This window comes from Rhizobium aethiopicum, from assembly GCF_014197535.1.
Classification (GTDB): domain Bacteria; phylum Pseudomonadota; class Alphaproteobacteria; order Rhizobiales; family Rhizobiaceae; genus Rhizobium; species Rhizobium aethiopicum_A.
On the sequence record NZ_JACIFV010000003.1, the window covers coordinates 1 to 57,671 of the forward strand.

Annotated in this window: 52 protein-coding genes, 1 rRNA gene and 1 pseudogene (1 of these 54 running past the window's edge); 29 read left to right on the plus strand and 25 right to left on the minus strand. The window is 61.6% G+C overall.

Annotation, left to right across the window (positions count from 1 at the left end; all coding sequences use genetic code 11):
* Positions 1–78: ribosomal RNA gene (locus tag GGD53_RS05515) — 16S ribosomal RNA — on the minus strand; the annotation flags it as partial.
* Between the two features lie 645 nt (positions 79–723).
* Here GGD53_RS05515 and GGD53_RS05525 point away from each other — a divergent pair.
* The 4 genes from GGD53_RS05525 to GGD53_RS05540 all read left to right on the plus strand — a co-directional run bounded on the left by GGD53_RS05525 (position 724) and on the right by GGD53_RS05540 (position 6,129).
* Positions 724–1,671, plus strand: coding sequence for an ornithine cyclodeaminase family protein (locus GGD53_RS05525; RefSeq protein ID WP_184454348.1), 948 nt, complete (start codon positions 724–726; stop codon positions 1,669–1,671).
* Positions 1,668–4,133, plus strand: coding sequence for an ATP-dependent helicase HrpB (gene hrpB / locus GGD53_RS05530; RefSeq protein WP_184454350.1), 2,466 nt, complete (start codon positions 1,668–1,670; stop codon positions 4,131–4,133). Before GGD53_RS05525 ends, hrpB begins: the two co-directional genes overlap by 4 nt.
* A 21-nt stretch (positions 4,134–4,154) precedes the next feature.
* Positions 4,155–5,483 carry an ActS/PrrB/RegB family redox-sensitive histidine kinase gene (locus GGD53_RS05535; protein WP_184454352.1) on the plus strand — a complete coding sequence of 443 codons (1,329 nt, stop codon included), beginning with the start codon at positions 4,155–4,157 and terminating at the stop codon, positions 5,481–5,483.
* A gap of 67 nt (positions 5,484–5,550) precedes the next feature.
* Positions 5,551–6,129, plus strand: a complete 579-nt coding sequence (locus GGD53_RS05540; RefSeq protein WP_085857700.1) for an ActR/PrrA/RegA family redox response regulator transcription factor — start codon at positions 5,551–5,553, stop codon at positions 6,127–6,129.
* Positions 6,130–6,141: 12 nt separating this feature from the next.
* On the opposite strand, the gene GGD53_RS05545 is transcribed toward GGD53_RS05540, so the two are convergent.
* Entirely contained in the window at positions 6,142–6,636 is a 495-nt protein-coding gene (locus GGD53_RS05545) for an MmcB family DNA repair protein (protein WP_011423458.1), read from the minus strand.
* Between the two features lie 179 nt (positions 6,637–6,815).
* Here GGD53_RS05545 and GGD53_RS05550 point away from each other — a divergent pair, with 179 nt between their 5' ends.
* Positions 6,816–7,499: a L,D-transpeptidase gene (locus tag GGD53_RS05550; protein ID WP_011423457.1), complete on the plus strand. Its 684-nt coding sequence runs from the start codon at positions 6,816–6,818 to the stop codon at positions 7,497–7,499.
* 69 nt (positions 7,500–7,568) lie between these two features.
* Here the strand turns inward: GGD53_RS05550 and GGD53_RS05555 are convergent, their stop codons facing one another.
* From GGD53_RS05555 to hslV, 5 genes are all read right to left on the minus strand, one after another.
* Positions 7,569–9,740, minus strand: coding sequence for a malate synthase G (locus GGD53_RS05555; RefSeq protein WP_184454354.1), 2,172 nt, complete (start codon positions 9,738–9,740; stop codon positions 7,569–7,571).
* Between the two features lie 85 nt (positions 9,741–9,825).
* On the minus strand, positions 9,826–11,238 hold the full coding sequence (locus GGD53_RS05560; RefSeq protein WP_184454356.1) for a cytochrome P450: 1,413 nt from the start codon (positions 11,236–11,238) through the stop codon (positions 9,826–9,828).
* Positions 11,239–11,286: 48 nt separating this feature from the next.
* The gene (locus GGD53_RS05565) at positions 11,287–12,234 is read right to left on the minus strand and encodes a DUF1402 family protein (RefSeq protein ID WP_184454358.1); all 948 of its coding nucleotides are present in this window, start codon (positions 12,232–12,234) and stop codon (positions 11,287–11,289) included.
* A gap of 188 nt (positions 12,235–12,422) precedes the next feature.
* Complete coding sequence (gene hslU / locus GGD53_RS05570) at positions 12,423–13,730, minus strand: ATP-dependent protease ATPase subunit HslU (RefSeq protein ID WP_184454360.1); 1,308 nt, start codon at positions 13,728–13,730, stop codon at positions 12,423–12,425.
* A 102-nt stretch (positions 13,731–13,832) separates the two neighbouring features.
* Entirely contained in the window at positions 13,833–14,360 is a 528-nt protein-coding gene (hslV, locus tag GGD53_RS05575) for an ATP-dependent protease subunit HslV (RefSeq protein WP_184454362.1), read from the minus strand.
* Between the two features lie 177 nt (positions 14,361–14,537).
* Here hslV and hisB point away from each other — a divergent pair, with 177 nt between their 5' ends.
* Genes hisB through coaA form a run of 9 tightly spaced genes read left to right on the plus strand, consistent with a single transcriptional unit; the run spans position 14,538 to position 19,968 of the window.
* Positions 14,538–15,146 carry an imidazoleglycerol-phosphate dehydratase HisB gene (gene hisB / locus GGD53_RS05580; RefSeq protein ID WP_184454364.1) on the plus strand — a complete coding sequence of 203 codons (609 nt, stop codon included), beginning with the start codon at positions 14,538–14,540 and terminating at the stop codon, positions 15,144–15,146.
* A gap of 21 nt (positions 15,147–15,167) precedes the next feature.
* On the plus strand, positions 15,168–15,653 hold the full coding sequence (locus GGD53_RS05585; RefSeq protein WP_184454366.1) for a DUF2628 domain-containing protein: 486 nt from the start codon (positions 15,168–15,170) through the stop codon (positions 15,651–15,653).
* Between the two features lie 2 nt (positions 15,654–15,655).
* The gene (gene hisH / locus GGD53_RS05590) at positions 15,656–16,306 is read left to right on the plus strand and encodes an imidazole glycerol phosphate synthase subunit HisH (RefSeq protein WP_184454368.1); all 651 of its coding nucleotides are present in this window, start codon (positions 15,656–15,658) and stop codon (positions 16,304–16,306) included.
* A 52-nt stretch (positions 16,307–16,358) separates the two neighbouring features.
* Entirely contained in the window at positions 16,359–16,541 is a 183-nt protein-coding gene (locus GGD53_RS32230) for a hypothetical protein (protein ID WP_184454370.1), read from the plus strand.
* Positions 16,538–17,095 carry a hypothetical protein gene (locus GGD53_RS05600; protein WP_184454372.1) on the plus strand — a complete coding sequence of 186 codons (558 nt, stop codon included), beginning with the start codon at positions 16,538–16,540 and terminating at the stop codon, positions 17,093–17,095. The genes GGD53_RS32230 and GGD53_RS05600 overlap by 4 nt, the downstream gene beginning before the upstream one ends.
* 6 nt (positions 17,096–17,101) lie before the next feature.
* On the plus strand, positions 17,102–17,848 hold the full coding sequence (hisA, locus tag GGD53_RS05605; RefSeq protein WP_184454374.1) for a 1-(5-phosphoribosyl)-5-[(5-phosphoribosylamino)methylideneamino]imidazole-4-carboxamide isomerase: 747 nt from the start codon (positions 17,102–17,104) through the stop codon (positions 17,846–17,848).
* The gene (hisF, locus tag GGD53_RS05610; RefSeq protein ID WP_184454375.1) at positions 17,848–18,636 is read left to right on the plus strand and encodes an imidazole glycerol phosphate synthase subunit HisF; all 789 of its coding nucleotides are present in this window, start codon (positions 17,848–17,850) and stop codon (positions 18,634–18,636) included. The genes hisA and hisF overlap by 1 nt, the downstream gene beginning before the upstream one ends.
* A gap of 16 nt (positions 18,637–18,652) precedes the next feature.
* The gene (locus GGD53_RS05615) at positions 18,653–18,976 is read left to right on the plus strand and encodes a phosphoribosyl-ATP diphosphatase (RefSeq protein ID WP_128403852.1); all 324 of its coding nucleotides are present in this window, start codon (positions 18,653–18,655) and stop codon (positions 18,974–18,976) included.
* Positions 18,973–19,968 carry a type I pantothenate kinase gene (gene coaA, locus GGD53_RS05620; RefSeq protein WP_184454378.1) on the plus strand — a complete coding sequence of 332 codons (996 nt, stop codon included), beginning with the start codon at positions 18,973–18,975 and terminating at the stop codon, positions 19,966–19,968. Before GGD53_RS05615 ends, coaA begins: the two co-directional genes overlap by 4 nt.
* A gap of 14 nt (positions 19,969–19,982) precedes the next feature.
* Here the strand turns inward: coaA and GGD53_RS05625 are convergent, their stop codons facing one another.
* The 3 genes from GGD53_RS05625 to GGD53_RS05635 all read right to left on the minus strand — a co-directional run bounded on the left by GGD53_RS05625 (position 19,983) and on the right by GGD53_RS05635 (position 22,829).
* Positions 19,983–20,594 (minus strand): alpha-ketoglutarate-dependent dioxygenase AlkB family protein, encoded by a 612-nt coding sequence (locus GGD53_RS05625; protein ID WP_184454380.1) that lies wholly within the window; start codon positions 20,592–20,594, stop codon positions 19,983–19,985.
* Between the two features lies 1 nt (position 20,595).
* Complete coding sequence (gene arfB / locus GGD53_RS05630; protein WP_183705804.1) at positions 20,596–21,033, minus strand: alternative ribosome rescue aminoacyl-tRNA hydrolase ArfB; 438 nt, start codon at positions 21,031–21,033, stop codon at positions 20,596–20,598.
* A 185-nt stretch (positions 21,034–21,218) separates the two neighbouring features.
* Entirely contained in the window at positions 21,219–22,829 is a 1,611-nt protein-coding gene (locus GGD53_RS05635; protein WP_184454382.1) for a phosphoenolpyruvate carboxykinase, read from the minus strand.
* Positions 22,830–23,167: 338 nt separating this feature from the next.
* On the opposite strand from GGD53_RS05635, the gene GGD53_RS05640 reads away from it, so the two are divergent.
* The 12 genes from GGD53_RS05640 (at position 23,168) to trxA (ending at position 40,779) form a co-directional block, all read left to right on the plus strand.
* Positions 23,168–23,905, plus strand: a complete 738-nt coding sequence (locus GGD53_RS05640) for a response regulator transcription factor (protein WP_210303091.1) — start codon at positions 23,168–23,170, stop codon at positions 23,903–23,905.
* 76 nt (positions 23,906–23,981) lie between these two features.
* Positions 23,982–25,772 (plus strand): sensor histidine kinase, encoded by a 1,791-nt coding sequence (locus GGD53_RS05645; protein WP_184454386.1) that lies wholly within the window; start codon positions 23,982–23,984, stop codon positions 25,770–25,772.
* Positions 25,769–26,218 (plus strand): HPr kinase/phosphorylase, encoded by a 450-nt coding sequence (locus tag GGD53_RS05650; RefSeq protein WP_184454388.1) that lies wholly within the window; start codon positions 25,769–25,771, stop codon positions 26,216–26,218. Before GGD53_RS05645 ends, GGD53_RS05650 begins: the two co-directional genes overlap by 4 nt.
* Positions 26,219–26,368: 150 nt before the next feature.
* Complete coding sequence (locus tag GGD53_RS05655; protein WP_184454390.1) at positions 26,369–26,770, plus strand: PTS sugar transporter subunit IIA; 402 nt, start codon at positions 26,369–26,371, stop codon at positions 26,768–26,770.
* Positions 26,771–26,779: 9 nt separating this feature from the next.
* Positions 26,780–27,055: an HPr family phosphocarrier protein gene (locus tag GGD53_RS05660; RefSeq protein ID WP_011423436.1), complete on the plus strand. Its 276-nt coding sequence runs from the start codon at positions 26,780–26,782 to the stop codon at positions 27,053–27,055.
* Positions 27,056–27,199: 144 nt separating this feature from the next.
* Positions 27,200–28,600 (plus strand): adenosylhomocysteinase, encoded by a 1,401-nt coding sequence (gene ahcY / locus GGD53_RS05665; RefSeq protein WP_184454391.1) that lies wholly within the window; start codon positions 27,200–27,202, stop codon positions 28,598–28,600.
* A 204-nt stretch (positions 28,601–28,804) separates the two neighbouring features.
* The gene (locus tag GGD53_RS05670) at positions 28,805–31,387 is read left to right on the plus strand and encodes a PAS domain-containing sensor histidine kinase (protein WP_184454393.1); all 2,583 of its coding nucleotides are present in this window, start codon (positions 28,805–28,807) and stop codon (positions 31,385–31,387) included.
* Positions 31,384–32,895 (plus strand): tRNA (adenosine(37)-N6)-threonylcarbamoyltransferase complex ATPase subunit type 1 TsaE, encoded by a 1,512-nt coding sequence (tsaE, locus tag GGD53_RS05675; RefSeq protein WP_184454396.1) that lies wholly within the window; start codon positions 31,384–31,386, stop codon positions 32,893–32,895. Before GGD53_RS05670 ends, tsaE begins: the two co-directional genes overlap by 4 nt.
* Positions 32,896–32,908: 13 nt before the next feature.
* On the plus strand, positions 32,909–33,640 hold the full coding sequence (locus GGD53_RS05680) for a nucleotidyltransferase family protein (protein ID WP_184454399.1): 732 nt from the start codon (positions 32,909–32,911) through the stop codon (positions 33,638–33,640).
* A 4-nt stretch (positions 33,641–33,644) separates the two neighbouring features.
* Positions 33,645–36,839, plus strand: coding sequence for a double-strand break repair protein AddB (gene addB, locus GGD53_RS05685; protein WP_184454401.1), 3,195 nt, complete (start codon positions 33,645–33,647; stop codon positions 36,837–36,839).
* On the plus strand, positions 36,832–40,383 hold the full coding sequence (gene addA / locus GGD53_RS05690; protein ID WP_184454403.1) for a double-strand break repair helicase AddA: 3,552 nt from the start codon (positions 36,832–36,834) through the stop codon (positions 40,381–40,383). The genes addB and addA overlap by 8 nt, the downstream gene beginning before the upstream one ends.
* A gap of 75 nt (positions 40,384–40,458) precedes the next feature.
* Positions 40,459–40,779, plus strand: coding sequence for a thioredoxin (trxA, locus tag GGD53_RS05695; RefSeq protein ID WP_064800143.1), 321 nt, complete (start codon positions 40,459–40,461; stop codon positions 40,777–40,779).
* A 60-nt stretch (positions 40,780–40,839) separates the two neighbouring features.
* On the opposite strand, the gene GGD53_RS05700 is transcribed toward trxA, so the two are convergent.
* From GGD53_RS05700 to GGD53_RS05745, 10 genes and pseudogenes are all read right to left on the minus strand, one after another.
* Complete coding sequence (locus GGD53_RS05700; protein WP_184454405.1) at positions 40,840–42,192, minus strand: bifunctional folylpolyglutamate synthase/dihydrofolate synthase; 1,353 nt, start codon at positions 42,190–42,192, stop codon at positions 40,840–40,842.
* Positions 42,193–42,219: 27 nt separating this feature from the next.
* Positions 42,220–43,125, minus strand: coding sequence for an acetyl-CoA carboxylase, carboxyltransferase subunit beta (gene accD / locus GGD53_RS05705; protein WP_184454407.1), 906 nt, complete (start codon positions 43,123–43,125; stop codon positions 42,220–42,222).
* A gap of 39 nt (positions 43,126–43,164) precedes the next feature.
* Positions 43,165–44,004 (minus strand): tryptophan synthase subunit alpha, encoded by an 840-nt coding sequence (trpA, locus tag GGD53_RS05710; protein WP_184454409.1) that lies wholly within the window; start codon positions 44,002–44,004, stop codon positions 43,165–43,167.
* A 3-nt stretch (positions 44,005–44,007) separates the two neighbouring features.
* Positions 44,008–45,228: a tryptophan synthase subunit beta gene (trpB, locus tag GGD53_RS05715; protein ID WP_184454411.1), complete on the minus strand. Its 1,221-nt coding sequence runs from the start codon at positions 45,226–45,228 to the stop codon at positions 44,008–44,010.
* Positions 45,229–45,230: 2 nt separating this feature from the next.
* Positions 45,231–45,899, minus strand: a complete 669-nt coding sequence (locus tag GGD53_RS05720) for a phosphoribosylanthranilate isomerase (protein WP_184454413.1) — start codon at positions 45,897–45,899, stop codon at positions 45,231–45,233.
* A gap of 75 nt (positions 45,900–45,974) precedes the next feature.
* Positions 45,975–46,733: a M48 family metallopeptidase gene (locus tag GGD53_RS05725; RefSeq protein ID WP_184454415.1), complete on the minus strand. Its 759-nt coding sequence runs from the start codon at positions 46,731–46,733 to the stop codon at positions 45,975–45,977.
* Between the two features lie 170 nt (positions 46,734–46,903).
* Positions 46,904–47,338 (minus strand): DUF2852 domain-containing protein, encoded by a 435-nt coding sequence (locus GGD53_RS05730; RefSeq protein ID WP_064800136.1) that lies wholly within the window; start codon positions 47,336–47,338, stop codon positions 46,904–46,906.
* Between the two features lie 144 nt (positions 47,339–47,482).
* A complete protein-coding gene (locus tag GGD53_RS05735) occupies positions 47,483–48,760 on the minus strand; it encodes a polyhydroxyalkanoate depolymerase (RefSeq protein WP_184454417.1) in 1,278 nt (425 codons plus the stop codon).
* 204 nt (positions 48,761–48,964) lie between these two features.
* On the minus strand, positions 48,965–49,807 hold the full coding sequence (locus GGD53_RS05740) for a fumarylacetoacetate hydrolase family protein (RefSeq protein ID WP_184454419.1): 843 nt from the start codon (positions 49,805–49,807) through the stop codon (positions 48,965–48,967).
* A 95-nt stretch (positions 49,808–49,902) separates the two neighbouring features.
* Positions 49,903–50,821, minus strand: a pseudogene (locus tag GGD53_RS05745) (glutathione S-transferase family protein).
* Between the two features lie 278 nt (positions 50,822–51,099).
* Between GGD53_RS05745 and GGD53_RS05750 the strand changes: the two are divergent.
* Positions 51,100–51,384 carry a DUF2218 domain-containing protein gene (locus GGD53_RS05750; protein WP_184454421.1) on the plus strand — a complete coding sequence of 95 codons (285 nt, stop codon included), beginning with the start codon at positions 51,100–51,102 and terminating at the stop codon, positions 51,382–51,384.
* A 36-nt stretch (positions 51,385–51,420) separates the two neighbouring features.
* Positions 51,421–52,020 (plus strand): nitroreductase family protein, encoded by a 600-nt coding sequence (locus tag GGD53_RS05755; RefSeq protein WP_184454423.1) that lies wholly within the window; start codon positions 51,421–51,423, stop codon positions 52,018–52,020.
* Between the two features lie 65 nt (positions 52,021–52,085).
* Here GGD53_RS05755 and gyrB read toward each other — a convergent pair whose 3' ends face one another.
* From gyrB to GGD53_RS05780, 5 genes are all read right to left on the minus strand, one after another.
* A complete protein-coding gene (gene gyrB, locus GGD53_RS05760; protein ID WP_184454425.1) occupies positions 52,086–54,521 on the minus strand; it encodes a DNA topoisomerase (ATP-hydrolyzing) subunit B in 2,436 nt (811 codons plus the stop codon).
* Between the two features lie 135 nt (positions 54,522–54,656).
* The gene (locus GGD53_RS05765) at positions 54,657–55,034 is read right to left on the minus strand and encodes a helix-turn-helix domain-containing protein (protein WP_184454427.1); all 378 of its coding nucleotides are present in this window, start codon (positions 55,032–55,034) and stop codon (positions 54,657–54,659) included.
* Entirely contained in the window at positions 55,031–55,600 is a 570-nt protein-coding gene (locus GGD53_RS05770; protein WP_184454429.1) for a Smr/MutS family protein, read from the minus strand. Before GGD53_RS05770 ends, GGD53_RS05765 begins: the two co-directional genes overlap by 4 nt.
* Positions 55,600–56,721: a murein transglycosylase A gene (gene mltA / locus GGD53_RS05775; RefSeq protein ID WP_184454431.1), complete on the minus strand. Its 1,122-nt coding sequence runs from the start codon at positions 56,719–56,721 to the stop codon at positions 55,600–55,602. Before mltA ends, GGD53_RS05770 begins: the two co-directional genes overlap by 1 nt.
* Positions 56,714–57,418 (minus strand): Tim44/TimA family putative adaptor protein, encoded by a 705-nt coding sequence (locus GGD53_RS05780; RefSeq protein WP_184454433.1) that lies wholly within the window; start codon positions 57,416–57,418, stop codon positions 56,714–56,716. Before GGD53_RS05780 ends, mltA begins: the two co-directional genes overlap by 8 nt.
* Before the next feature lie 132 nt (positions 57,419–57,550).
* On the opposite strand from GGD53_RS05780, the gene GGD53_RS05785 reads away from it, so the two are divergent.
* Positions 57,551–57,671, plus strand: the 5' end (the start) of a protein-coding gene (locus GGD53_RS05785) for an FxsA family protein (RefSeq protein ID WP_348647399.1). The gene runs 386 nt beyond the window's last position; only the first 121 of its 507 coding nucleotides appear in the window; the start codon lies at positions 57,551–57,553; its stop codon lies off the right edge, out of view.

The window sequence follows — 57,671 nt, forward strand, 5'->3', positions numbered from 1 at the left end:
CCTTGCGGGGCGCTCGACTTGCATGTGTTAAGCCTGCCGCCAGCGTTCGTTCTGAGCCAGGATCAAACTCTCATGTTGAGAATTCAATCATTGGCTTTACGTCACGTTCTGAATCGACGAGAACTTCACACCTGTCTTCCAGGAGAAAAGGTCGAAACCCCATCTCCGAAAACCAGTGTAACTTCTCTTGATAAACGTGACCGCCAAAGTCTCTTTCAAAGGATCCAATCTCTCAGATCCCGCAAGCTCCGCCGCCCACGTTTCTCTTTCTTCTCATCTTCAATTGTCAAAGAACCGACGACACCAGCCGTCACCAAAACCCGCTCCAAACCTAAGCCCGAAGCAACAAACCAGCAATCGCCAATCCGCTTGAGTTTCTTAAGAGCGAGAGACTTCGTCGCCAGCAGCGCCGCCGCCCTCGTTCAGTGAGTGGGCTTATAGATCCTTCCCCTTTTCTAAGTCAACACACCAAGCCAAAGTTTTTTGACATTTTTGTAACGGGTTGATTCAAAAAGGGTTTTTGGCTTGCCGTCCGAAACCGCGCAAATTTACTGCCCGATCTGGCAGTTCCGGAGATTCGTTTTCGCCGAATCTCGATAAATCGCTTCGACGGCGAGGCCATGACCTATATGGGAAGCCGTGAGATGGAATTCCAGGGCGCTTGCCTCTCACGCACGCCACTCGCTAGTTTGCCGGGGAGAAAATGATCCGGCGGAGTGAAAAATGCTTGTCCTTAACGAAGAACAGACGCGCGCGGCCCTGCCCTGGCCTGAGCTGATCGAAGCGATCGCCGCCATGTTTGCGAGCGAATGCGTGATGCCGGTGCGTCATCACCACGAGATGGATGTGCCCGGTGAAGAGAGCGCGACGCTGCTTCTGATGCCGGCCTGGGATCCCGGGCGTTATGCCGGGGTGAAGGTGGTTTCGGTCTTTCCCGGCAATGCGCAGCGAAGCCTGCCAGCAATTTCAGGGACCTATCTTCTTTCCTCAGGCGCGACCGGCGAAATGCTGGCCGTGATCGACGGCGCCGAATTGACGGCGCGGCGGACAGCGGCGGCATCGGCGCTCGCCGCCCGTTATCTCGCGCGCCCGAATGCGGAGGAAATGCTCGTCTGCGGAACCGGGCGGCTGTCACTCAACCTGATGCTCGCCCACGGCACGTTCCGGCCCATCCAGAGATACAGGATCTGGGGACGCAACGCGCAAGCGGCGGAGAAGATCGCGGCGGAAGCGCGAGCGCTGGGCCTCGATGCTAGAGCCGTCGCCGACAGGGAAGCGGCGGCGCGGACGGCCGACATCATTTCCTGCGCCACGCTTTCCAGCGAACCGTTGATATCAGGGGTATGGCTGAAGCCCGGCGCGCATCTCGACCTCGTCGGCGCGTTCAAGCCGAGCATGCGCGAAAGTGACGACGAAGCCATTCGCCGCGCTTCGGTGCATGTCGATACCCGCGCCGGCGCCACCAGCGAGGCCGGCGACATCGTTCAGCCGCTGACAAGCGGCGTGCTCGACTTGAACGACATCCAATCGGAGCTTGCGGAACTCGTCAGCGGCGCCCATGGAGGGCGTAGCCATGACGAGGAAATCACGCTGTTCAAGTCGGTCGGCGCAGCACTCGAGGATCTCGCCGGCGCCATCCTTGCCTATGAGACGGTGGCGGGCCGCAAGTGACGATCAGTGCATCATTGCCGGAGCTTCCGGTTTCCCATGTCCTGCCCGCCGTCGCGGCGGCACTGGCCGAGCAGAGACGCGCCGTTCTTTCCGCTCCGCCCGGGGCCGGCAAGACGACGCTGGTGCCGCTCTACCTGCTCAACCAGGCCTGGCGCGGCGACGGCAAGATCATCCTGCTCGAACCGCGGCGGCTGGCGGCGCGAGCCGCAGCCAGCCGGATGGCGTCGCTCATCGGCGAACAGGTGGGCGAGACGATCGGCTACCGCATGCGCCTCGACAGCAGGATATCGGCGGCGACCCGGGTCGAAGTGGTGACCGAAGGGGTTTTCGCCCGGATGATCCTCGACGATCCGGAATTGACCGGCGTCTCGACCGTGCTTTTCGACGAATTCCATGAGCGGTCGCTCGATGCCGATTTCGGGCTGGCGCTGGCGCTCGACGTGCAGTCGGCGCTGCGCGAGGATCTGCGCATCCTGGTGATGTCGGCGACGCTCGACGTGGAGCGTGTGGCCGGCCTGCTCGACCATCCCCCTGTCATCGAGAGCCTGGGTCGCAGCTTTCCGATCGACATCCGCTATCAGGACCGGCCCGGCGGCGAGCGCATCGAGGACGCCGTCACGCGGGCGATTATCGAGGCACATGCCGACGAGGAAGGCTCTATCCTCGCCTTCCTGCCCGGCCAGGCGGAAATCACGCGCACCGCAGAGCGCCTGCAGGGGCGATTCGGGCCTGAAACTTTGATTGCCCCTCTCTACGGCAATCTCAGCCAGAAGGAGCAGGATGCGGCGATCCGGCCAGCGCCGAAGGGGACGCGCAAGATCGTCCTTGCCACCTCGATCGCCGAAACCTCGATCACCATCGACGGCGTCCGAATCGTCATCGACGGCGGATTGCAGCGGCTGCCGGTCTTCGAGGCGTCGACCGGGATTACGCGGCTCGAGACGGTGCGGGTGTCGCGGGCCTCCGCCGATCAGCGGGCCGGCCGCGCGGGACGAACGGAGCCTGGCATCGCCATCCGGCTTTGGCACCAAGGGCAGACGGCGGCGCTGCCGGCTTTCACCCCGCCGCAGATCCTCTCCAGCGATCTCTCCGGTCTGGTGCTCGATCTTGCGCATTGGGGCGTCCAGAATCCCGCTTCCCTTGCCTTCGTCGATCAGCCGCCGGAAACGACGCTTAAGGAAGCGCGGGCGCTGCTCGGCCAGCTGGGAGCGCTCGACAAGGACGGCGCGTTGACCGTCCGCGGCAGGACGATGCGCGATCTCGCTCTGCCGCCGCGGCTTGCCGCCATGGTCGTTTCATCAGGCGAATCGGGCCACGCCCGGGAGGCGGCGATGATTGCCGTGCTCCTGACCGAACAGGGGCTTGGCGGACCGAGCATCGACATTGAGGACCGGCTGCGGCGATTCAAGGCCGAACGCGGTGACAGAGCCGACGCCTCGCGGCGGCTGGCTGGACGACTGGCCGCGGGTCTCGAGACCGTCACAACAGCCGCACCCGTATTGGCGGGTCAGCTGCTGCTGCACGCATTCCCAGATCGGATCGCGCTTCAGCGCGGCGGGCGCGGGCGATTCGTCATGGCGAACGGGCGGGGAGCTGAACTGCCGGAAACCGAGAGGCTCGCCGGCAGCCAGATGCTCGTCATCGCCGATCTCACCGGGCGCGCGGCGCAGGGGCGGATTCTGGCGGCGGCCGAAGTAACGCGTGCGGATATCGAAGCCGAACTGCCTGGCGAGATCAGAACCGATGACCAGATATTCTTCGACCGGCAAAGCCGGCAGGTGCGGGCGCGGCGGGCAACTCGGCTTGGCGCAATCGTCTTCGAAGAGACGCCCCTGCCGCGTCCTTCCGGAGCCGCCGTCACTCAGGCGCTGATGGAGGGCGTGCGCGAATTGGGGCTTGATCAGCTCGCCTTCTCGAAGGAGGCCATGCAGCTTCGCGAACGGATCGGTTTTCTTCATCGGACGATCGGTGATCCCTGGCCCGATGTCAGCGACGATGCTCTGCTTTCTCGGCTGGAGGATTGGTTCGCTCCCTTCCAGGAGGACGCCCGTAGCCTTTCTGAGGTTTCTGCGGCAGGGCTTTCGAACGGCCTGATGTCGCTGGTGCCGCACGAGCTGCAGCGCGATCTTAGCCGGCTTGCCCCGACGCATTTCGAGGCGCCGACCGGTCAAAGACACCCTATCCAATATGAGGGCGAGGAGCCGGTCCTGACGATCCGCGTGCAGGAGCTGTTCGGGCTCAAGCAGCATCCGGCGGTCGCCGGAGGCCGCCTGCCACTGCTCCTGGCGCTGACGTCGCCGGCGCACCGGCCGATCCAGACGACGCGCGACCTGCCCGGCTTCTGGGCGGGTTCATGGAAGGATGTACGCGCCGAGATGCGCGGACGCTATCCCCGCCACCCCTGGCCGGAGCGGCCGGAAGAGGCGTCGCCGACGACACGGGCAAAACCACGTGGTACATGAGAGCCATCAAGGAGCCCCGGCATGATCGACAAGCCCGGCGTAATCGACAAGACCGAAAGCCATACGCTGGAAGACCGGCACAGCAGCCGCAGGCTGCGGCTGCAGACGCTGGTGCGGCTGCGCTGGCTTGCCGTCGGCGGCCAGGCGCTGACGGTGTTCATCGTGGCCTTCTGGCTGAAATTTCCCTTGCCGCTGATCGCCAGCTCTTTGCTGATTGCCGCGCTTGCCTGGGTGAATTTCTACCTGACGATCCGCTATCCGCCGACGCACCGGCTGGAACCGCCGGCCGCCTTCGCTTTGCTCGGCTTCGACCTTCTGCAGCTCTGCGCGCTGCTCTTCATCACCGGCGGCCTTGCCAATCCCTTCGCCGCACTCGTCTGCGTGCCCGTCATCATCTCTTTCGCCTCACAGCCGATCCGCTACAGCACGGCGCTGATCGGCTTTGCGATGGTCTGCATTACCGTGCTTGCCTTTTCGCCTTTCCCGCTCCCCTGGTTCGACGGGGTCGAGATCAATGTCCATAACGTCATGCAGTTCGGCGTCTGGTGCTCGATCGCGTCGACCATGGCCTTTGCCGCCTTCTATGCCTATCGCGTCTCGATGGAAGCAAGCCAGCTTGCCGATGCGCTGGCGGCGACGGAACTGGTGCTGCAGCGGGAAAAGCATCTTTCGCAGCTTGACGGTCTGGCTGCGGCCGCCGCTCATGAACTCGGCACGCCGCTTGCCACGATCAGCGTCGTCGCCAAGGAAATGGAGCGCGAGCTCAAGGACGATGATCGCTTTCGCGAGGATGTCATGCTGCTGCGAAGCCAGAGCGAACGCTGCCGCGACATTCTGCGGCGGCTGACGACGCTCTCCTCCGAAGGCGAGGCGCATATGCGCCGGCTGCCGCTTTCCTCGATGATCGAAGAGGTCGTCGCGCCGCACCGGGAATTCGGTATCACGCTCGAGCTCATCGAAAAAAGCCCGCGCAAGAGCGAGCCGGTCGTCGACCGCAATGCCGGCATCATGTACGGGCTCGGAAACCTCATCGAAAATGCCGTCGATTATGCCAGAGAGAAAGTGACCATCACCGTCGAACACGATCACGATAAAGTGCTGATCGTCATCGAAGACGACGGCAATGGTTATTCGCCTGACATACTGACGCGAATCGGCGAGCCCTATGTGACCAAGCGGCAGAAGGAAGATACGGCCGGCGGCCTCGGGCTCGGACTTTTCATCGCCAAGACGCTGCTGGAGCGCTCGGGCGCATCGCTGATTTTCGAGAACCGCGAGCCGGAAAGAGCCGGCGCGCGCATCCGCATCGAATGGCCGCGAATGCTGATCGACGCAAATTCGACAAAATGAGTTTGTGGGCATAAGTAGAAGAAAAACGGTTGACCGACATCAGGCCCAACCGCCGGGACCCGAGACGATGACAGAACAGAATCATGGAAATTTCGCCGCATCGGATGAAGACCATATCGGGCCCGACGCCAGCCTGCTGATCGTCGACGATGACGGGCCGTTTCTGCGCCGTCTCGCACGGGCAATGGAGACGCGCGGCTTTGAGGTGGAGACGGCCGAATCAGTGGCGGAGGGCGTTGCGAAATCGAAGGGCAGGCCGCCGAAATATGCTGTGGTCGATCTTCGCCTCGGCGACGGCAACGGGCTCGACGTCATCGAAGCGATCCGCCAGCGGCGCGACGACACGCGGATCATCGTGCTGACCGGCTACGGCAATATCGCAACGGCGGTGACGGCGGTAAAACTCGGAGCCGTCGATTATCTGGCCAAGCCTGCGGATGCCGACGACGTCTTTTCGGCGCTGACACAACGGCCGGGTGAAAAGGCCGAACTTCCGGAAAATCCGATGTCGGCCGATCGGGTGCGCTGGGAACACATCCAGCGGGTCTATGAAATGTGCGAGCGCAATGTTTCGGAAACGGCACGCCGGCTCAACATGCATCGGCGAACGCTGCAGCGCATCCTTGCCAAACGCGCGCCGAAATAGACGAAACCTTCGTCAGACATCATCCACGGTGAACGGTTTTCCGTTCGCCCATTCGGCCATCATCAGCCTTTGCGCGGCGGCGCGCGAGAAACTGAGCGTGACGGATTTGCGCGTGGCCGGCGCCATGCGGTGTTCCGGCGCCTCGCGAATCATGTGGGCGCCATAGCCATCCGAGAGGAAGAGCCCGCATTCTTCGGGAAAGATGTCGAGCGGCACACCTTCGTGAGTCGCGAAGAACAGACGATCGCAGTGCAGCCTGTATTCCGGCCACTTACGATCTACCCGGAAATCCTCGATCGATGTCTTGATTTCGATAATCCAGACTTCGCCCTTTTCCGAAAGCGTGATCAGATCGGCGCGGCGGCCGCTGGCGAGCGGCAGTTCCGGCAGCACGGCATGGCGCATTTCATGCAGTAATATCTGCGTTCCGCGCCGCACCATCATGGCCCTGTCCGATTGCCGGCCATCGATTAACGGGTTGTTATTGTAAACGCTCAAAATCGTCATGGATAACCGTCGCAGAGCCGGGTGTGTTGTTGCAAAAAAACCATGCGCTTTTAATTTGCGCAGCAGACGAATTCGTCGCGCCACAGTAGCCTTGCAAAGCGCAAGTTAATCGAAAATAAACCATAATCAACGATGGTCGAAAGACTGTTCTCCTCGCCCAAAAACTTCAAGAGTTATCTATGCGCATCCGCAATGCATTCCCTGTATTTGGCCTGCTGACGACGCTCGCACTGGCCGGCTGCTCCACCAATTCCGAAAGCGCATCCGTCGACGACAAGGGAGCAGGCCCGACGGTACAGACAGCTCAAATCTTCAACGACGCCTATGGCGTGACGAAGGATGCCGGATACTCCCTGCCGGCGATCCCGATCGACAGGGTCAAGCCGCAGTTCCGCCGCCAGGTCGTCAGCTACCAGACCACCGAGCGTCCAGGCACCATCATCGTCAATACGCGCGAGCGCTTCCTCTATTATATCCTGCCAAACGGCAAGGCGATGCGCTACGGCATCGGCGTCGGCAAGCAGGGCTTCGCATGGGCCGGTACCGCCTACGTCGCCTGGAAACAGGAATGGCCGACCTGGCACCCGCCGAAGGAAATGGCTGAACGCCGCCCCGACGTCGCCAAATACGTCGAGGAGGGCATGGGCCCAGGCCTCAGCAATCCGCTCGGCGCGCGCGCCATGTATCTCTTCAACGACGACGGCAAGGACACCCTGTTCCGCCTGCACGGCACGCCGGAATGGGCTTCGATCGGCACCGCCGCTTCCTCGGGCTGCATTCGCCTGATGAACCAGGACGTCATCGACCTCTACAGCCGCGTCCGTCCCGGCAAGGGGACCTCCAAGGTCATCGTCATCCAGTAAGGTAGATACCGAATTCGGTATAAAAAAGGCCGCCGGACTGTCGTCCCGGCGGCCTTTTCGTATTCTCAGTCACGCCGATTGTTTTGCCTTGAGCTCGAGGCGGCGGCGGTGAAGCACCGGTTCAGTATAGCCGTTCGGTTGCTCCCTGCCCTTCAGGACAAGATCGAGGGCGGCCTGAAAGGCGACCGAACCATCGAAATTGCTGGCCATCGGCCGGTAGGCCGGATCGGATTCGTTCTGTCGGTCGACGATGGCAGCCATCCGTTTCATCGTTTCGACGATCTGAGCTTCAGTGACGACTTTGTGATGCAGCCAATTCGCCATGTGCTGGGCCGAAATGCGCAAGGTCGCGCGGTCCTCCATCAGGCCGATATTGTTGATGTCGGGCACTTTCGAGCAGCCGACGCCCTGATCGATCCAGCGCACGACATAACCGAGGATACCCTGGGCATTGTTGTCGAGTTCTCGCTGAATTTCCTCCGGCGTCCAGTTCGGCCGCACCGCAACCGGCACGGAGAGAATGTCTGACAGTTTGGCGCGGGCCCGGTCCTTCAGCCCCTGTTGAACCCGGGCGACATTGACCCGGTGGTAGTGGGTGGCATGCAGGGTTGCAGCCGTCGGCGAAGGCACCCAGGCGGTATTGGCGCCGGCCTTGGGGTGGGCGATCTTCTGTTCCAGCATCGCCGCCATCAGGTCCGGCATCGCCCACATGCCCTTGCCGATCTGCGCATGGCCGGAGAGGCCGCATTCCAGACCGATATCAACGTTCCAGTTCTCATAGGCCGATATCCACGCTGCCTGGCGCATATCGCCCTTGCGAATCATCGGACCGGCTTCCATCGAAGTATGGATCTCGTCGCCGGTGCGGTCGAGGAAACCGGTATTGATGAAGACGACGCGCTCGCGGGCGGCACGAATGCACTCCTTGAGGTTGACCGTCGTGCGCCGCTCCTCGTCCATGATGCCCATCTTGATGGTGTTGCGCGCCATGCCGAGCGCGTCTTCGACCCGAGAGAAAATCTCGACGGCGAAGGCGACCTCTTCAGGCCCATGCATCTTCGGCTTGACCACGTACATGGAGCCGGTGCGGGAATTCTTCTTCCGGCCGGCGGGACCAATATCATAAAGCGCGATCAGAGCAGTGATGACCGCATCCATGATGCCCTCAGGCACTTCGTTGCCGTCCTTGTCGAGGATCGCGGGGTTGGTCATCAGGTGGCCGACATTGCGCACGAGCATCAATGAACGGCGATGCACCTCGAACGAAGCGCCATCCGGGCCGGTATAGTCCAGATCCGGGTTGAGCTTGCGGATGACAGTCGTTCCGCCCTTTGCCACCTCTTCCTGCAGATCGCCCTTCATCAGGCCGAGCCAGTTGCGATAGACGACGACCTTATCTTCAGCATCGACGGCGGCAATCGAATCCTCGCAGTCCATGATCGTGGTGATCGCCGATTCCAGCCAGACATCGGAAATATGGGCCGGATCGGCCTTGCCGATCGCGGTTGTCGGGTCGATGACGATATCGATATGGATGCCGTTATTCTTCAGGAGAATGTGGGTCGGCGCCGCGGCATCGCCGCGATAGCCAGCAAAATGCCCGCCATCCCCGAGCATTGTCTGCTCGCCGTCGACCGATCTGACGACGAGCGTTCCGTCCTTGACGGCGAAGCTGCCGACATCCTTCCAGCTGCTGTCCTGCAGCGGCGCCGCCGTATCGAGGAAATCACGCACCCAGGCGATGACCTTTTCGCCGCGTTTCGGATTATAACCCTTCCCCTTCTCGGCGCCGTCGCTTTCGGGAATGGCATCGGTGCCGTAGAGCGCATCATAGAGCGAGCCCCAGCGAGCATTGGCGGCGTTCAGGGCGTAACGCGCATTCATCACGGGGACGACGAGCTGCGGACCGGCGATCGAGGCGATCTCGGGATCGACGTTTCCGGTCGAGACCTGGAAGTCCGATCCTTCCGGCAGGAGGTAGCCGATGCTGCGGAGAAAGGACTGATAGTCGTCCATATCCGACGGGGCGCCATGCTGGCGATACCAGTCATCAATCTTCGTTTGCAGCTCGTCGCGTTTGGCCAGCAGTGCGCGATTGCGCGGGGCGAGATCGTGGACGATCGCCGAAAAATCGGCAAAGAACCTGTCCGCATCGATCGCCAGACCCGGCAGAACCTCCTGCGTCAGGAAATCGTGAAGGACGGTTTCGATGGCAAGACCGTTCTTATCAATGCGGCTCATGCGATATTCTCCCTGGCAACGCCTGTGAATGCTGCCACTTTGCCCGGCTTTCATTCACAGTCAATTCCGCAATAGTTCGAAAGATTTATGCCGTTCGGGAAATTATGCGCGACGTCATGCGCATCGGAAGCCCGTTCTGCGGCTGAGTCGTCAGCTTCTGCACCGGCCATGGATTGGTGGTTGCCGTCTGATCGAAACGGAAACGGTGCATCATCACCGCCAGTGCGATCACCGCCTCCTGCAGCGCGAAGGTCGCGCCGATGCAGACGCGCGGGCCGGCGCCGAACGGCAGAAACTGGAACCGGCCGATGCTGCCGCGGTTTTCCGGCAGGAAGCGCTCCGGCATATAGGCGCGCGGCTTTTCCCAATAAAGTTCGTGGCGATGCAGCGTCCACGGCATGATCAGCACAGTAATATCCGCCGGTATTTCGACCTTTTCGCCCTTGGCGTTTATCCAGAGATCATCAGCGATCGCGGCGCGATTGATCGAAGGTGCGGGCGGATAAAGCCTGAGAGCTTCTTCAAAGGCCGCCCGCGTCACGGGCATCAGATCCAGCCATTCTACAGGTTCGGCTCCAGTCGCCAGGACGGCATCGATCTCCGTCTCCATCGCCTCGCGAATATGCGGGCTGTTGGCCACACAATAGAGCGTCCAGGCAAGCGCACGCGCGGTCGTCTCGTGCCCGGCGCCGATGAAAGTCAGGATATTGTCCTCGATCTCCTCCTTGGTCAGGCCATCCGGACCGGCCTGTTCCAGGAGCAGCGTCAGAAAATCTTCCGGCGCGGCGGCGCGATCGGCCTTCATCTTCGCCAGACGCATATCCATGGTCTCGCGAACGATCGCCCTGAATTTTTCCAGCACCTTCTGACCGCCGATGCGGGTGAGACGCGGCACCCAGGAGGGCGCGCGCAGCAGGTCCATCGGGTCGATGCGGCCCATGCGGTGGAGAAGCTGGTTGACGTCGTCGGCGAAATGACCGCTCGATGAGACGATTTCGCCGGAAAAGAGCGTCTCGGCAAGAATAGCAAAGGTCAGATCGGTCATGTCGGTGGCGATATCGAAGACCTGGCCAGCCGCATCGACGTTCTCGTATTTGCGGACAAAATCTTCCGATTGCCGCAGCATCTGGCCGGCAAAGCCTTTGGAGTGGCGCGGCGTGAAGACCGGCGCGACCGCCTTTCGCGATCGCTTCCAGACCTGGCCTTCCGCCGTCAACAACCCATCACGCAGGATCGGCCGCAGCACCAGCTGGCGAATGTCGGACATGCGGTAATTGGCGGCATTATCGACCAGCACGTGCTTGATCAGGCCGGGATCGTTGACGATCAGGGTGTGTTGCCCGAAGAAACTCGTCTTGATCCAGGGGAGCGTATAGGATGGCTCACCCCAAAGTTCGAGCGGGTTGCGCAGGATGATGCGGATGATATCCAGCCGGCTTGGCGGCACGGTGCGCGGCAGCGGTGCCGGCGGAACGAAGGGATCCGGACGCATGTCCATCGTCAAAGCCTTTCGGGGAAGATCAGCGCCTTCCCGGCAAGCTTGAAGCTAGAGCAGGCCCTTGAGTTCGTCCAGCTTGTCGTTGATCAGCCAGCCGTAATAATTCTCTTCAGGCCAAACGGTCGCACCGGAAGAGCGGTTTTTCGCCGCGAGTGCCGCGGCACGCTGGCGGGAATTGCCGACATTGTACAGCGTCGCCGTCAGGCCGGGATTGCCCGAGATATCCATGCCGGCAATCTCCTTGTAATCGTCGATCGACCGGCGGATCGAGGCCGCGACGAAGGCGAGTGAGATGTCGGGATCCATGATCGCCTTATAGACGTCGCCGGCATTCTTCTCGTTCAGCTTCGGATAGCCGGAGACGCGGCTGACGAGATCGGAGAGCATCAGCGCCGTCAGCGGATTGACCTGGCCGAGGCCGAAGGTCTGGCCGGCGTAAAAGGGCTGGAAGAAGACCGCACTGAAGCGGTTGTTGGGGAAGCTCTCGCCGCCGACGGTCTTGCCGCGGAAATCGCTTTCCCAGACATCCTCCCGGCAGGACCAGAGCGTGTAGGAGTCACTCTTGCCCTTGCACTGCGCAAATTGCGGCCGCGCCACGAAATCATCGACGCTCTCGCCGCCATAGGCGAAGCGGAAGCTTTCACCGGCATAGGAGGCCGCCTTGACATAATAGGCCTGCAGCCGGTCGTAGGCGTCGACATTATAGGTGTGTTCGCCAACGATCGCGCCGATGACATGGATGGGATTGATGCCGTAAGCGCTGGAGACCTTGCGGATCTTGGCCATCAGCTCGCGATCGGTCGCCAGAAGCTCGTGGACCTTCTCGTATTTCAGATCGAAGCTGCTCTTGGTGCCCTTGGTGCGGCGGACGGATGCGCCGGGAATATCGGGCTGCTCAGCATGGCGATTGCCGGCCGGTACCGTCTGCATGGCGAAGGCCGGCGCAGAATTCACCAGGGCAACGGCTATCAAAAGGCTTGTCAAAAGGCGTCGCACGATCCGCTATCCCGTCCGTTCATCGTCCTGCTCGCGATGCGGCTGACTGGACCAGAATCTTGGCCGAATAATGCCGCAGCGGAAAACAAAACGGGCCTTCACTAAAAAGGAAAAGGCCCGCTGTCGATAGTCGAGGTCAACAGAATGCGGCATTCACATCGGTAAAGCCATGAACCGGTGCGCCGATATCACAGAATGAAGCGTGACAGATCGGTATTCTGCGCGAGATCGCCGACATGTTCGCGCACATAGGCTGCATCGATAGTGATGGCTGCCCCGGCCCGATCGGGTGCATTGTAGGAAATATCGTCCAACACCCGCTCCATCACCGTCTGCAACCGGCGTGCGCCGATATTCTCGACCGAGGAGTTCAAGTGCACGGCGACATCGGCGAGCGCGTCGATCGCGTCCTCGGTGAAATCGAGGTTCAGATTTTCGGTTTCCATCAGCGCCCGATACTGGCGGATGAGGCTTGCTTCGGTTTCCGTCAGGATCCGGCGGAAATCTTCCTTGTTCAGCGGACGCAGCTCGACGCGGATCGGCAGGCGGCCCTGCAGCTCCGGCAGAAGATCCGAGGGTTTGGAGACATGGAAGGCGCCGGAGGCGATGAAGAGGATATGGTCCGTCTTCACAGGCCCGTATTTGGTCGAAACCGTCGTGCCTTCGACGAGCGGCAGCAGGTCGCGCTGGACACCTTCGCGCGAAACGCCGGCGCCCATGCCGCCGTCGCGGGCAGCGATCTTGTCGATCTCGTCGAGGAAGACGATTCCGTCGTTCTCGGTAGAGCGTACGGCCTCGCGCTGGATCACTTCATTGTCGATCAGCTTATCGGATTCGTCGCGGATCAGATCGGTATAGGAAGCCTTGACCGTCGTGCGCACCTTCTTGGTGCGTCCGCCCATCGCCTTGCCGAACATTTCCGACAGGTTGAGCACGCCGATATTGGCGCCCGGCATGCCGGGTATTTCGAAGCCGCCCATGCCGGAACCGGCATCGGCCACCTCGATATCGATCTCCTTCTCGTCGAGCTCGCCGTCCCTGAGCTTCTTGCGGAAACTTTCGCGGGTGGCGGGCGAAGCGGTGGTGCCGACCAACGCATCGAGCACACGCTCCTCGGCGCTCACATGCGCCTTGGCCTGCACCTCGGCCCGCTTCTTCTCGCGCACCAGGCCGATGCCGACTTCGACCAGATCGCGGATGATCTGCTCGACATCACGGCCGACATAACCGACCTCGGTGAACTTGGTGGCTTCGACCTTGATGAAAGGCGCGCCGGCGAGTTTTGCCAGACGGCGGGAGATCTCCGTCTTGCCGACACCGGTCGGGCCGATCATCAGGATGTTTTTCGGCATGACCTCGTCGCGCAGGCTCGGGTCGAGCTGCTGGCGACGCCAGCGGTTGCGTAGCGCGATCGCGACAGCGCGTTTGGCGTCATGCTGGCCGATGATGTAGCGATCGAGCTCGGAAACGATCTCGCGGGGGGAAAAGGTCGTCATTGCGTATCATTCTCCTGGCGATCCGGAGCCATCGGCGCCCGGCCGCAATTCGTTATTTCGCCGCGGCAGGTCAGCCGCGGCAGCAGCTGAAAGGCCGGGGATTCAGCTTTCGACATCCAACAATTCCACCACGATATTGTGGTTGGTGTAGACGCAGATATCAGCGGCAATCTCAAGAGCCCGCCGCGCGATCTCTTCGGCCGACTTGTCGGTATCCATCAGTGCACGGGCGGCGGCGAAGGCAAAATTGCCGCCAGAACCGATCGCCGTCGTGCCGTGTTCGGGCTCCAGAACATCGCCGTTGCCGGTGATTGCCAGCGTGATCGACTTGTCGGCGACGAGCATCATGGCTTCGAGATTACGCAGGTATTTGTCGGTGCGCCAGTCCTTGGCGAGCTCGACGGCGGCACGCATCAGCTGGCCGGGATATTGCTCCAGCTTCTTTTCAAGCCTTTCGAGCAGGGTGAAGGCGTCAGCTGTGGCGCCGGCGAAACCGGCGATGACCTCGCCCTTGCCGATGCGCCGCACCTTGCGGGCATTGCCCTTCATGACGGTCTGGCCGAGGCTCACCTGGCCATCGCCCGCCATCACCACCTTGCCGCCTTTTCGAACTGTAATGATTGTTGTCATAAAACACCTGTCTGCCCATGAGGCGGGCCTTTACACGAGACCGCAAACCGGCCCTTGTTGAACCCTATGTAAGCAGGCCGGAGCCGATTGCAAATGGGCGGGCTTTTCTCCTGGCCGGCTTCTGGATATTTGCCGATGCGCCTGATAAGGAACGGCCTTATTCCAATGGAGGGCCACATGGCCGAGACCGCAGCAAGCCGTACGGGCAGCGTTGCCCGCAAGACCAACGAGACGTCGATTTCCGTTTCCGTCAATCTCGACGGCACCGGCAAATCGAAGATTTCGACCGGCGTCGGCTTCTTCGACCATATGCTCGACCAGCTTTCGCGGCATTCCCTCATCGACATGGACATCGAAGCCAAGGGCGACCTGCATATCGACGATCATCATACGGTCGAAGATACTGGCATTGCGATCGGCCAGGCGATCTCGAAAGCGCTCGGCGACCGCCGGGGCATCACACGCTACGCTTCGATCGATCTCGCCATGGACGAGACGATGACCAAGGCTGCAGTCGATCTTTCGGGCCGACCCTTCCTCGTCTGGAATGTCGCCTTCAGCGCGCCGAAGATCGGCACCTTCGACACGGAACTCGTGCGCGAATTCTTCCAGGCGCTCGCCCAGAACGCCGGCATCACCTTGCATATTGTCAACCATTATGGCGCCAACAATCACCATATTGCCGAGACATGCTTCAAGGCGGTTGCCCGCGTGTTGCGCACGGCGACAGAGATCGATCCGAGACAGGCGGGCCGCGTTCCCTCGACGAAGGGCACGCTCGTCTGAGCCCCTCAGGGAGCGGCGACAATGACCTCCAGCTATATTTTCCTGACACCGCCAGGCGGGGCGAGCGTAGCGACCGATGAGGTGCGCACGATTCGCGACGGTTTCACCTGGCTCGGCCTCCTGTTTCCATGGGCTTGGCTTCTGGTGCACCGGCTATGGCTGCACGCGGCTGCGGCGTTTCTCTTGCAGGGAATCGGCGGCGCACTGATGGACGAACCCGGTCTGGGGCCGGCGGGTGCGGCGATCATGCTGGGCGTGAATATAGTGGTCGGTCTCGAAGGCCAGAACTTTCGCATCCGCAATCTTGCCGCCAAGGGCTGGAACGAGGACGCCCTCATTGCAGCCGATAAGCTCGATATTGCCGAGCAGGTCTATTTTGCGGACAAGACGGTCCCTGCGGGCAGTGACGAGACGGCCGCACCGGATTGGCAGAACAAGCCCGGCGCAAACAGGCTGCGCGGCCAAGCGACATCGCTAGGTCTCTTTGGTTTTGATGGAGGACGCTGACGATGCGCGTCGCGATTATCGACTACGGTTCCGGCAACCTTCGTTCGGCGACCAAGGCTTTCGAGCGGGCCGCGCGCGAGGCGGGCATCGATGCTCATATCGATCTCACCGATAAGGCGGAGGACGTTGCTGCGGCCGATCGCATCGTGTTGCCCGGCGTCGGCGCATACGCCGATTGCCGGCGCGGACTGGACGCCGTGCCCGGGATGAGCGAGGTGCTGATCGAGGCTGTCGAGAATAAGGCGCGGCCTTTCCTCGGCATCTGCGTCGGCATGCAGCTCATGTCCTCGCGTGGCCTCGAGAAGACCGTGACACACGGCTTCGGCTGGATCCCAGGCGACGTCATCGAGATGACGCCTGGCGATCCCGCCTTGAAGATTCCGCAGATCGGCTGGAACACGCTCGACCTGAAGCGCGAACATCCGCTGTTCGACGGTATTCCCACCGGGCCGCAGGGACTGCACGCCTATTTCGTGCATTCCTACCATCTTGCCGCCAAAAACCCCGAGGATGTCATAGCGACCGTCGATTATGGCGGGCCGATGACCGCCCTCGTCGGGCGCGACAACATGGTGGGCGCCCAGTTTCACCCGGAAAAGAGCCAGAAGCTCGGCCTCGCCCTGATCGCCAATTTCCTGCGCTGGAATCCGTAATACCTCCGCCTTATTTCCTCTTTATGGAAAGGGCGGAACAGGAGTGCGCTCGGTGCCGGCTTCGCGGAAATCAGGCAAGGTGTTCTATATGCTGCGGCCCTCCAGGGAGGGTCTGCCTCCCTTCTCGGATATCCGGCTTCCTGACGGGACGATCATTCGCCGTGTCGACGAGGCCCTCCATAAAAGAGCGCTTTCCAACGCGGCCAAGGCATTGAAAGAAAGGCTGGACCGATGATCCACGAATTCCTTGCCGGCAGCGAGAATTCGCAGCTGCGCGCCAACGGGATCAATGCCGGCGATATCACCGAAGCCGTGCTGGAATTCTATATCGAAGGCGAAGACGATCTGATCGGCCTGCTTGCCTACGCCCTTTACGAGCGGCAAAAGCGCGATTTCGTCGTCAGCTATCGCAAGCGGAATGCCGGCCGTTCGCCCAATGAGGCCGAGCTTGCCGCCGTCTCCAGCAACTATCTCTCTACCGATCTGCGCAATACGCTGCGCGATCGCGCCTCGCAGATTCTTTCGAGCTATGCCGAGACCTATGTGGAAGCGATGGAGCCGGATATCCGGCTCGCCGCCGTTAACAGCGACGCCCTGCGGCGGGTGCGCGAGATCGAGACATCGGTGAAGAAGCGCCTCGGTTTCTGGCGCCAGGTGCGCGCCGGCTTCATCGTCACCTTTCTGCTTCTGCTGCTTTTGAGCGCGGCCGCCATTGCCGCTGTCTTTTTCCGCTCGGATATCGTAGATGCGTGGAATGCGCTGATGGCAGCGATCACTCTACGGACGTAAGACGACATGATTCTTTTTCCCGCGATCGATCTGAAGGGCGGCCAATGCGTTCGCCTGAAGCTCGGCGACATGCAACAGGCGACGGTTTACAACACCGATCCAGCGGCACAGGCGAAGTCCTTCGAAGACCAGGGTTTCGAATGGCTGCATGTGGTCGACCTCGACGGCGCCTTCGCGGGACATTCGGCCAATGGCGATGCCGTCGAGGCGATCCTGAAGGCGACGAAAAATCCGGTGCAGCTCGGTGGCGGCATCCGCACGCTCGACAACATCGAAGCCTGGCTGTCGCGCGGGTTGCGGCGTGTCATCCTCGGCACCGTCGCGGTCAGAAATCCTGAGCTGGTCATCGAGGCCTGCCGGAAGTTCCCCGGCCAAGTCGCCGTCGGCATCGATGCCAAAGGCGGCAAGGTGGCTGTCGAGGGCTGGGCTGAAGCTTCCGAACTCGGGATCATCGAGCTTGCCAGGAAATTCGAGGGCGCCGGCGTCGCCGCGATCATCTACACCGATATCGACCGCGACGGCATCCTGACCGGCATCAACTGGAGCTCGACACTGGAACTCGCCGATGCCGTCTCCATTCCTGTCATCGCTTCGGGCGGCCTAGCCTCCATCGAAGATATCAGGCGCATGCTGCAGCCCGACGCGCAGAAGCTGGAAGGGGCGATTTCAGGCCGGGCGCTTTACGATGGCCGCATCGACCCCAAGGAAGCGCTGGCGCTGATCAAGGCCAACAGGGCCAAGGAGACTGCGTAATGACCCTCAAGGCCCGTGTCATTCCCTGCCTCGACGTCAAGGACGGCCGCGTCGTCAAGGGCGTCAATTTTCTCAATCTCGTCGATGCCGGCGATCCGGTCGAAGCGGCGAAGGCCTATGACGCCGCCGGCGCCGATGAGCTCTGCTTCCTCGACATCACTGCTTCCTCGGACAATCGCGAGACGATTTTCGATGTCGTGTCGCGCACAGCAGATCAATGCTTCATGCCGCTGACGGTCGGAGGCGGGGTCAGAACCATCGCCGACATCCGCAAGCTCCTGCTGTGCGGCGCCGACAAGGTGTCGATCAACTCGGCAGCTGTCAGCAATCCCGATTTCGTCGCCGAGGCGGCCGACAAGTTCGGCGACCAGTGCATCGTCGTCTCGATCGACGCCAAGCGCAGGCGCACGCAAGCCGTCGGCGGCGACAATCTCAGCGCCTGGGAAATCTATACGCATGGCGGCCGCAACGCGACTGGCATCGATGCCGTCGAATTCGCTCAGAAGATGGTGGCGCGCGGGGCCGGCGAACTGCTGGTCACCTCCATGGACCGCGACGGCACCAAGGTCGGCTACGACCTGGAGCTGACGCGGACGATCGCCGATGCCGTGCGTGTGCCGGTCATTGCATCCGGCGGAGTCGGCGACCTCGACGATCTCGTCGCCGGGGTGAAGGAGGGCCATGCCAATGCCGTGCTCGCCGCATCGATCTTCCACTTCGGCACCTATACCGTCGGCGAGGCAAAACACTATATGTCGAAGTGCGGCATCGACATGCGTCTCGACTGAAACCTGAGAGCAGACAATGAGCGGATTTTCCCTTTCCGACCTCGAACGCATCGTCGAAGAGCGATCGAAAGCCTCACCGGAGCAGTCCTGGACAGCCAAACTCGTGGCCGCCGGCCAGCCGAAAGCGGCGAAAAAGCTCGGCGAAGAGGCCATCGAAGCGGTGATGGCGGCGGTGACAGGCGATCGCGACAATCTGACCTATGAGGCGGCCGATGTGCTCTATCACCTATTGGTCGTATTGAAGATTGCTGAAATACCGCTAGAGAATGTCATGGCCGAACTCGAGCGCAGAACCGCGCAGTCCGGTCTCAAGGAAAAGGCCAGCCGGCAGAGTTCATGAGTATCGCGACTGAGATTATCGGGGTGTCGGAGATATTGGATCACTTCCAGTCTGAATCCTATTCGCCCTACCATTTCTTCTCTTCCGAGCAATGGGCGAAATTCCGCGCCGACACGCCGCTGACGCTGACCGGCGACGAGGTCAAGCGGCTGCGCTCAATGGGCGACCCCATCGATCTCGACGAGGTCCGGCGCATCTACCTCTCGCTGTCGCGCCTGCTCTCGTCGCATGTCGAATCCTCGCAGATGCTGTTCGATCAGCGCAACCGCTTCCTCAGCATGTCGGATGTGACGAAAACTCCTTTCGTCATCGGCATCGCCGGCTCGGTCGCTGTGGGAAAATCGACCACAGCCCGTATCCTGAAGGAGCTCCTGGGCCGCTGGCCTTCCAGCCCGAAGGTCGATCTCATCACTACGGATGGCTTCCTCCACCCGAACGCGGTGCTGCAGCGGGAAAAGCTGATGCAGCGCAAGGGTTTCCCGGAAAGCTACGATACGGGCGCGATCCTGCGCTTCCTCTCGGCGATCAAGGCTGGGCGGCCTGATGTGAAGGCGCCGTGTTATTCGCATCTCGTCTATGACGTGCTGCCGGACGAATACAAGATCGTCGACCGTCCCGACATTCTGATCTTCGAAGGCATCAACGTGCTGCAATCGCGCGACCTGCCGGCCGATGGCAAGATCGTGCCGATGGTGTCCGACTTTTTCGACTTCTCGATCTATATCGATGCCGCGGAAGACCAGATCCACAACTGGTATGTGACGCGCTTCATGCGGCTGCGGGAAACCGCCTTCCGCGATCCGAACTCCTATTTCCATCGCTACGCCTCGATCACCGATGCGGAAGCGCTTGAAATCGCCGAAGATCTCTGGACGAACATCAACTTGAAAAACCTGCGCCAGAACATCCTGCCGACGCGGCCGCGCGCCGATCTCATCCTGAAAAAGGGCAAGGACCACCTGATCGAACAGGTCGCGCTCAGGAAACTATAGCAGGCGATCAATTTTCACGGACGAACGCGTCGCAGCGTCAGATTGATGCGGCCGCCGTTCTTCAACAGCGTCGACGTCGCAGGGTAGATGCGGTCGACGCCATGAAAGCAGAGCCTCCCCTCGCCGCCCAGCACCACCAGATCGCCGCTCGCGAGCTTGAAGGATAGCGTGCGATCATTGCGGTTGAGACCGCCGACCCGGAAGAGGCAGCTATTGCCGAGCGAGATCGAGACGACCGGCGCCTCCAGGTCCTGCTCGTCCTTATCCTGATGCAGGCCCATGCGAGCGTCGTCGGAATAGAAATTGACGAGGCAGGCCTCCGGTGGCTTCTCATAGCCGGAAACGTCATTCCAGATATCGAGCAAAAGCTTCGGCATCTCAGGCCAGGGCCCGCCGGTTGCCGGATGCGTCGGCTGATAACGATAGCCCCGCTCCTTGTCCGTTACCCAGCCGAGCGGCCCGCAATTGGTCATCCTGACCGACATCGGCTTGCCGGTGCCGGGCATGGCGGGCACATAGAGCGGCGCTTCGGCGACGACGGCACGGATCACTTCGACCAATGCTTCCTGGCGCGTCCGGTCGAGATAACCAGGAAGATGGCGGATGCCGTTCAGGAGACCGGACATATCATTCGCCGCCGCCGGGGCGGCCACGCATTTTCTTGACCTCCGAGCGGCCGGATTTTTCCTTCAGGCGGCGCTCGACCGAACCTTTGGTCGGCTTGGTCTTCTTGCGCGGCGGCGGCGGCGGCTTGGCAGCCTCCAGAATCAGTTCCTTCAGCCGCTCGCGCGCATCCTCGCGGTTGCGGTCCTGGCTGCGAAAGCGGCTCGCCTCGATCATCAGCACGCCCTCCTTCGACATACGCCGGCCGGCGAGCTTGATCGCGTTGGCTTTGACGCGATCGTTGAGGGAAGGCGAATTCGCGATGTTGAAGAACAGCTGGACCGCCGTCGAAACCTTGTTGACGTTCTGCCCGCCGGGGCCGCCCGCCAGAACGAATTGTTCCGTCAGTTCCCATCCCGCGATGGTGATCCTGTCGTCGATGTAGAGCGCGTCGCTGGCCATGCGGCGTTCTATCTCATATCGGCCGCCAATTGAAAACATCGGCCATCAACGAGAAAACCCGGCTATCCTGTGATGCCGGGTTTCACGTGAATCAGAGATTCTGTTTAGCGCAATTCCCGGCAAAAGCGCTTCGCGCTTTGCCTGGCAAAACCGCCGCACACTTTTGCTGGAATTGCTTGCGCTTCTTATTCGGCTGCGACCTTCACGCCGGGGGCCGCATCGCGGACGCCGCCATCGACGTGACCTTCGAACTTGGCGAAATTGGCGATGAACATCGAGACCAGCTTTTCGGCCTGCGCGTCATAGGCTGCCTTGTCGGCCCAGGTCGAGCGCGGATCGAGAATGCCGCCGTCGACACCATCGACGGAAACCGGCACAGCAAAGCCGAAATTCGGATCTGCGCGGAATTCGACCTGGCCGAGCTTGCCGCTGAGGGCGGCAGCGAGAAGGGCGCGCGTCGCCTTGATCGGCATGCGCTTGCCGGTGCCGTAGGCGCCGCCGGTCCAGCCGGTGTTAACGAGCCAGCACTCGACGCCGTGGCGGCTGATCAGCTCCTTGAGCAGGTTGCCGTATTCGGCCGGGTGACGCGGCATGAAGGGCGCACCGAAGCAGGTGGAGAAGGTCGCTTCCGGCTCGACGACACCCTTTTCGGTGCCGGCCACCTTGGCGGTGTAGCCGGAAAGGAAGTGATACATCGCCTGATCGGGCGTCAGGCGCGCGATCGGCGGCATGACGCCGAAGGCATCGGCGGTCAGCATGATGATCGTCTTCGGATGCCCGGCCCGGCCGGTTTCGGAGGCATTCGGGATGAAATGCATCGGGTAGGCGCAACGGGTGTTTTCAGTCAGCGAACCATCATCGAAATCCGGCTCACGCCGTTCGTTGAGGACGACGTTTTCGAGCACGGTGCCGAAGCGCTGCGTCGTCGCGTAGATTTCCGGCTCGGCCTCGGCCGAAAGGCGGATGGTCTTAGCGTAGCAGCCGCCTTCGAAGTTGAAGATGCCGTTTTCGCTCCAGCCATGTTCGTCGTCACCGATCAGCGTGCGGGCCGGATCGGCTGAAAGCGTCGTCTTGCCGGTGCCGGAAAGACCGAAGAAGACCGCCGCGTCACCGTCGGGGCCGACATTGGCCGAGCAGTGCATCGGCATCACGCCCTTGGCCGGCAGCAGGTAGTTGAGCACAGTGAAGACCGACTTCTTCATTTCGCCGGCATAGGAGGTGCCGCCGATGAGGACGAGACCGTTGGTGAGATCGCAGGCGATCACCGTTTCCGAACGGCAGCCGTGGCGCGCCGGATCGGCCTTGAAGCTCGGCAGATCGATGATCGTCAGCTTGGGCACGAAGGTCGGCAGCGCCGCCGGCTCGGGGCGGATCAGCAGATTGCGGATGAACAGCGAATGCCAGGCGAATTCGGTGATGACGCGGGTCGGCAGGGAATGGCCTTCCTCGGCACCGCCGACAAGATCCTGGGCGAACAGTTCCTTGCCGGCGGCATGCGCCAGCATGTCGTCGCGCAACAGGGCAAAATGCTCCGGCGAGAGCGGCTTGTTGTTGTCCCACCAGATTTGACCATCGGTATTGGCGTCGCGAACGACGAATTTGTCGCGCGGCGAACGGCCCGTATGCTGACCGGTGAGGGCCCGAAGCGCGCCCTGAGCGGTCAGTTCGGCTTCACCCCGGCGGATCGCTTCTTCATAGAGCGCTGCAGCGGAAAAGTTATAACGGACGCTGGCTGCGCCGCCCAATCCCACCGTTGCGAGCTCCGTTGCCGGGTTATGAACTCCGAACTTTTCCATGGCTAGTTCCCTTTGCTCAGGCTCGTTGCCGTTAAAACTAACGGGGAAAATACGGGGATAAATTTTAAAAGACAAGGGCTAAAAATGGAGAAAATATAGTAATATCAAATAATTAATCGATTTAAATTTGTTTCATTCTTTTTAAATCGTTTGAAGAGCTACGTTGAAACATTTCGACACACAACTTTTGGATGCTGAGGGATTTTACAACAATCTTCCCCTTTATCTTTGCCACAATTTGTTCCACCTTTATCCTCCATAAGCGCATCCGGTCATTGAGACCGCCTGGGGACGACCAAAATCCGGGAGATTGCGCACTGATGACGGAGACCAATGCTATGGCTACAATCGCGCTCGTTGACGACGACCGCAACATCCTCACCTCGGTGTCGATCGCACTGGAAGCCGAAGGATATAAGGTCGAGACCTATACGGACGGCGCCTCGGCGCTCGACGGCCTTCTGGCGCGACCGCCGCAGCTGGCGATCTTCGATATCAAGATGCCGCGTATGGACGGCATGGAACTGTTGCGCCGCCTGCGGCAGAAATCGGATATCCCGGTTATCTTTCTCACCTCCAAGGATGAGGAGATCGACGAGTTGTTCGGCCTGAAGATGGGCGCGGACGATTTCATCACCAAGCCTTTCTCGCAGCGCCTGCTGGTGGAGCGCGTGCGAGCCGTCCTGCGCCGCGCCTCGAGCCGTGAAGCCACAGCCGCCGGCGGCACGAGCCCCGGCGGTGCGCCGAAGGCCGGCGCGGTGCAGCAGGCGCGCTCGCTGGAGCGCGGACAGCTGGTCATGGACCAGGAGCGCCATACCTGCACTTGGAAGGGCGAGGCCGTGACGCTGACGGTGACCGAGTTCCTGATCCTGCATTCGCTGGCGCAGCGCCCCGGCGTCGTGAAAAGCCGCGACGCGCTGATGGATGCAGCCTATGATGAACAGGTCTATGTCGACGACCGGACCATCGACAGCCACATCAAGCGGCTGCGCAAGAAATTCAAGATGGTCGATACCGACTTTGATATGATTGAAACACTCTACGGAGTGGGATACCGCTTCCGCGAAGCAGCTTGAGCCCGAGCGGCACAGCTGGAAATGTTGAAGGTTGCCGGCCGGTTTATCCGGCCCAACCTTTCGAAAGGGCCTGTCATTGGCACAGTTGGTGCAGGAAAGGGATTTGGACGATGCGGAGGGCGTGAGCACCCGCCGCGTCCGAGGCCGCCGTTGGTCGCATCCCTTTACGCTGATCCGCCGCATCTTCGGCAATGCGGTGTTTTCGAGCCTGACGCGGCGCATCCTGTTCTTCAATCTCGTCGCGCTGGTGGTGCTCGTCGGCGGCATCCTCTATCTCAACCAGTTTCGCGAAGGCTTGATCGACGCCCGCGCCGAAAGCCTGTTGACGCAGGGTGAAATCATCGCCGGCGCCGTTTCGGCTTCCGCGTCGGTCGATACGAACTCGATCACCATCGATCCGCAAAAGCTGCTCGAACTGCAGGCCGGCCAGAGCATCACCCCGGTGCCGAACGACGAGGATCTGGAATTTCCGATCGATCCGGAAAAGGTCGCGCCGGTCCTGCGCCGGCTGATCTCGCCGACACGCACACGCGCGCGCATCTTCGATGCCGACGCCAATCTGCTGCTCGATTCGCGTCATCTCTATTCGCGCGGCCAGGTGCTGCGCTTCGATCTTCCGCCGGTCGAAGAAGAGAAGCAGACCTGGAGCGATTGGTTGGCGACGCTGTTCAACAAAGCGCTGCAGCCGGGCAATCTGCCGCTCTATAAGGAAGCGCCGGGCGGCGACGGCTCGATCTATCCCGAAGTCATGAACGCGCTGACCGGCGTGCGCGGCGCGGTCGTGCGCACCACCGAGAAAGGCGAGCTTATCGTTTCCGTCGCCGTGCCGATTCAGCGCTTCCGCGCCGTGCTCGGCGTGCTGCTGTTGTCGACGCAGGCGGGTGACATCGACAATATCGTTCACGCCGAACGGCTGGCCATCATGCGCGTCTTTGGCGTGGCGACGCTCGTCAACGTACTGCTGTCGCTGGTGCTCTCATCGACGATCGCCAATCCGCTGCGCCGTCTTTCGGCCGCCGCCATTCGCGTTCGGCGCGGCGCCAAGACACGTGAGCAAATTCCGGACTTTTCCGCCCGCCAGGACGAAATCGGCAACCTCTCCATCGCCTTACGCGAGATGACGACGGCGCTCTACGACCGCATCGACGCGATCGAGAGCTTTGCCGCCGATGTCAGCCACGAGCTCAAGAACCCGCTGACCTCGCTGCGCAGCGCCGTCGAAACACTGCCGCTTGCCAGGTCGGAGGATTCCAAGAAACGGCTGCTTGATGTCATTCAGCACGATGTCCGCCGCCTCGACCGCCTGATCAGCGACATTTCCGACGCCTCGCGGCTCGATGCCGAACTCGCACGCGTCGACGCCGCCTCCATCGACATGGAGGTGCTGCTGCGCGACCTGATCGAGGTGTCGCGCCAGATCAGGGGCAGCAAAAAGCAGGTGCAGATCGACTATGCGATCGAACGCAAGCCGAACATCAAGACGCGCTTCGTCGTCAACGGTCACGACCTGCGCATCGGCCAGATCGTCACCAATCTGATCGAGAATGCCCGCTCCTTCGTGCCCGAGAAGGGCGGCAAGATCACCGTGCGGCTGGTGCGCACACGGTCACGCTGTGTCACCACGATCGAAGACAACGGTCCCGGCATCCAGGCGGAAAATATCGACCGCATCTTCGAGCGCTTCTACACCGACCGGCCGGAATCGGAAGGCTTCGGCCAGAATTCGGGACTCGGCCTGTCGATCAGCCGCCAGATCGCCGAGGCGCATGGCGGATCGCTCAGAGCAGAGAACATTACCGACGCCGAAAGCGGGCAGGTGCTCGGCGCGCGCTTTATCCTCGCCCTGCCCCTCGATCCGGCCGCATGACGGCGGCCGCCAACATCCATGCCACGGCGATCGTCGTCGGCAGAACGGGGCTGCTGTTCAGCGGTCCCTCGGGCTGGGGGAAATCGATGCTGGCTTTCACCTGCATGACCGAGGCGCGCCGCCTCGGGCTGTTCACGGCGCTGGTCGCCGATGATCAGGTGCTTCTGTCGGGAGAGACCGGCGCGGTGATCGCCACCTGCCCGCCGTCGATCGCCGGACTCATCGAACTTCGCGGCACCGGCATCGTTCGGCAGGACCACGTCCCTGAGGCGGCCATGCATTATGCCGTGCTTCCGGGCAGCGCTTCCGGTGAGAACCGTGTGCCTCCCGAAGGGGAAATCGTCAGCCTTGCCGCCGATGTTTCACTTCCCGCATTGCGGTTGCTCACAGGCGTGTCTTCACCGCTTGCAATCCTGATGGCAAAAGCCCCTGATATCGGAGATTGAGGCCATTCGGATTGATCAATCTGCCTTATATATTTGCATTTTTATCTTGCACTTCGGCTTTTCATGGCCAAGATGTGCCCCCACCGGTGGACGTAATTGCTGCATTGCGATATTGGGGCCACCGTTTGCGTATATGGGAGCAGTAATATCATGATCGGACTTGTGCTTGTCACTCATGGCAAGCTGGCTGAAGAGTTTCGTCATGCTGTCGAGCACGTCGTCGGTCCTCAGAAATTTATCGAGGCGGTCTGTATTGGCCCCGAAGACGATATGGATCAGAGGCGGCAGGACATTCTGCAAGCCGTTTCCGGCGCCGATGACGGCCATGGCGTCGTCATCCTGACCGACATGTTCGGCGGCACGCCGTCCAACCTCGCCATCTCGGTCATGAGCAGCGGCCACACCGAAGTCATTGCCGGCATGAACCTGCCGATGCTGATCAAGCTCGCCGGCGTACGCGGCGAGAACAACATGGAGAAGGCGCTGGTGGAGGCTTCCGAAGCCGGGCGGAAATATATCAATGTCGCGAGCCGCGTGCTCAGCGGAAAATAACGGCGCTTCATGACATCGCTTTCCCGGGAACTCCTCATCATCAACAAGCGCGGCCTTCACGCGCGCGCTTCCGCTAAATTCGTGCAGATGGTCGAGAATTTCGATGCAGCCATCACCGTTTCCAAGGATGGAATGACGGTCGGCGGCACCTCGATCATGGGTCTCATGATGCTTGCCGCAAGCCCCGGCTCCAGCGTCGTCGTCTCGGCAAGCGGCAGCCAGGCTCAGGAAGCCCTGGAGGCCCTGGATCAGCTGATCCAGAACAAGTTCGGCGAAGAAATGTGAACTCGGCCGAGTTCATATAAACATATAAAGACTTCTTTATATCCTTATTGCCATCCCGGACGAAGCCTGCTAAACGGCGGATATGCCGTGCGCTTGCTTGCGCCTGCGCCAATTTTTGAGACGTTTTTCAGCCTGGAGACCTCTATGAGCACTGAAAAAGATTATGTCGTCGCCGATATCGGGCTTGCGGATTTCGGCCGTAAGGAAATTACCATCGCCGAAACCGAAATGCCGGGGTTGATGTCGTGCCGCGCCGAATTCGGCGAGACAAAGCCGCTGAAGGGCGCACGCATCACCGGTTCGCTGCACATGACCATCCAGACGGCTGTGCTGATCGAAACCCTGGTTGCGCTTGGCGCCGAAGTCCGCTGGGCCTCCTGCAACATCTTCTCGACCCAGGATCATGCCGCTGCCGCGATCGCCGCCGCCGGCGTTCCGGTTTTCGCCATCAAGGGCGAGTCGCTCGAGGACTATTGGGCCTATACGGACAAGATCTTCCAGTGGGCCGATGGCGGCCTTTCCAACATGATCCTCGATGATGGCGGTGACGCCACCATGTACATCCTGCTCGGCGCCCGCGCCGAAGCCGGCGAGGACGTGCTGTCCCATCCGCATTCCGAAGAAGAAGAAATCCTCTTCGCCCAGATCAACAAGCGCCTCGCCGCTTCGCCGGGCTGGTTCACCAAGCAGCGCGACGCCATCAAGGGCGTCACCGAGGAAACCACGACCGGCGTCAACCGCCTCTACCAGTTGAGCCAAAAGGGCCTGCTGCCGTTCCCGGCAATCAACGTCAACGACTCCGTCACCAAGTCGAAGTTCGACAATAAATACGGCTGCAAGGAATCGCTGGTCGACGGCATCCGCCGCGGCACCGACGTGATGATGGCCGGCAAGGTCGCCGTCGTCTGCGGTTACGGGGACGTCGGCAAGGGTTCCGCTGCCTCGCTCTCCGGTGCCGGCGCCCGCGTCAAGGTCACGGAAGCCGATCCGATCTGCGCCCTGCAGGCCGCCATGGACGGCTATGAAGTCGTGCTGCTCGAAGACGTCGTTTCGTCGGCCGATATTTTCATCACCACGACAGGCAACAAGGACGTCATCCGCATCGACCACATGCGGCAGATGAAGGACATGGCCATCGTCGGCAATATCGGCCATTTCGACAACGAAATCGAAGTCGCCGCGCTGCGTAACCTCAAATGGACCAACGTCAAGCCGCAGGTCGACCTGATCGAGTTCCCCAAGGGCAACCGCATCATTCTTCTCTCCGAAGGCCGTCTGCTCAACCTCGGCAATGCCACCGGCCATCCGTCCTTCGTGATGTCGGCTTCCTTCACCAATCAGACGCTGGCGCAGATCGAACTCTTCACCAAGCCCGGCCAGTACGAGAACAAGGTCTACATTCTGCCGAAGCATCTCGATGAGAAGGTCGCGCGCCTGCATCTCGACAAGCTCGGCGTGAAGCTGACGGAGCTTTCTGCGGAACAGGCTGCCTATATCGGCGTCTCGCCGAAGGGACCGTTCAAGTCCGACCACTACAGATATTAATCTTATCGTTAATATCCACAAGATGTAGAAGCCGCGGCATTGACAAACGCCGCGGCTTATTTTTTTGGCCGCTCCCTTCCCGCCGATTCCCTTCCGAAGTATTGTTTTAAGACTTGATTCGGGACGCCGGACGCCGTCCGACCGCTCCGAAAATGGGATGTCTTGTCGTAATGCGGCACATTGAAGGACGGAGACATACCGCGGATGTCGGAAATGAAAAACAGCCTGCACGGTCAGGCGGATGACGGCGCTCGCGCCGGTCGCCGCCCGCTCTCGGCAGGCCAAGAATATAAATCTGCAACGGCACACGAGGCCGCAAAGCAAAAGCATGGATCATTGGCGCGCTTCCTGAAAACCTGCGCGGCCGGCACGGCGGTTGTCGCGCTGGCGCGGCCGGTTCTGGCACAAGGCGAGCAGCAGGCGGCCGCGGCTCACCTCTTCACCTCCTCCCAGGTCATCGGCGTTTCCGTCGTCATCGGCGTCATCTCGGCGGCGCTGCTTTCAACGTTGTGGCTCGTGCGCCAGCGCGGCAATCTGGAAAACGAGAGCCGCGAAATCCGCTCGGCGCTCTCCGATGCCCAGCAGCGCATTTCGCAATATCAGGCGCTGATCGCCGACAAGAACCGGCGGATCGTCATCTGGGACGGCAATGCGCGCCCCGAGCTTCTCGGCCAGCTTCCGCCCGAGACCGGCGCGCCGCAGGACGGCGAATTCCTCGCCTTCGGCCTGTGGCTGAAATCGCATTCGGCCGCCGATCTGGAAAAGGCGATCGACCGGCTGCGTGACGGCGCGCAGAGCTTCGATATGGTGGTCGAAACCATCCGCGATGAAATCCTCGAGGCGCAGGGCCGGGTTTCCGGCGGACGCGCCTTTGTCCGCTTCGTGGCGCTCAACAATCTGCGCGCCGAGCTTGCCGAACTCAGGATCGAGCGCGACCGGCTGATGACCTCGATCTCGGCCTTCCAGACCATGCTCGACGCGATCGACATGCCGGCCTGGCAGCGCGACCCGACGGGCCGCCTGACCTGGGTCAACCAGGCTTATGGCGACGCGGTCGAGGCACGCTCACCGCAGCAGGCGATCAACGAAGGCCGCGAGATGCTGACGACCGTGGCACGCGAACGCATCCGCGCGACGGCGACGCCGGAATCACCATTCCATGACACGATCTCGACCGTCGTGCGCGGCAACCGGACATTCTTCGACGTCGTCGACGTCAAGGTTCCCGGCGGCTCGGCCGGCATTGCGGTCGACGTATCCGACATCGAAGCGGTACGCGCCGAGCTGGAACGGACGCTGAAGAGCCATGCCGAAACGCTCGACCATCTCGCTACACCCGTCGCCATCTTCGACGGCGAGCGCCGGCTGCAATTCTACAACCAGGCCTTCGTCGCCCTCTGGGAACTGGATATCGCCTTCCTCGAAAGCCGGCCTGATAATAGCGAGCTGCTCGAACGGCTGCGGGCAGCCAAGAAGCTGCCGGACCAGCTCAACTGGAAAAGCTGGAAGGAGGCCGCCCTTTCCGTCTATCGCGCGCTCGACACGCAATCGGATCTCTGGCACCTGCCCAACGGCCAGACGCTGCGCGTCTTCGCCACCGCTCATCCGCAGGGCGGCGCCACCTGGGTATTCGAAAATCTGACCGAGCAGGTCGATCTCGAAACGCGCTACAACACGCTGGTTAAGGTACAGGGCGAGACGATCGATCACCTTTCCGAAGGGGTGGCGGTATTCGGGCCCGATGGACGTATCCGACTGTCGAATCCGGCCTTCCGGGCGCTCTGGGGCATTACTGAAACCGAAGCCAAGCCCGGCACTCATATCCGCGCGTTGGGCGAGGCCTGCGCGCCGTCTTATGACCGGCCGGACGGCTGGAAGACCTTCGCGGAACTGATCACCAGCTTCGATGACGAGCGCCGCTCGAGCCAGGGGACGCTGGAACTCTTCTCCGGCCTCGTGCTCGATTACGCCGTTATCCCGCTGCCGAACGCGCAGACCATGCTGACCTTCGTCAACATGACCGACAGCGTGCGGGCCGAGCGGGCGTTGACCGAGAAGAACGAGGCGTTGCGCAAAGCCGATGAGTTGAAGAACGATTTCGTTCAGCATGTTTCCTATGAACTTCGCTCGCCGCTGACGAATATCATCGGCTTCACCGATCTCCTGCGCACGCAGGGCGTCGGGCCGCTGAACGACCGGCAGGCCGAATATATCGATCATATCTCGACCTCGTCCTCTGTTCTGCTGACCCTCGTCAACGACATTCTCGACCTGGCGACCGTCGATGCCGGCATCATGCGGCTCAACTATGCCGAGATTGATCTGAACGACCTGCTCGACGACGTCTCGATGCAGATCGCTGACCGGCTGCACGAAAGCGGCGTTGCGCTTGAAATCACCGCCCCCGCCTATCTCGGTTCGATCGTCGCCGATCCGCAGCGGTTGAAGCAGATCCTGCTGAAGCTCCTTGCCAATGCGGCGAATTTCTCGCGCGAGGGCACCTCGATCTCGCTGGAATGCCATCGCGAAGGCTCGGATTTCGTCTTCGCCGTCAGTGATCGCGGTCCCGGCATCTCGCCCGACATGATCACCACCGTCTTCGACCGGTTCGCGACGGGGGCAAAAAGCGGCAAACGCGGCGGCGCCGGCCTCGGCCTCTCGATCGTCGACAGCTTCGTCAGCCTGCATCACGGCGACGTGACGATCGACAGCGAGCCGGGCAAGGGCACGACGGTTGTCTGCCGCATTCCCTCGGTCGACATCCCGCATTCCGCCGCCGCCGAATGACGACCGGCGATACGATCTCGGTTTTTCTGAAGGACGAAGCGGCGACCATCCGCTTCGGCGACGATCTTGCGCTCGCCCTGAAAGCCGGCGATTGCCTTGCTCTTTCCGGCGATCTCGGTGCGGGCAAATCTTCGCTCGCCCGTGCGATCGTGCGCGCCATGGCCGATGACGAGGGGCTCGAAGTCCCGAGCCCAACATTCACGCTGGTGCAATCCTACGATCTGCGCATTCCCATTTCGCATTTCGATCTCTACCGGCTCGGCGATCCGGCCGAACTGACGGAACTCGGCTTCGACGAAGCCCTGGAGAACGGCATCTGCCTCGTCGAATGGCCCGAGATGGCAGAGGGCGAACTGCCCGCTGAGCGTATCGCACTGGGCTTGGAACATGAGGGCAGCGGCCGCCGAGCAACGATCAAGGCCTTGGACCCGCAGGCCTCGCGCATCCGCAGGGTCCTGGCGATCCGCGCTTTCCTCGACGAAGCCGGCTATCCCGATGTCAAACGCCGCTTCCTGACCGGCGATGCCTCGCTGCGCGCCTATGAGGCGATCTATCCGGACGCCGCCCCGCGAAAAATACTGATGGATTGGCGCCCGCATCCCGAGGGACCGCCGGTCCATGACGGCAAGTCCTATCCCAAGGTCGCGCATCTCGCACAGAACGCCTATCCCTTCGTCGCCATTGCCGATGCCTTGCGTGAGCGCGGTTTTGCGGCGCCGGAGATTTATAAGGTCGATTATGAGCAAGGCATTTTGCTGATCGAAGATCTCGGCACCGAAGGCGTGCTCGATGACGACGGGCGGCCGATCGCCGAGCGTTACCGGCAAAGCGTTGCCTGCCTTGCCCATCTTCATTCCATGCAGATTCCGCAGGATATCCCGGTTTCGACAACGCATACGCATCACATTCCGGACTTCGACCGCACGGCCATGAAGATGGAAGTGCAGCTCGTGCTCGACTGGCATATCGCCTGGAAGCGCGGCACGGCACCCACGGATGCCGAACGCGCGGAATATCTTGCGATCTGGTACCATCTGATCGACGAGCTGCGATCGGCTGAAACCAACCTGCTGCTGCGCGACTTCCATTCGCCAAACATCATCTGGCGCGAACAGGAAAGCGGCATCAAAAAAATCGGTCTCATCGATTTTCAGGACGCCATGATCGGGCCCACAGCCTATGATCTTGCCTCGATCGTCCAGGACGCGCGCGTCACGATCGAACCGCCGCTTTTCCGGCAGCTGATGGATGATTATCTGGCGCTTCGCCACGCGCAGGGCGGCTTCGACGAAGCTGGATTCCTGAAAGCATGGGCGATCATGTCGGCACAGCGCAATTGCAAGCTTGCCGGTCTCTGGGTGCGGCTGCTGCAGCGGGACGGCAAGCCCGGCTATCTCAAACATATGCCGCGCACACTCGCCTATCTGAATGTCGCGCTCGAGCACGAGGCGCTTGCCCCCTTGCGCGATTGGTGCGCAAGGGCTGGAATAGGCCAGAGCGAATCATAAGTTCCGGATCAAGATGACCATCAGACAAGCCATGGTACTTGCCGCGGGTCTCGGGACCCGCATGCGCCCGATCACCGATACGATTCCGAAGCCGCTGGTGAAGATCGACGGCAAGCCGATGATCGATTATGCGCTGGACGCGCTGGTTTCGGCCGGCGTCGAGCGGGCCGTCGTCAACGTTCACCATCATGCCGAGCAGATGCTCGACCATCTCGGCAAGTATCGCGGCCTCGACATCGTCATATCGGACGAGCGGGACGGGCTGATGAATTCCGGCGGCGGACTGGCGAAGGGCCTGACGCTGCTGGACCGTGACGACATCTTCGTCATGAATGCCGATCTCTTCTGGATCGGCGAACAGCCGGGACGGCCGACGAATCTGCAGCACTTAGCCGGATTCTTTGACGCAGAGCACATGGACATGGCGCTGCTTTGCGTCAGGATTGAGGATACGACGGGTCACAACGGCAAGAACGATTTCAGCCTCGCTGCAGATGGCCGGCTGACGCGGTATCGCGACGATCCGTCCAATCCCGTCGTCTATGCCGGGGCGATCGCCATGAATCCGGCACTGCTTGACGATGCGCCAAAGGATCCTTTCAACGTCAATATCTATTTCGACAAGGCGATCGCGCGCCGACGGCTGTTCGGCATTATGCTCGACGGCCATTGGCTGACGGTGGGAACACCAGAGGCGATCGGCGAAGCGGAGGAAACGATCCGCCGATTGCGGGCGTTCGCGTGAGATCATGGCGGACCGGCACCAGCCACGCATCCTGACGATCTCGGCGGGCCTCCCCTTCCTGAAAACGCTGGCGACGACGCTTTGCGACGGACGCCTGACGCCACTCTTTCGGCATGAGCCCGATGATCCGCTGTCGCTCGCCAGGGTGACGATCTACCTGCCGACCCGCCGCGCCGTGCGTGTGCTGCGGTCGGAGTTCGTCGACCTGCTCGGCGGCCGCTCGGCGATCCTGCCGGTCATTCGTCCCCTCGGCGAAACCGATGACGACAGCGGATATTTCGAAGAGGCGCTGCCGGCAACGATCGATCTCGCCCAGCCGTTGTCGAATACCGCCCGCCTCTTGGAACTGGCGCGACTGATCCTTGCCTGGCGAAACAAACTGCCGGAGATCGTCCGCCATATCCATTCCGACTCGCCGCTCGTTGCGCCGGCCAGCCCGGCGGATGCGATCTGGCTCGCCCGCAACCTCGCGGAGCTGATCGATTCCATCGAAACCGAGGATCTCGACTGGACGGAACTGTCGAAACTCGACACCGGCGACTACGCCGCCTGGTGGCAGCTGACGGCGGAGTTCCTGCAGATCGCCAGCGCCTTTTGGCCGGAGCGGCTTTCCGAACTCGGCAAGTCCTCGCCGGCGCGGCACAGGAACGCCATTCTGCGGGCCGAAGCAGCCAGGATTTCGGCGGCGAAGCCGGCCGGGCCGATTATCATCGCCGGTTCGACGGGTTCGGTTCCGGCCACGGCCGATCTCATCGCCGCCGTTGCCAATCTGCCCGAAGGCGTGATCGTCCTTCCCGGCCTCGATCTCTCCATGCCCGAAAAGCATTGGCAAATGGTGGCGCCGGAACCGGCGCCTGGCCAGCATGCCAATCCGGCCAGCCGGAGCCATCCGCAATATGGCCTGTCCTCGCTGCTGAAGAGGCTGAGGCTGACACGAGCCGATATCGGCCTCCCGGAGAGGCCGGAGGCCGATCTTGACCGGCGCGCCGAAATCCTGTCGCGCGCGCTCGCGCCGGCAGAGGCGACCAGCGACTGGGGGGCCTGGAAGAGTGCGCTGCCCGAGGGAGCGCTGACGTCGGCCTTCGGCGATGTTTCGCTGATCGAAGCTGCCAATGAGCGCGAGGAAGCGACCGCAATTGCCATCGCGCTCAGACTGGCGTTGGAAAGGCCGGGCCAGGACGGCGAAAGCCGGGCAGCGCTGATCACGCCGGATCGCAATCTCGCCCGTCGGGTGATGGCGGAACTTTCCCGCTTCGGCATCCTCGCCGACGATTCGGCCGGCACTCCGCTTTCGGCGACGCCCCAGGGCACGCTTCTGCAACTGCTGCTGGAGGCAGCGCTGCGGCCGGGCGATCCGGTGGCGATCGTCTCGCTGCTCAAACATCCGCTGGCGCGCTTCGGCCTCGACCGCGATGTCCTGATTTCCGCCACCGAAGCGCTCGAACTGCTGGCGCTGCGCGGCGGTGTGGCGGAGGTGGATATCAGTGCGCTCGAATTGCTCCTGGCCCACCAGCTCGGCGAACAGGCCCTGGACCGACATGCGCCGCAATGGCGAAAGGCGCTGCCAGCCGAGGCCGCCAATGCCGCATCCGAGCTTGCCCGCCGGGTTACCCGCGCAACCGAGCCGCTTGCTTCCGCGCTGGTCCGGCACCGGCCGGAGGAGCGCGGCAAGACGGCAAGTTTCACGCTGTCCGAATGGGCGAAGCGGACCGGCCGTTCGCTTGAAGCGGTCGCGGCAGATCCGCACGGCAATCTTGCCGATCTCTGGTCGCACGAGGCAGGCGACGCCCTTGCCTCGCTTCTCAGCGAAGTGATCGACACGAACGGCCAGATGGAGGCCGACGGGCCGCAATGGATCGACATCATGGCCGCGCTCGCCGCCGGCCATGCGGTGAAGCCACGGGCGCTCAGCCATCCCCGCCTCTTCATCTTCGGCACGCTTGAAGCCCGTCTGCAGAGCGTCGACACACTGATCCTCGGCGGGTTGAACGAAGGCTCCTGGCCAGGGCAAAGCGCCAACAATCCCTTCATTCCGCGCATGATGAAGACGGAGATCGGGCTCGAACCGCCGGAGCGGCGCATCGGCCAGCTGGCGCATGATTTCGAGATGGCGAACGGCACGCGCCACCTGATCTATTCGAGAGCGCTGCGCCAAGGATCGACGCCGACCGTCGCCTCACGCTGGCTGCAGCGGCTGCTGGCGCTCGGCGGAGAGGCATTTGAGGCGGCATTGAGAGGGCGCGGTGACCGGTATCTGCAATGGGCCGGTCTCATCGATCGGGGAGAGGCCCAGGCACCGGCGCAGCGGCCCTCGCCGAAACCGCCGCTGGCGCTGCAGCCGAAATCCTATTCCTTCAGCGAAGTCGGACGGCTGCGCCGCGATCCCTATGCGATCTATGCCCGTCGCATCCTGCGGCTCGATCCGGTCGATGCCTTCAACCGCGACCCGGGAGCGGCCGAACGCGGAACGCTCTATCACACGATCGTCGACCGGTTCGTCCGCGAGGCCCATGTGGCCGGCACGCCGGAGGCGGCAGCGGCGATGGAGCGGATTCTTACCGAGCTTTTCGACATGGAAAAGCTGCCGCCGCATATTGATGCCGTCTGGCGGCCGCGCTTTCGCGAGGTGGCCCGTGCCTTCCTCGAATGGGAGGCCGGACGACTTCCCGCCATCCGCAGGACGCTGACGGAAGTGCGCGGCGGCGTGGAGCTGGAGGCGATCAATATCCGGCTGAACGGCGTTGCGGACCGGATCGATATTACAGGACCGGGCGCGGCAGATATCATCGATTATAAGACCGGCTACAACCCCTCACCGGCACAGGCACGCGCGCTTCTCGATCCGCAGCTCGCGCTGGAAGCGGCGGCTTTGAACGCCGGCGCCTTCCGCGATGCCGGCAGTCTCATCCCGCAGGATCTGCTCTATGTCCGCCTGCGTCCGGGACGCCGGTTCCAGGTCGATACAGTGAACAACGAAAACTCGGCCCGCAGCGACAAGGCGAAATCGGCGATGGACCTTGCCGGGGACTCGATCGACCAACTGATCAGGTTCGTCAGTTTGCTGCAGTCCGGCGAAAAGGGCTTCACCTCGCGGCTCATTCCGGCGCAGCAGTTCGATTTCGGCGGCGATTACGATCATCTCGCCCGTGTTTCCGAATGGTCGACGGCCGAGACCGAGGAAGGCGGCGGCGATGAGTGACCAGACCGCTCTTCCGACTGACGACGATCCCGGCGCCTGGATCGGCTGGACGACGATTCAGCAGGCAATCGCCTCCGATCCCGAGCGCTCGGCCTGGGTTTCGGCCAATGCCGGTTCCGGCAAGACGCATGTCCTGACCCAGCGTGTCATTCGTCTGCTGCTTGCCGGCGCGCGGCCGTCCGCCATTCTCTGCCTGACCTACACCAAGGCCGCGGCCTCCGAAATGTCGAACCGCGTCTTCGAACGGCTGGCGGATTGGGTGGTGCTTGACGACGAAGATCTCAGCCGGCGGATCATGCAGATCGAGGGTACGGCGCCCGATGGGCTGAAGCTTGCCGAGGCGCGCCGGTTGTTTGCCAAGGCGCTGGAAACGCCGGGCGGGTTGAAGATCCAGACGATCCATGCCTTCTGCGAAGCGCTGCTGCACCAATTCCCGCTGGAGGCCAACGTCGCCGGGCATTTCTCGGTCCTCGACGATCGCGCGGCGGCGGCACTGCTTTCCGATGCACGCCGGGCGCTGCTGACGGCGACCGCGCCGCAAGAAGGCGGCGCCCTTGCCGAGGCGTTCGCCTATGTGCTCAATCTCGGCGACGAATCCGGGCTGGAGAACCTGCTCGCCGACATCGTCGCCAACCGCAACGCCATTCGCCGCTTCACCGCGGCTGCCGAACGACGGGGCGGCGTGGAGGCGGTTCTGCGCGACAGGCTCGGCCTTGCCGCGGGCGATACGGAAAGCCAGATCGCGGCGCAATATTGGCCGTTGCCGGAGCTTTCGGGCGGTATGCTGGAGCTTTATCTGTCGCTTGCCGACCACAAGGGCGGCGCCAAGGCGCAGGAGGTTGCTTATGGCCTCAGGCTTGCCGGCCGGGAGCGCGACGATGCCAGGCGCGCCGAAATGCTGGAGAAGATCTTCCTGACGGCAAAAGGCGAGCCGAAATCGGACTCGCAGTTCCTGGTCAAGGCCATGCTTGCGGAGGCGCCGCAGTTGACGGGTGCCATCGCTGCCGCCCGTGCGCATATCGCGGCAAGCCGTGACCGGTTGAAAATGATGCGAATGTTCGGCGCCACGCAGGCCGCGCTGGTGCTCGCCGGTCGGCTGAACCACGACTACGAGGAGCTGAAGAAGCAGCGCAGCCAATTGGATTTCGAAGACCTGATCACCCGTACGGCCGACCTGCTGACGAAGAGTGGCGTCGGTCCCTGGATCCATTACAAGCTTGACCGGGGTATCGATCATATCCTCGTCGACGAGGCGCAGGATACCAGCCCGATCCAATGGAGCGTCATCCAGTCGCTCGCCGAGGACTTCTTTTCCGGCGAGAGCGCCCGACCGGTCGTGCGCACGCTCTTTGCCGTCGGCGACGAGAAACAGTCGATCTACTCCTTCCAAGGAGCGCGGCCCGAGCGTTTTTCCGAAGAGAGCGACCGGACACGGCGGCGGGTCTCCGACAGCGGGCAGAGCTTTTCTTCCGTGCGGCTGCCGCTCTCCTTCCGCTCAACCGCCGACGTGCTCGAGGCCGTCGACCAGATCTTCAGGACAGCGGACAATGCGCGGGGTCTCAGCGCGGTCGGCGAACCGGTCGTGCACCGGTCCAGCCGCATCGGCCATCCCGGCGCCGTCGACCTCTGGGAGATGATCGCGCCTGAGGCGGTGGTGAAGGAAGAGGATTGGACGGCGCCCTTCGATGCGACGCCGGAAAGCGCGCCGGCCGCAATCCTCGCCCGGCGGATCGCCCATGCGATCGGCACGCTCGTCGGCCGTGAAACGATCGTCGACAAAGGCAAGGAGCGGCTCATCGAAGCCGGTGACATCCTCGTTCTGGTGCGCAAGCGCGATGCCTTCGTCAATGCCTTGACACGCGCCTTGAAGCGCCGCGGCGATATTCCCGTCGCCGGCGCCGACCGACTGACGCTGACCAGCCATATCGCCGTGCAGGATCTGCTGGCGCTCGGCCGTTTCCTGCTTCTGCCGGAGGACGATCTTTCGCTCGCTGCCGTGCTCAAAAGCCCGCTTTTCGATCTTTCCGAGGCCGATATCTTTGCAATCGCCGGACTGCGGGGCGACAATGAGAGCGTCTGGAGCCATCTCAAGAGGTTTGCGGCCGACGGCACCGAACGTTTCCGTGCTGCCGTCGAAAGGCTGGAGCTGTTTCTTGCCCAGTCGAGGCATCTGTCGGTCCACGATTTTTATGCGCGCGTGCTGGGCAGTCATGGCGGGCGGCGGCAATTCCTTGCCCGTCTCGGCACCGAGGTCAGCGATATTCTCGACGAATTCCTGACCTTTACGCTCGACCACGAGAACGCCGGCCTACCTGGGCTGCAATCCTTCATCTCAACACTGGAGCTCGAAGCGCCGGAGGTGAAGCGTGAGCAGGACAAGGGGCGCAACGAGGTCAGGATCATGACCGTGCATGCCTCCAAGGGTCTTGAAGCACCGATCGTCTTTCTCGTCGACGGCGGCTCCAAGCCCTTCACGCATACGCATCTGCCGAAGCTTCGCCTGATCGAAACCGACCCCGACGAACCGCCGCTGCCGGCCTGGGTTCCCGTCTCCGACCTCGCCAATTCGCTGACGCAAAACGATGCAGCGCGGATCCAGATGCTGGCGGAAGAGGAGTATCGTCGGCTGCTTTATGTCGCCATGACGCGGGCTGCCGACCGGCTGGTTGTTTGCGGCTATCGTGGCGTTCGTGTGAATAACGATACCTGGCACATGATGATCTCAGCCGCGCTCAGCGAAGGCCATCCGCATGTGGAGGCGGCCACTTTCTCCGGCCCAGACGGAGAATGGCCGGGCATCCGATGGCGCGTGCCGCGGGTGGAGCGGCGCTTCGAGCATATCGACCGCAACGAGGCGCGCGACAGCCAGGAGGCGTTGCCGGAAGGTCTGTTGCGGCCACTGCCGCCGCAGGCTGAGCTGCCCCGCCCCCTCAGCCCATCCGGCGCCGGGACGATCGTCGACGAAGACGAGGGCAGCTTGTTTGTCGCTTCGCCGCTATTCGGCGAGAAGGAACGCAGTGATCGTTCGCTGGAAAAGGGCAGGCTGATCCATCGCATGCTGCAGGCGCTTCCCGACATTCCGCCGGTCGAACGGCCGGATGCCGCGAGCCGCTATGCCGAGCGGGCGGCGCGGTTCTGGCCTGATGCGGAACGCCGCCGGCTCGTCGATTCGGTTCTGAAACTAATGGACGAAGAAGGTCTGCAGCCGGTTCTCGGGGCAGAGGCCCAGCCGGAAGTTTCGATCATGGGAACATTGACGCTCGAAGACAGGCGCTATGCGGTCTCCGGCCGTATCGACCGGCTCGCCGTGCTTGCCGATCGCGTCGTCATTCTCGACTACAAGACCAATCGGGTGCCGCCTTCGACCGAGGAGGCGATCCCTTTCGCACATAAGGCCCAGCTCGCGATCTATCGTGAGATCCTGGCGCCGCTCTATCCCGGCAAACGCATCGATTGCATGCTCGTCTATACCGAGAATGCGTCGCTCTATACGCTGAGCGAAAAGGCGCTCGGTTTGGCGCTTGCAGGACTCAAGACAAAGTGAAATACCGGACATTGAAAATTTGGCGCCGCACCATCACATGTGGTTCAACATCTTCTTCGGTCAAAGGAGCAGCCTATGGCTACCGTGAAAGTCGATATCAATAACTTCCAGTCGGAAGTTCTGGAATCCGCAGAACCCGTCGTCGTCGATTTCTGGGCTGAATGGTGCGGTCCATGCAAGATGATCGCTCCGAGCCTCGAGGAAATCTCCGTCGAGATGGAAGGCAAGATCAAGGTTGCCAAACTCAATATCGATGAAAATCCGGAACTCGCCGCCCAGTTCGGCGTGCGCTCCATTCCGACGCTTGCGATCTTCAAGGGCGGCGAAGTGGCCGATATTTCGGTCGGCGCCAAGCCGAAGACAGCTCTTTCGAACTGGATTTCGAACGCCGCCTGATCGATATCGTCTTCATATCGCATGAAAAAGCCCGGCTTCGACCGGGCTTTTTTCGTCTGCTTATTTCGGCGGCGTGCCGTTGTCGGCAAGCACATCGCCGACAAGATAGAGAGAGCCGCCGACAAGGATGCGGGGCGGCAGTGCCGCCGGGTCGAGGGCCGATTTTATCGCCTCCAGCGCCTCGCCGACCGTCGACATCGGTTCGGCGATCAAACCGGCATCATAGGCGGCGTTCGACAATATCACCGGGTCGATCATCGCGTCGCTGCCGCGGATCGGCACGCAGAACACCTTCTCGACCAGGCCTGTGAATGCCTTGAAATAACCGATCGGGTCCTTGGTGTTGATCATGCCGATGATCAGGAAAAGCGGCCGCGGCTGGCGCTCCTCGAAATTAGCCATGGCTTCGGCGATCACCTCTCCCGCTCCGGGATTATGCCCGCCATCGACCCAGATCTCGGCGCCGGCGGGCGCATGCGATAGCAGCCGGCCCTCGCTGAGGCGCTGCAGCCGGCCCGGCCACTCCACGAAATCCATCGCCTTTTCCATCATCGTCTCGGTGACGGTGAAGCCGGCGGCCTTGACGGCGCGGATGGCAGCGGCGGCATTGGCATATTGATGGCGACCGGGAAGGCGCGGCAGCGGCAGGTCGGCAAGCCCGTACTCGTCCTGATAGACCAGCCGTCCATATTCCTCATGCGCCATGAAATCCTGCCCGAAGACGGCGCTCGGGCAATGCAGCCGCTCGGCCGTCGACATCAACACGTCGAGCGCCGCATCATATTCCTGATGGCCGATGACGACGGGCCGTCCGGGCTTCATAATGCCGGCCTTTTCAGCCGCGATCAGTTCCACCCTGTCGCCGAGATAGGGCTGGTGATCCAGCGAGATCGGCATGATGACGGACACAGCCGGATCGGAAATGACATTGGTGGCGTCGAAACGGCCGCCGAGACCGACTTCGATGATCGCGGCATCGGCCGGGTGTTCGGAAAACAGAATGAAGGTGACCGCCGTCAGGATTTCGAAGACGGTGATATGCTGTCCGGCATTGGCTTCGGCCACGCGTCGGACAGCATCGGCGAAGACGGCATCATCGACAAGCTGTCCGCGCCCGCCCGCCACACCGATGCGATAGCGCTCGTGCCAGTTGACGAGATGCGGCGAGGTGTGGACATGGGCGCTGTAGCCGCCTGCTTCCAGCAGAGCCCGGCAGAAAGCCGTTACCGAGCCCTTGCCGTTGGTGCCGGCGACATGGATCACCGGCGGCAGTTTCCGGTGCGGATTGCCGAGTTGGTCGAGAAGACGGGTAATGCGATCGAGAGACAGATCGAACCCCTTGGGATGCAATCCCATGAGTTTTTCGATCTCCTGCGCTGCCTCACTCACCGCGGTTTGGCCTCTGGGTATCAATTCGGCACCCCGCCTGTTTGCCTGATATCAGGCGCTCGCCGCCAAGGCGATCGCTCCACGAGTCACGTCGTTGGCTGCCGATACGGGCGTCTTCGTCAGAATCTTCAGGATGCGCGCCAGCGTTTCCGGAATGTCGTGACGTTTGACAACCATGTCGACCATACCATGTTCCAGCAGATATTCGGAGGTCTGGAAGCCTTCCGGCAGCTTTTCACGCAGCGTCTGCTCGATCACCCGCTTGCCGGCAAAGCCGATTTCGGCGCCGGGCTCGGCCAGGTGAATATCGCCAAGCATGGCATAGGAGGCCGTGACGCCGCCCGTCGTCGGGTTGGTCAGCACGACGACGTAGGGCTGGCCGGATTCCTTGAGCAGATCGACCGCAACAGTCGTGCGCGGCAGCTGCATCAGCGAGAGAATGCCTTCCTGCATGCGCGCACCGCCGGAAGCCGGGAACATCACCAGCGGGCATTTTTCCGACGTCGCACGTTCGAAAGCCTTGACGATCGCCTCGCCGGCGGCGATGCCGAGCGAACCGCCGATGAAGTTGAATTCGTGCACGACGGCCACGAGTTTCACACCCTGCACCTTTCCGAGGCCGGCGAGGATCGTGTCCTCCTGCTCGGTCTTCAGGCGGCTGTCACGCAGACGATCGCTGTATTTCTTCGAATCGCGGAATTTCAGCGGGTCCTGGGCGACCTTCGGCTGCGGCAGCGATTCGTATTCACCATTGTCGAAAAGGTCGGCAAGGCGGGCCTTGGCCGGCATCTTCATGTGGTAGCCGGAAGCAGGGATCACCCACTTATTGCCTTCCAGGTCCTTGTGGAAGACCATCTCGCCCGTTTCCGGGCACTTGATCCAGAGATTCTCCGGCACTTCGCGACGGCCCAGCATGGAATTGATCCGCGGGCGAACGTAGTTGGTGATCCAGTTCAACTCGAATTCTCCTGGTTGAATAGCGCCAATGTGGGCAAACTATTCGGCAGCAACAAGGCGCGCCGAGCGTGTTCCCGAGGAAAGGCCGCGCACCAGCGTTGCGACCGCCTGAACGGTGTCGGCCGTCGCTTTGCCATCGCTGGTCAAGCTCGTCGCGACCTGGTTGACGATGGCGGTGCCGACGACGACGCCGTCGGCCGAGCCGCCGATGACCTTTGCATGTTCGGCCGTCTTGACGCCGAAGCCGACGCAGACGGGCAGCTCCGTATGCTGCTTGATACGCGCCACTGCGCCGGAAACCAGCGACGGATCGGGCAGTGCCGAACCGGTAATGCCGTTCATCGACACGTAGTAGACGAAGCCGGAGGTGTTCTTCAACACGGTGGGCAGGCGCTTTTCGTCGGTGGTCGGCGTCGCCAGGCGGATGAAGTTGATGCCCTTGCGGATCGCCGGAATGCAGAGTTCGTCATCCATCTCCGGCGGCAGGTCGACGACGATCAAGCCGTCGATGCCGGCGGCGATCGCGTCTTCGAGGAACTTCTCGACGCCATAGATGTAGATCGGATTGTAATAGCCCATCATGACGATCGGCGTCGCGTCGTTGCTCTTGCGGAAATCGGCAGCCAATTGCAGCGTCTTCTTCAGCGTCTGGCCGCCTTTCAGCGCCCGCTGACCCGCCAGCTGGATCGCCGGCCCATCCGCCATGGGATCGGAAAAGGGCATGCCGAGCTCAATGATGTCGGAGCCCGCTTCCGGCAGCGCCTTCATGATGCCGAGAGAGGTATCGTAATCAGGATCGCCGCCCATGAAATAGGTCACGAGCGCCGGACGGCCCTCGGCCTTCAGCTCGGCAAAGCGTTTGTCCATGCGTGCGGTCATGTCTTACAGTCCCATTCCCAGAATCTTGCCGACGGTGAAGATGTCCTTGTCGCCACGGCCGGAGAGGTTCATCAGGATGATCTCGTCCTTGCCCATCGTCGGGGCGCGCTTGATGACCTCGGCGATCGCATGCGCGGCCTCAAGCGCCGGAATGATGCCTTCGAGGCGGGTCAGGGTCTGGAAACCCTCGAGCGCCTCGTGGTCCATGATCGGCACGTAATCGACGCGGCCGATGTCGCTCAGCCAGGAATGTTCGGGACCGATGCCGGGATAATCGAGACCGGCCGAAATCGAATGGCCTTCCTTGATCTGGCCGTCGCCGTCCTGCAGCAGGTAGGTGCGGTTGCCGTGCAGAACGCCGGGGGACCCGGCGGTGATCGAGGCGCAATGTTCGTCGCCCTGCAGACCCTTACCGCCGGCTTCGACGCCGACGATCTTCACGGAGGAATCATCCAGGAAGGGGTGGAAGATGCCGATCGCATTCGAACCGCCGCCGACGGCTGCGACGACGAGATCCGGCAGGCGGCCTTCGGCGGCCAGCATCTGCTCTTTCGCTTCCGCGCCGATCACCGACTGGAAGTCACGGACCATCTCCGGATAGGGATGCGGGCCGGCCGCCGTGCCGATCAGGTAATAGGTATCCTCGACATTGGTGACCCAGTCGCGGAGCGCCTCGTTCATCGCGTCCTTCAACGTGCCGCTGCCGGCTGTTACCGGCTTCACTTCGGCGCCGAGCAGCTTCATGCGGAAAACGTTCGGCGCCTGCCGCTCGACATCGGTGGCGCCCATGTAGACGACGCAGGGAAGGCCGAAGCGGGCGGCAACGGTTGCGGAGGCGACGCCGTGCTGGCCGGCGCCGGTTTCGGCGATGATCCGCGTCTTGCCCATGCGCTTGGCAAGCAGGATCTGGCCGATGCAATTGTTGATCTTGTGCGAACCGGTGTGGTTCAGCTCCTCGCGCTTGAAATAGATCTTCGCGCCACCGAGTTCGGCCGTCAGCCGTTCGGCGAAATAAAGCGGGCTAGGCCGGCCGATATAGTGGGCGCCAAGATGCTTCAGTTCCGCCTGGAAGGCCGGATCGTTCTTCGCCTTGTTCCACTCATCTTGCAGATCGAGGATCAACGGCATCAACGTTTCGGCAACGAAACGACCGCCATAAATGCCGAAGCGGCCATCTTCATCGGGCCCGGAACGGAAGGAATTCGGTTTAGGCGTTTCGTTCACTCTCAACTCCCTGAGGCCGTCACAGGCATATCCGCCCTTTCGACCGCATCGAAAAATTCATCGATCATCGCGACGCTCTTCACGCCGGGCTCGGTTTCGACACCCGAGGAGACGTCGATACCACGTGCCTTGGTGTTCACAAGCGCATCCGCGACATTGTCCTTGTTCAGCCCGCCGGACAGCATGTAGTCGATGCTGCCGTCGAGCCAGCCGAGCAGGCTCCAGTCGAAGGAAATCCCGTTGCCGCCAGGCAGTTCCGAATTCTTCGGCGCTTTTGCATCGAAGAGGAAGCGGTCGGCGATGCCGATATAGGCTTCGACGCGTTTGAGATCGTCGGCCGTGCGCACGGAAAAGACTTTCATCACAGGCAAACCATACAGCGCCTTGATGGTCAGCACATGTTCGGGACTCTCGTTGCCATGGAGCTGGAGGATATCCGGCTTCAGCAGCGACACGATTTCGTCCAGATCGTCATTGGTGGGATCGACGACGACGGCGACGATCTTCGCCTTGCCCCGGGCGGGTTCGGCAAGTTTTGCCGCCACATCGGGCTCGACATAACGCGGGCTCTTTTCGAAGAAGATAAAACCGATATGGGTCGCGCCGCGCTTCAGCGCACGATCGATCGCTTCGGGCGTCTTCAAGCCGCAGATCTTGATATCGGTTTTCATGGCAGCGAAGTGACACGAAATGCGGCAAGAGTCGAGCCAATTTGCATGGAAAGCTGTATTTAGCGGGGCTTGTGTCTAATCGAAATCGATGGCGTGCAGCTGGCTGCCATGCCGCTTCAGCCACAATTTCGCGTCCTCCATACCGGGGCAAAGCTTCTTGCAGAGCGCCCAGAAGCGAGGGCCGTGGTTCATCTCCTTGAGATGGGCGACTTCATGAGCGGCGAGATAGTCGATCACCGAAGGCGGCGCCATGACGATACGCCAAGAGAAACTCAAATTTCCCTCCGACGAGCAGGAACCCCAACGGCTGCGGGTATCCTTCATCGAGATCGAGCGGATCGGCGCCCGGATCGTTGCCGCATGCATCGCCGCCAACCGTTCGAGATCGGCGCGCGCCTCTTTCTTGAGGAAGGCCGCGATGCGCCGTCCGACATGTTCGGGCAGGCCGCTGACGCGCAGCACAGGACTGCCATCCAAAAAGACCACCTCCGTCAAGCCGCGCAGGCTGCCCGTGTGCTCGATGCGATGGGAAACGCCGCGCAGGAGGATCTTGCCGCCGGCACTCAAGCCGGTATCGATCGAAAACTTGGCGAGCTTGGTGAGCAGCCATCCCTGGTGCCGATCAAGGAAGGCATTGACCTCCCGCGCCGCCAGGCCTCTCGGCACGGTCATCTTCAGGGCCCGCCCGCCCGGCTCAATGCGCAGCGTGATACGGGTCGCCTGATCGTGCTGTTTGATGGTCAGCGGCATGAGCCGGCCGGCGACGTCGAGCGTCCGCGTTTCGGGCGGAGCCGGCTTTCGCGCCTTTGGCCGTGTCTTCAGAAGCGGAAACATGGGGCCTTTCTATACGATTCGCCGGTGAATCTAAACGATTTGCGAGGCAGGCAGACATGGAAAAACCGGCATCGGTGAGATGCCGGTCATCATTTCATCGCCTAAAGCGCGTCGCGATCTTTCAGATTCGCAAAACCGCTTCACACTTTTGCGCGACATGTTCTAAGCCTTTACGGCGTCTGGAACTCTGCGACCGGGCCGTTATCGTCGCGCTTGGCGTTCTTGCGGTCACGCATGAAGCGATCAAACTCTTCCTGGTCCTTGGCGCGGCGGAGTTCACGCAGATATTCGTCGAATTCCTCGCGCATTTCGTCGAGCTTGCGGCGCTCTTCCTCGATCCGGTCGAGCTCGGCCTTACGCCAGTCGTCGAAGGCGACATTGCCGGTCGAGAAATGCGGGCGGTGACGGCCATGCGAACGGCGGCAGGAGGCAAAGAAACCATCGGTCGCCTGATTGACGTCGCGCTTGAAGCCGCGCAGACGATCGCCGAAAATGATATAGGCAAGCATGGCCAGACCCAGAGGCCAGAAAACCATGAAGCCGAGAATCATCAGGGCAATGGTAGCCGGAGTCCAATCCGGTCGAAGCAATGCTGACTGGTTCATCGTGCGGTATCCTCGATTTCGGCGCCCGGCAAGATGCCGAACGCTGGAAATCGATGTGGTAACCGCAAGAACCGCCTTCAAGACGATTGCCGGCGAAATCGGACAAAGCCTTGAATCGGCGTTGCTAATTCAGAGGTTACTGAATCACGCTGTCCGTCCGCCTTTGATGACGCGCTGCACCGGGCGTTTGACGGCGACGCGAGAATGCTGGCGGACGAAATTGACGATGCGCGGCGCGATCTCGCGACGGAATCGCGAGCCGTTGAAAACGCCGTAGTGGCCGACATCCGGCTGGAGATAGTGCATGCGCATATCTTCGGGGATGTTGACGCAGATGGTCTGCGCCGCCCTGGTCTGGCCGACGCCTGAAATGTCGTCATTCTCGCCCTCGACGGTCAGCAGCGCGACGTTGCGGATCGCCGCCGGATCGACGCGCTTGCCGCGGTGCATCAATTCGCCCTTCGGCAGCGAATGCTTCATGAAGACCTGTTCCACCGTCTGCAGATAGAACTCGGCGGTCAGATCCATGACGGCGAGATATTCGTCATAGAAATCGCGATGTTTTTCCGGTTCGCCGTCGTTCTTCACGAGATGCATGAAGAACTCCTTGTGGGCGACGAGGTGCCGGTCAAGGTTCATCGACATGAAGCCCGACAGCTGCAGGAAGCCCGGATAGACAGGTCGCATGAAGCCCGGCTGCGGCCAGGGCACGTTCATAATGACATTGTCGGAAAACCATTGCAGCGACCGCTCTTGGGCGAGCTTGTTGACCGCCGTCGGGTTGATGCGCGTGTCGATCGGGCCGCCCATCAGCGTCATCGATGACGGCGACAGAGGATCCTGGGCCTCCTCCATCACCGCGGCTGCGACCAGCACCGGCACCGACGGCTGACAGACGGCGATCACATGAGTGTCATGACCGAGGAAATGCAGCATCTCGATCACATAATCGACGTAATCGTCGAAATCGAAGGTGCCTTCCGTCATCGGCACCATGCGGGCGTCGATCCAGTCGGTGATGTAGACATCGGCACTCGGCAGCAATGCCTCGACCGTGCCGCGCAGCAGCGTCGCGTAATGGCCGGACATCGGCGCGACGATCAGGATGCGGGGATCGCTGGCGCGGCCGGGCGGAACGTTGCGCGAGAAATGCAGGAGGTTGCAGAAGGATCGCGACCAGACGATCTCTTCACGAACGGAAACCGTCTGATCGCCGATCACCGTCTGCTTCAATCCGAATTCAGGCTTTCCGTAGCGGCGTGTCGTGCGCTCGAACATTTCGAGGCTTGCCGCCATCGTACGGCCAAACGGCGTCTGGGCAAACGGGTTCAGCGGATTGGCATAGGCAAATCGCATGATGTCAGCCGCGGCGCGAAACGGCGCCATGGCGGCATGATTCAATTCATAAAGCTGATAAAACATAGAAGGCGCCGCCTTTCTCTATCGAAAAGATGACGTCGATTGATCGACATCGGGCTCTTTCCGCACGCTGGCACGTAACGCAGACTAACAGGTTTTTGTTGCACAGCAACATGGACGTCCCAGACCTGCACAGGAAATGCCAGAGAGTTGATCTCTGGCATCACCATAGAACGGAAAGCTTAAGGTTCCGCTGAGGAAGCGTCGTTAACGATCGGCAACGAAGCTCTGCTTCTGGCTGCCGAGACCTTCGATGCCGAGCTCGACGACATCGCCATCCCTGAGGTAGCGCGGCGGCTTCATGCCCATGCCGACGCCGGGCGGCGTCCCCGTCGAGATGATATCGCCCGGATGCAGCGACATGAACTGGCTGAGATAGGAAACGATGTGGGCGACGCCATAGACCATGGTCTTGGACGAACCGTTCTGCATCGTCTGGCCATTGACCTTCAACCACATGCCGAGATTCTGCGGATCGGCGATCTCATCCTTGGTGACCAGCCAGGGGCCAATCGGGCCGAAGGTGTCACAGGACTTGCCCTTGGTCCACTGGCCGGCGCGCTCCGTCTGAAAGGCGCGTTCGGAGACGTCATGCGACACGCAGTAGCCGGCGACGTAGTCGAGCGCCTCGGTTTCGCTGACATATTTTGCCGTCTTGCCGATGACGACGCCGAGCTCGACTTCCCAGTCGGTCTTTTCGGAACCGCGCGGGATGAGAACGGTGTCGTTCGGGCCAACGATCGCCGAAGTCGCCTTCATGAAGATCACCGGCTCCGGCGGCACCGTGGCGCCGGTTTCGGCGGCATGGTCGGAAAAATTGAGACCGATGCAGATGAATTTGCCCGTGCCGGCAACGCAGGCGCCGATCCGGCTGGGCGCAAGTTCCGGAAGGTCCTTCGGATCGAGCGCGGCGATCCTTGCAAGGCCAGCCGGCGAGATTGCCTCGCCGCCGATGTCGGCGATATGCGCCGAGAGATCGCGGATCTTGCCATCGGCATCGAGAAGCGCCGGTTTTTCACGACCTGCTTCGCCAACACGCATCAGCTTCATGGAATGCCTCCTCATCGAAAACGGATTTGCAGCCACCTATGAACGAATTATTCATCGGTGTCATTACGGCTTTGCCCGGAAGCGGTACGGCGTTCCTAGAAAATTTCGGAGAGATCCGGACCGGCAGGAACGATTTTCGTCGGGTTCAGGCTTTCGACCGAGTAGTAGCCACGCTTGATGTGGTCGAGATTCACCGTTTCGGCAATGCCCGGCCAATCCAGCATGCGCCGGCAGAAGGCGCGCAAATTGGCATAATCCGAAAGCCGGCGCAGATTGCATTTGAAGATGCCGTGATAGGCGACGTCGAAGCGCACCAGCGTGACGAAAAGGCGGATATCGCTTTCCGTGGGGTGATCCGCGAAGAGGAAAGACCGACCTTCGAATTTCGGCTCGATCCACTCGAGGCAGGAGAAGACATCGCCGAAGGCTTCCTCATAGGCGATCTGCGTGGTGGCAAAACCGGCGCGATAGACCCCGTTATTGAGGGCGGGATAGATGCGTTCGTTGAAAGCATCGATCTCGGCGCGTCTTTCGACGAGATAAAGGTCGATCGGATTTTTCGCCAGATCGCCGAAGCCGCTGTTCAGCATGCGCAGGATATCGGCCGATTCATTGTTGACGATGGTCTGCCTCTCTCTGTCCCAAAGAACCGGCACGGTGGCCCGGCCGGTGAAGTCAGGCGCTGCCCTCGTATAGATTTCATGCATGTAGGTCGTGCCGTTGACATGATCCGGCGTTGCACCGGGATAGTCGCCGAAGCGCCAGCCCTGCTTTGTCAGCACCGGTTCGACGACCGAGACGGAAATGACATCTTCCAGTCCCTTGAGCTTACGGCCAATCAGGGTTCGCGAGGCCCAGGGGCAGATATAGGCGACGTAAAGATGGTAGCGGCCAAGGCTGGCCATCCGGCGTCACCCAATTGCGGAAACTCGAAATCTGCCTGACGAAGCCGCCTTTTTCATCCTTTGACTGAACGGGCTGCCAGTCTTCCGTCCATTTTCCGTTCACCAGCATACGCACTGCTCCGACCGATTGATTGAAGCAGTCCATTACCCTGCTTCGGCGCGCGCGTAAGGCCGCTCTTATGGAGACAGTCCGTCCACCCAACTGCGACGACACTGCGCTTGCCAAGCCGGCGAAGCAGGAAATATGACTTGGTTCTAAAGCGCGTCACGATCTCTCAGATTCGCTTGGCCCGCGCTTTAGGTCCTTGTTTTACGCATGTCGTTATCGCAAAACCGCTGCACAGTTTTGCGCGACATGCTCTTGTCAAAGATGAGATGGAGTTCGACATGCACCTCTCCAAGGCCGTCGTACGCACCGAACATGCGAGCCGCTACCTGCAGCAGCTCTGCAAACACTGGAGCCACAAGTTCAGCGTCGATTTCGATCCGCATCAGGGCCGGGTGCCGTTCAGCGATAGCGTCGAGGTGACATTCGCCGCCGACGATGCGGCGCTCACCATGACGCTTTCCGTTGCCGATCTCGACCAGCAGGCAAGGATGCAGGGCGTGATCGACGATCATCTGAAGCGTTTCGCCTTCCGCGAGGAACTCGACATCGTCTGGACCGATTGACCTCAACAATTTTTGTGCCCCAACCCTGGAACAAGCATGACGCAGAGCAATAACCGCGAATCCCAATATCCGATCGATCCGATGTTTCTCGACCGCTGGTCGCCCCGCGCCTTTACCGGCGAAATCATCGAGGAGGCACAGCTGCTCAGCCTGCTCGAAGCCGCCCATTGGGCGCCGTCCTCTTCCAACCAGCAGCCCTGGCGCTTCATTTATGCCCTCAAGGGCTCGGAGCATTGGGAGAAATTCGTCGCACTGCTCGTCGACGCCAATCAGGAATGGGCGAAGAACGCATCGGCGCTGATCTTCGTCGTCTCACGCAGCTTCACCGGCGTTGCTGGGTCCGGCGAGGAAAAGCCGAGCTACACCCATTCCTTCGACGCCGGTGCAGCCTGGGGATACCTGGCGCTGCAAGCGCGCCTTTCCGGCTTCTATGCCCATGGCATGGGCGGCATCAAACATGAGGATATCAGAAAAACCTTCGATATTCCGGAGGGTTACCGGGTCGAAGCAGGCGTTGCCGTCGGCCGTCTGGCCGACAAGAGCGTCCTTTCAGAACGCAACCAGGCGCGCGAAGTCCCGAGCCAGCGCAAGCCAGTCTCCGAGCTCGCCTTCAACGGCCATTTCGTCGCAAACTGAGGAAACCAGACAAAGAAAGCCCCGCCATTCGAGGACCGGCGGGGCTTTTGTTGAAGAAATCTCGATCAGATATCGAGATTGGCGACGCTCAGCGCATTGTCCTGGATGAATTCACGCCGTGGCTCGACTTCGTCCCCCATCAGGCGGGCGAAGAGGCCATCGGCATCGGTGGCGTCGGCAACCTTGACCTGCAGCAGCGAACGGACATTCGGATCGAGCGTCGTTTCCCAGAGCTGCTCGGCATTCATCTCGCCGAGGCCCTTGTAGCGCTGCATGCTGAGACCCTTGCGGCCGCTGGCAAAGATCGCGTCGAGCAGGGCGCGCGGCCCTGAAATCTCGATGTCGCCTTCGCGCCGGTGCAGCGACGGCGGCGTCTGATAGATTTCCTTGAGGCGCGCGGTCAGCTGGTCGATGTGCCGGGCGTCGGAGGAGCCGATCAGCGCCATGTCGAGCACCACCACTTCCTTGACACCGCGAACCATGCGCTCAAGGCGCAGGCCGCCATCGCTCGCCAGGTCGCTCTGCCAGCCGCGTTCGGTCTCTTCGGCAATGATGTCGAGACGGCCTGCGACCTCGCTCGCCAATGCCTGCGCTCTTGCCTGATCGCTGACGAGCTCGGCATTGAGCGCGCCGGCGATCGCTGCCTGTTCGACGACGGCGCGATTGTAGCGCGAATGGAGATTGTCGAGCAAAGCGCGCATGCGCAGCGCATCGAGGATGACTTCGCGCAGGTCCTGCCCGGTGCGGACCTCGCCGCTGCCGAGCCTCAATGCCGCATCCTCCAGGCCTTGGGCGATGAGATATTCCTCGAGCGCCTTCTCGTCCTTCAGATACTGCACCGACTTGCCGCGTGCGACCTTATAGAGCGGCGGCTGGGCGATGTAGAGATGGCCGCGCTCGATCAGTTCCGGCATCTGGCGGAAGAAGAAGGTGAGCAGCAGGGTGCGGATATGGGCGCCGTCGACATCGGCGTCCGTCATGATGATGATCTTGTGATAGCGCAGCTTTTCGGCATTGAACTCATCCTTGCCGATGCCGGTGCCGAGCGCGGTGATCAGCGTGCCGATTTCCTGGCTGGAGAGCATCTTGTCGAAACGGGCGCGCTCGACGTTCAGGATTTTGCCGCGCAGCGGCAGGATCGCCTGGTTCTCACGCGACCGGCCCTGCTTGGCCGAGCCGCCGGCGGAATCGCCCTCGACCAGGAAAACTTCGGATTTGGCCGGGTCGCGCTCGGAGCAGTCGGCAAGCTTGCCGGGCAGCGAGGCGATATCGAGCGCGCCCTTGCGACGGGTCAGTTCACGAGCCTTGCGGGCCGCTTCGCGCGCAGCGGCGGCTTCGACGACCTTGCCGACGAGGATCTTGGCTTCGCTCGGATGCTCCTCGAACCAGGTGTTCAGCGCTTCGTTGACGAGGCTTTCGACGACAGGGCGGACTTCCGAGGAAACCAGCTTATCCTTGGTCTGCGACGAGAATTTCGGATCGGGCACCTTGACCGACAGCACCGCCGTCAGGCCTTCGCGGCAATCTTCGCCCTGCAGCGTCACCTTTTCCTTTTTGGTGATGCCGGAATTGTCGGCATAGGAAACCACCTGACGGGTCAAGGCCGCGCGGAAGCCGGCCATATGGGTGCCGCCGTCACGCTGGGGAATGTTGTTGGTGAAGCAGAGCACGTTCTCGTGATAGCTGTCGTTCCACCACATCGCCACTTCGACGGTGATGCCGTCCTTTTCGCCGCGGATGGCAACCGGCTTGTCGACGAGCGACTTCTTGGCACGGTCGAGATAGGCGACGAAAGCCTCGAGGCCGCCATCATAACGCAGCTCTTCCTGCTTGATATCGGAATGGCGCTTGTCGGTCAGCAGAATGCGGACGCCGGAGTTCAGGAAGGCGAGCTCGCGCAGGCGATGCTCCAGCGTGCCGTAGTCGAACTCCGTCATGGTGAAGGTTTCGCTGCTCGGCATGAAGCTCACTTCCGTGCCGGTCTCATCGGGCGCGTCGCCGGTGACCTTCAGCGGCGCATCGGCCACGCCGTGGGTGAAGCTCATTTCGTGGATCCTGCCCTGGCGGCGGATCTTCAGCTTCAGCCAGACGGAGAGCGCGTTGACGACGGAAACGCCGACGCCGTGGAGACCGCCCGAGACCTTGTAGGAGTTCTGGTCGAATTTGCCGCCGGCATGCAGCTGCGTCATGATGACTTCGGCTGCCGAGACGCCTTCGCCGCTATGGATGTCGGTCGGGATACCGCGGCCGTTATCGGTGACCGTCACCGAGCCATCCGGGTTAAGAGTGACGGTGACGATGTCGGCATGGCCGGCCAGCGCTTCGTCGATCGCGTTGTCGACGACTTCGTAGACCATGTGATGCAGGCCGGAGCCGTCGTCGGTGTCGCCGATATACATGCCGGGGCGCTTGCGCACAGCGTCGAGGCCCTTCAGGACCTTGATGGAATCTGCGCCATATTCGGTGCTTACGCCGTTTTCCGTCGCGGATGTATCGCTCATTCTGTCGAGATTTTCCCTGTTGTCGTAAAGCGGCGGCGCGCCCTGCGAATCACCGGCTTTCTTCACCTTCGTATATAGGTTTTTTGAGCCCGGTTCCCAATGGCAAGTCCCCTGAACCAGCCATAAAACAGGGGATTATGACGCTTTTCCGTCGCCTTTGCCGCCATTTTCGAGAACAGCCGATAACCGGGCGATCTCAGCACTGTCAAGCTTACGGATCCGCCGGGCCAGCCGGTTGGCGAAATCGGTATATTCCGGCGGCAGGCCTGACGTGTCGATGACGACGCGGGGGTCGGAGGAACGGGCAAGCAGAAACAGTTCCTCGGCCTCATCCCAGATGATGTTGAAATAGCCGGCGATGCGCTGCAGCAGGTCGAATGTCGGCAGGCCGCGCTTGCCATGTTCGAGCGCCGAGAGATAGGCGGGAGAGACGTTCAGCGCTGCGGCCATCTCCTTCTGCGAGACGCCTTTGCGGGCTCTCAGCCTGCGAACCGCCTCTCCGAAGGGCGTCATGACTTTTCCCCATGCCGCCGCGACAGACGAATATAGAGCGCGCCCTCACCGCCATGATGCTGTGCGGCCGGCTCATAGGAGGAGATCAGGTAGCGGAATTCGGGCTTCGAGAACCACAGGGGGACGGCCCGCTTCAATGCACCTTTGCTGCCCAGCGAGCTGCCCTTGCCGGTGATGACAAGCACGTGGCGCATGCCGCGCTCATGGGCGCGGATTAAAAAATCGAGAAGAATGACATGGGCCTCGCTCTGCACCAGTCCATGCAGGTCGATGCGCGCCTCGAGCGCCAGCCGGCCTTTGGCGATCTTGCGCTTGACCGGCCGTTCCAGCGGATGGTGCACCTTGGCCGGCTGCCTCGGTGTCGACGGTGGGGCCGGCTGTGCCGCCGTCGGCGAAACGGAGGCCTGCTTTTCGGCTCTCTGCCGTTCTGCCGCCGCTTCCGTTTCGACGAGAAAGGCATCGAGTTCGCTAAGCTCACCGGCCTTGCCCGGCATCGGCCGCGTGCTGCGGGCAACCTTGCCCCACAGGATCCTCTCATCGGCGCTGAGCTTGCGATCCCTGGCCATCAGTCGAATCGTCCGGCGGCAGCTTTGGGGATGAGGATGACGAAATCGGCATCGTTGCGGACGGTGCCGGCGCGCTCTCCGGCCAAGTCCCCCGAACCGGTGAAGATATCGCCGCGCGCCGGCCCGACGATCGCCGAGCCGGTATCGAGCGCCAGCATCAGCCGGCGGAAGGGGCGACCGTGATCAAGATGGGTGAGGCTGTCGGCGCGGATGAAAAAGGGGAAGCCGAAGGTATGGATCATCCGGTCGACCGCGAGCGAGCGCCCGGGGAGAAGCGGCACCTTGGCGGCGGCGATCGGACCGGCCTCAGGATCGGCAACCGCCGCTTCCCGGAAGAAAATATAGGAGCGGTTGTGCCATAGCACCTTGTCCACCCGCTCGGGATTGCGGGCCAGCCAGGCGCGGATCGACTGCATGGAAATCTCGGCGCGGTCGATCTCCCCGCGCTCGATCAAGAGCTTGCCGATCGCCGAGAAGGGATGGCCGGCCTTCGCCGCATAGGTGATGCGGCCGATTCGGCCGTCGCGATGGCGCAGGCGCGCGGCACCCTGCACATGTACAAAGAAGACATCGACCTTCGATTTCGCCCAGGCGATTTCCAGGCCGCGACCGGCGAGAAAGCCCTGATCGATCTCGCGGCGATCCGGATAAGCGCCAATGCGGCCGTCATCATGCAAGCGGCCGAAAACATAGGATCCATCCAATTCGGCGGGGCGATTGCCGTCATCGAGATCGATCAGATCGTTCGGGCGACTGTAGAAGGGAAAACGGAAGAGCTCGTTTGGCCGATCCGATACCTCGACCTCCGGCTCGTAAAAGGCGGTGACGAAACCGGACTTGCCGTCCTGGCGGCGGATCAGAAATGGCCGGCAACGCGTCTCGAAAAAGGCGCGCGCCACTGCGGGCGACGACGGGGTAAAATTTTCAGCGTCCACAAGAAGCGGAAGCAGATCCTCCGCGCTCAGGCCAAGCGAGCCGGTGCGATAGGATTTGACGTCGGTGATCTGCCGGCGGCAGCGTCGCATCACTTCAAAAAGGCTGGAGGGATCATCATCCTTCCAGCCTTCCAGATTATCAAAGCTGATGGCCTGCAGGACGAAGTCCGATGCCTGATCACTCATGTTCCGATTCGGTCGCCACAAGTTTCCAGTTCGGATCGCGCGAACGGGTGTCGCGGGCGAAGGTCCAGAGATCGTTGACCTCGGCGACGTTCTCGGCGTCCCCTTCAATCAGCGCATCCGCCTTGTCATAGGTTGCCGATATCAGCTGGCTGACGATGCGCACAGTGATCTGCGCTTCGCTGCCCTTCGTCTCGGCATGGGTGATCTCGGCCTTGTCGATACCGACGAAGGTGGACTTGACCTTGTCGCCCCGGGCCTCGCGCTCGGCGATCGCCGCCTCGAAGCCGTCATAGACCTCGCGGGACAAAAGGCTCTTCAGCGTTTTGCGGTCGCCGTCGGCAAAGGCCATGACGACCATTTCGTAGGCCATGCGGGCGCCGTTCAGAAACTCCTTCGGGCTGAAGGAAGGATCGGCCTTGTTGAGCGCGCGCAGCGATTCATTCAGCGGTGTCCCCGGTGCGGCAAAGGCGTCGATGGCGGAGAAGCGATCCTCATCATCGGCCGTCGCATCACGGCGCGGCAGGGTCACGACCTTACCAGCATCAGCGGCTTCGGGCGGAGCCGCATCTCGCGGGCTATAGAGATCGCGCGGCGGCTTCTCATTTCCTGTGCGGCGCCCGAGCACGGAGCGAAGCTGAAAGAAGATCAGCACCGCCGCCACCAGGAAGAATAATGTGATGAAGTCGTTCGAACTCATGTCGTATCGCAACCGCCGTTAACATCTCTGATTTGTACTCCCATATAGTCCGCCTATACAGATGATTCAAATCATGGCTGGCATCTTCGCCAGCGCCACGAGGAGACCGGCAAAACCCGGGACATGATCACCATGCGTTTTTCAATTCTGCCGGCTTTCATACTGTTGCTGCCGCTTGGCGAAATTGCCGGCTTCGTCGTCGTCGGCCGGGCGATCGGCCTGGCGCTGACCCTTGCGCTCGTCATGGCGAGCT

Bases quoted from the DNA above. Each gene is read 5' to 3' on its own strand.
- GGD53_RS05740 (WP_184454419.1), bottom strand. From the start codon at position 49,807: ATGAAGCTGATGCGTGTTGGCGAAGCAGGTCGTGAAAAACCGGCGCTT.
- GGD53_RS05735 (WP_184454417.1), bottom strand. From the start codon at position 48,760: ATGTTTTATCAGCTTTATGAATTGAATCATGCCGCCATGGCGCCGTTT.
- addA (WP_184454403.1), top strand. From the start codon at position 36,832: ATGAGTGACCAGACCGCTCTTCCGACTGACGACGATCCCGGCGCCTGG.
- hisH (WP_184454368.1), top strand. From the start codon at position 15,656: ATGCGCGTCGCGATTATCGACTACGGTTCCGGCAACCTTCGTTCGGCG.
- GGD53_RS05770 (WP_184454429.1), bottom strand. From the start codon at position 55,600: ATGGCCAGGGATCGCAAGCTCAGCGCCGATGAGAGGATCCTGTGGGGC.
- GGD53_RS05615 (WP_128403852.1), top strand. From the start codon at position 18,653: ATGAGCGGATTTTCCCTTTCCGACCTCGAACGCATCGTCGAAGAGCGA.
- GGD53_RS05720 (WP_184454413.1), bottom strand. From the start codon at position 45,899: ATGAAAACCGATATCAAGATCTGCGGCTTGAAGACGCCCGAAGCGATC.
- trpA (WP_184454409.1), bottom strand. From the start codon at position 44,004: ATGACCGCACGCATGGACAAACGCTTTGCCGAGCTGAAGGCCGAGGGC.
- mltA (WP_184454431.1), bottom strand. From the start codon at position 56,721: ATGAGTGATCAGGCATCGGACTTCGTCCTGCAGGCCATCAGCTTTGAT.
- GGD53_RS05725 (WP_184454415.1), bottom strand. From the start codon at position 46,733: ATGTTTCCGCTTCTGAAGACACGGCCAAAGGCGCGAAAGCCGGCTCCG.
- GGD53_RS05635 (WP_184454382.1), bottom strand. From the start codon at position 22,829: ATGGAAAAGTTCGGAGTTCATAACCCGGCAACGGAGCTCGCAACGGTG.
- GGD53_RS05660 (WP_011423436.1), top strand. From the start codon at position 26,780: ATGACATCGCTTTCCCGGGAACTCCTCATCATCAACAAGCGCGGCCTT.
- arfB (WP_183705804.1), bottom strand. From the start codon at position 21,033: ATGGCCAGCGACGCGCTCTACATCGACGACAGGATCACCATCGCGGGA.
- GGD53_RS05650 (WP_184454388.1), top strand. From the start codon at position 25,769: ATGACGGCGGCCGCCAACATCCATGCCACGGCGATCGTCGTCGGCAGA.
- GGD53_RS05560 (WP_184454356.1), bottom strand. From the start codon at position 11,238: ATGGACATGCGTCCGGATCCCTTCGTTCCGCCGGCACCGCTGCCGCGC.
- GGD53_RS05780 (WP_184454433.1), bottom strand. From the start codon at position 57,418: ATGAGTTCGAACGACTTCATCACATTATTCTTCCTGGTGGCGGCGGTG.
- coaA (WP_184454378.1), top strand. From the start codon at position 18,973: ATGAGTATCGCGACTGAGATTATCGGGGTGTCGGAGATATTGGATCAC.
- hisB (WP_184454364.1), top strand. From the start codon at position 14,538: ATGGCCGAGACCGCAGCAAGCCGTACGGGCAGCGTTGCCCGCAAGACC.
- GGD53_RS05640 (WP_210303091.1), top strand. From the start codon at position 23,168: ATGGCTACAATCGCGCTCGTTGACGACGACCGCAACATCCTCACCTCG.
- GGD53_RS05755 (WP_184454423.1), top strand. From the start codon at position 51,421: ATGACGCAGAGCAATAACCGCGAATCCCAATATCCGATCGATCCGATG.
- GGD53_RS05730 (WP_064800136.1), bottom strand. From the start codon at position 47,338: ATGAACCAGTCAGCATTGCTTCGACCGGATTGGACTCCGGCTACCATT.
- hslV (WP_184454362.1), bottom strand. From the start codon at position 14,360: ATGACAACAATCATTACAGTTCGAAAAGGCGGCAAGGTGGTGATGGCG.
- hslU (WP_184454360.1), bottom strand. From the start codon at position 13,730: ATGACGACCTTTTCCCCCCGCGAGATCGTTTCCGAGCTCGATCGCTAC.
- GGD53_RS05600 (WP_184454372.1), top strand. From the start codon at position 16,538: ATGATCCACGAATTCCTTGCCGGCAGCGAGAATTCGCAGCTGCGCGCC.
- GGD53_RS05680 (WP_184454399.1), top strand. From the start codon at position 32,909: ATGACCATCAGACAAGCCATGGTACTTGCCGCGGGTCTCGGGACCCGC.
- GGD53_RS05655 (WP_184454390.1), top strand. From the start codon at position 26,369: ATGATCGGACTTGTGCTTGTCACTCATGGCAAGCTGGCTGAAGAGTTT.
- gyrB (WP_184454425.1), bottom strand. From the start codon at position 54,521: ATGAGCGATACATCCGCGACGGAAAACGGCGTAAGCACCGAATATGGC.
- trxA (WP_064800143.1), top strand. From the start codon at position 40,459: ATGGCTACCGTGAAAGTCGATATCAATAACTTCCAGTCGGAAGTTCTG.
- GGD53_RS05525 (WP_184454348.1), top strand. From the start codon at position 724: ATGCTTGTCCTTAACGAAGAACAGACGCGCGCGGCCCTGCCCTGGCCT.
- GGD53_RS05550 (WP_011423457.1), top strand. From the start codon at position 6,816: ATGCGCATCCGCAATGCATTCCCTGTATTTGGCCTGCTGACGACGCTC.
- GGD53_RS05750 (WP_184454421.1), top strand. From the start codon at position 51,100: ATGCACCTCTCCAAGGCCGTCGTACGCACCGAACATGCGAGCCGCTAC.
- GGD53_RS05765 (WP_184454427.1), bottom strand. From the start codon at position 55,034: ATGACGCCCTTCGGAGAGGCGGTTCGCAGGCTGAGAGCCCGCAAAGGC.
- GGD53_RS05585 (WP_184454366.1), top strand. From the start codon at position 15,168: ATGACCTCCAGCTATATTTTCCTGACACCGCCAGGCGGGGCGAGCGTA.
- GGD53_RS05625 (WP_184454380.1), bottom strand. From the start codon at position 20,594: ATGTCCGGTCTCCTGAACGGCATCCGCCATCTTCCTGGTTATCTCGAC.
- hisF (WP_184454375.1), top strand. From the start codon at position 17,848: ATGACCCTCAAGGCCCGTGTCATTCCCTGCCTCGACGTCAAGGACGGC.
- addB (WP_184454401.1), top strand. From the start codon at position 33,645: ATGGCGGACCGGCACCAGCCACGCATCCTGACGATCTCGGCGGGCCTC.
- GGD53_RS05555 (WP_184454354.1), bottom strand. From the start codon at position 9,740: ATGAGCCGCATTGATAAGAACGGTCTTGCCATCGAAACCGTCCTTCAC.
- tsaE (WP_184454396.1), top strand. From the start codon at position 31,384: ATGACGACCGGCGATACGATCTCGGTTTTTCTGAAGGACGAAGCGGCG.
- GGD53_RS05535 (WP_184454352.1), top strand. From the start codon at position 4,155: ATGATCGACAAGCCCGGCGTAATCGACAAGACCGAAAGCCATACGCTG.
- GGD53_RS05540 (WP_085857700.1), top strand. From the start codon at position 5,551: ATGACAGAACAGAATCATGGAAATTTCGCCGCATCGGATGAAGACCAT.
- hisA (WP_184454374.1), top strand. From the start codon at position 17,102: ATGATTCTTTTTCCCGCGATCGATCTGAAGGGCGGCCAATGCGTTCGC.
- ahcY (WP_184454391.1), top strand. From the start codon at position 27,200: ATGAGCACTGAAAAAGATTATGTCGTCGCCGATATCGGGCTTGCGGAT.
- GGD53_RS05670 (WP_184454393.1), top strand. From the start codon at position 28,805: ATGTCGGAAATGAAAAACAGCCTGCACGGTCAGGCGGATGACGGCGCT.
- GGD53_RS05545 (WP_011423458.1), bottom strand. From the start codon at position 6,636: ATGACGATTTTGAGCGTTTACAATAACAACCCGTTAATCGATGGCCGG.